The sequence below is a fragment of the Providencia sp. PROV_01 genome, assembly GCF_053098325.1.
This window is the reverse complement of sequence record NZ_JBRFKD010000002.1, coordinates 1,131,807-1,189,477: the sequence shown is the minus strand read 5'-3', so window position 1 is coordinate 1,189,477 and position 57,671 is coordinate 1,131,807. Positions and strand designations below refer to the sequence as shown.

Here is a 57,671-nt window from a genome sequence, read left to right as displayed (position 1 = left end):
CAGCCCCATTTTTCAGGGTTAATAATAAAATATCTTGCAGCCCACGCGCCCCTGAATAAAGGTACGGTGAATCTTGCATGTTATCCTTCGCATTCACATCTGCACCGCGCTCAATTAAATAGCGCGCCACATCCACACGGTTTTCATGGGTTGCCGCCATCAACGCAGTACGTTGGCGTAAATCGCGTTGTTCAATATTCGCGCCTTGCTCAACCAAGGATTTAACAGCTTGTAGATTACCTTGTTCAGCCAATGACACCAAAGAATCAAGTTGTGAATTCGCCATACCTTTCACCATAAATACCAATGAAACTATAAGAATGCTAGCTAAGTGAACCAACCATTTCCCACGTAAAAAGAATGTTTTCATGATTAATCTCCCCGATGACTCTTTAATCTACTGAAAAAGTATGCTATTTAAAAATTAAATAACTAAATGATAGGTATTTATAAAATGAATCCATTGCTCAATCTTGTTTTGTTGAAAACCTTTGTCACTGTTGCTGAAACAGGGAATTTCACCGTGGCTTCACAGCATTTAAATTCAACGCAATCAACATTGAGCCAGCAGATTCAACGGCTAGAAACTTTAGTCGGCCAGCCTTTATTCATCCGGGGACACCGTATACTTACCTTAACCGAAACTGGTGAGGTTTTGTTGAGTTATGCAAAAAATATCTTAGTACTTAATGATACCTTCTTTATGAAAATCACTGGCAATGCGGTAATTCAAACTATTCGGCTCGGTTTTCCAGAAGATCTCGCTTCTGGCCAAGTTACCCCAACACTTGCTGCATTTATGCAAGCTAATCCCAATATACGGCTAGAAGTCACGAGTGGCCTAAGCCGCCAGCTTCATCAGCGCTACCAACATGGTGAGTTAGATTTAATTATTGTGAAACAGAAAAAAGGCGAATTTAAAAGCGATTACCATTGGCCTGAACCATTATGTTGGCTAATTAGCAACCAATATAAACACTTCAATAATGATTCCGTACCCTTGGTAGTTTTTCCTGAAAATGGTCTATATCGTAATGATATGTTTAAGTTATTAGACAATGAACAGCGCCCTTGGCACATAACTTATACTTGTTCTAGCCTCGCGGGCATTCAAAGTGCTATCGCTGACGGGTTAGGGGTCAGCTTATTACCTTTGCGAGCAAAACTACCTCAACATCGAATTTTAACAGAAGAAGAAGGTTTCCCAGCCGCTCAAGAAATGGAAATTGCCATGCATTTCCACGCAAATACTTCGGATATTGTTACTCAGCTAGCCGAGAAACTGGCACAAAAATTGGAGGAACGCGAGTGATACATAAACTGATTGAATTAGAAAAAAAATTACATAACAGTACTAACCGACAGAATAGCCATTTTCTTCGTGAGATTTTGCATGCAGATTTTTTTGAATTTGCTCGTTCTGGAGGAACCAGTGATAAGCGAGATACGCTTTTGTCATTAGCAAATGAAATGGAAACATCTATTTATTCAGAAAATTATCACTGCTCATTCTTGAGCGATAATACCGTGTTAATGACCTATACCAGTTTTGAATTACACTATGGTAAAAAAATCAAACCCACCCATCGTTCATCTATTTGGCTAAAAAATTCAGAAAACCAATGGCAGCTGCGGTTTCATCAAGGAACCCCAATATAACTCTCTACTAAAAAATTTGAAGCCTACTGAAAAACAACAGCCTCCATTTGAAGACTGCTGTTTTTTATTGACGATTACTTATCAAAATAACCCGCTCGGATAGATGCCCCAATAAGATTCACCACGAAGCGCCCAGCAGTCACCCCCGTTAGCTTAGATGGAATATCTTTGGCTGGGGTAATTTCCACAATATCCATACCAACAACGCGACCCTTCTTCACTAAACCGTGAATTAGGCTCCGAGCTTGCAAATAGGTCACCCCACCAGGAGCTGGGCCATCAACTCCAGGCATGATACTTGGGTCAATCCCATCTGCATCAATACTAATATAGTAGTTCGAATTATCAGGGATCCGGTCTAAAATGGCTTGCATCCCAACCTCATGCAGTTCGTAGGCTGGAATAACATGCGCCCCATGGTCTTTAGCCGCTTGGTAATCCGCTGGGCGCCCACTACCTTGCGCACGTAAACCAATTTGGAAAATTTCACCGATATGTTTCATTTCTGAAGCGCGGCGGATCGGGCTTGAAAGGCCAGTATCGACACCATTAACCTCTTCACGCCAATCTAAATGCGCGTCAATATGCACAAGTGTAATCGGTCCTATTTCATCAAATCCCTGCAAAATAGGTGTTGTGATGCCATGATCGCCCCCTAAAACAATAGGAAGTGCTTTAGCTCTTAGTAATTGCCGAACCGCCTCAGCCGCACGTTGATGATGTTCCCCCAAAGGCTTTGATAAATCAGGAATAACATCACCACAGTCAACAAATTTAATATCTTTTCGGCCTTGTAATAGTGGCCCATCAATATCAAAATCATAATGATCTGGATGCCTAACAATTCGGTCACTCATATCACGTAAATATTGTGGAGCTCGAGATTGGTCATTGGTAAATGCGTGAGCACTATAAGCAGAACTAAATGGCATCCCTAGTATGGCAATATCCGCTTCAATGTCGGTCAATTCAGTCACTAATTCTGAATATAAAAATGTTTTATGCCCAACATTTGGGGGTGTCGTTAATTTTTTCATACAAACTATTCCTTCTTAGATTTAGTTTTATTTCTTTTATTTTTTATTTCTTAGCCACCAAATGTGTTAGCTAGGAATACAAATAGAGGAACACCAACAATATCCGTTAATACCGTTCCGGCGATTGGAATAATAATGAATGCCTTTCGTGAGAATAAACCATATTTATTACAAATAGCGTCCATAACCACTAAGCCATTTGGTGTTGCACCTAAACCATGTCCAATAAAACCAGCGGACATAACAGCAGCATCATAGTTTTTACCTAATGCGCGATAAACAACAAATATAGAAACTAATATTGTTGTAATAACCTGAGATATTAATATAATCGTTAGTGGTAATGCTAACTCATATAATTCCCAAAGTTTTAATTTCATCATTGCCATCACTAAAAACATTTCTAGTGATAGAGTAGAAATTAACACCACTGTATTACGAGATATTTTAATTATCGGTTTTCTTTCATTAATTGAATGAAATACAACACCAACAAATAAACTAAAAATATGGCCGGGAATGGTAAAGCCTGTTGCTGTGCTTATCCATTTCGCTGTCGGCATTCCGATAGCGAGTATGCTTAAAATAACCGCTCCTGTAATAATACATTGTTGGGCTGTAATTTTATCTTCTTTGCTGTTACTTTCTGCTAAATTTTCTAAATCAACATGGTCAGTTTCAATTTTTAATTTATTTCTTTGGATCAACCAGTTCCCAACTGGCCCCCCTAGAATTGACCCTGCAATCAAACCAAACGTTGAAGCCGCTAACCCAACATTCAGTGCTTGGTCATGACCAAAGGATTCAATCAGTGGTGCTAAAGATGCCGCCATACCATGACCACCCTGCATCGAGGCTTGGCCTGCCATCATGGCAACTAATGGCTCAATATCTAAAACATATGATAAACCAATGCTGACGCCATTTTGCATAAATGCCAATCCCCAGCAAATTACCATATAAATCAGTAATATTTTTCCACCACTCACTAATAGTTTAACACCTGTCATTAAACCAATTGTGACGAAGAATACATACATCGATAAGTCATATAATGTGTTATCAAAATTAAGTTCTACAATATTAAATTGATAAGCTAACCACATTACAATAGAAAACATAAACCCGCCGATAACAGGGCTAGGAATTGAATACTTCATAAAAAATGGGAATTTTTTTATAATTACATTGCTAGCGATTAATAATAAAGCCCCTAATGCTGTAAATGTAATCATATCTAATTTTATTGTTAACAATTCATCTGTGACCATAAATTAGAATCCTTTTGTATTTATATATATTTGGATTAATTATTATTTTGTGGCGCCACTTTGGTAATAATCTATTAACAACTACAACTTTAAGATATACGTATCTGATAGGAATAAAAGTGATATTTTTGATCCTATGGTTTCATAAAATGAAACCTTTTATAGAAAACAAAAATAATTTTAATAATTAAAATAAAACAACATTATTTGTGTCGTTTGTATCCCAACAAAAATTAAGCTAGATTAGCATTTAGTGATTCATTTCACGTAATAGGTATAAATATGCATAATAAAAAATTAACGGAAAAAGACTTAAAATCATTACGTGTTTTTACTTCTGTTGCAGAAGTCGGTGGCTTTACCATTGCAGAAAAAAAATTAAATATGTCAAAAGCGTCAATAAGCCGCCATATTCGTGAAATTGAAGAAAAACTCGGTGTCCAATTATGTGAAAGAGGGCCTTCAGGCTTTAAGCTAACTGAATCAGGTTTATTTGTTATCGAAAAAGCCAAAACCGCTTTGAAAGCATTAGATAATATCAAAACTGAAGTTGATGAACGCCATGGGGTTTTATCTGGCACATTAGTTATTGGTGTTATTGAACATATTTTAACGGATCCACTATGCCATCTATCAGCAACAATCACTCAATTTACCCAAGAAGCACCTAATGTCAAATTAGAGCTAAGCATACTCAACCATAATCAATTAAATAAAGCACTTAGCGACAGAACAATTCAAATTGGTATTCGGGGGCAGTATCACGAAAATAACCGTTATAATTATCAATTCTTATTTATAGAAAACCATAAGCTTTATGTTTCTGCCAATACCGCCAGCAACAAGCATAATCTAGCATTGGTTTACCGGCCACATCCATTCACTGAAAGTATTTTAGCATCGGGTGAATTTAGTCGAGGCCCTGAAGCCGCTGGCCTTGAGGCCGTTGCTACCTTTATCGCTTCAGGTCACTATGTCGGAATTCTGCCCGAGAACTATGCCTCTCATATTAATTTTCGCCACTCACTGGTAGAAATGAACGATTCCCCTGTTTTTCATAACCGCATATGTGCGATCACTGAGGCCAGTAAACCGCTAACACAAAGTGAAGCATTATTTTTGAAACTACTTTCACAATTAAGTGAAACTTCGCTATCTACATGATCAAAAATCCCCCAGTAAGTCACCTTACTGAGGGATTCATCACAAGAAACTTAATGCGTGTTAATTAGAGAACATCAACACAGTTCAGTTCTTTAAATGCTTGCTCTAAACGAACAACCATTGACTCTTGTGCTTTACGCAGCCATACACGTGGGTCATAGTATTTTTTGTTAGGTTTATCCGCACCTTCTGGGTTACCTAACTGACCTTGCAGATAGCCTTCGTTCTTTTTGTAATACTGTAAAATACCATCCCAAGTTGCCCACTGAGTATCAGTGTCGATGTTCATTTTGATAACACCGTAGCTAACTGCTTCTTTGATTTCAGCAGCACTTGAGCCAGAACCACCGTGGAATACGAAGTCTAAGCTGTTGTGTGGCAGATTATATTTTTCTGAAACGTAGTCTTGTGAATTACGCAGAATTTTTGGCGTTAACTGAACGTTACCTGGTTTATAAACACCGTGAACGTTACCGAAAGATGCAGCGATAGTGAAACGTGGGCTCACTGCACTCAGTTTTTCATACGCATATGCAACGTCTTCTGGCTGAGTGTACAGCTCAGAACTGTCCATTCCGGTGTTATCAACACCATCTTCTTCACCACCTGTACAGCCTAATTCGATTTCCAATGTCATATCGATTTTAGCCATACGTGCTAAGTATTTAGCACAGATTTCGATGTTTTCTTCCAGTGATTCTTCTGACAAGTCAATCATGTGAGAAGAGAACAGTGGTTTACCGGTTTTCGCGTAGTGTTTTTCACCTGCATCTAACAGGCCATCGATCCATGGCAGTAATTTTTTCGCACAGTGGTCAGTATGCAGAATAACAGGAACACCGTAGTGCTCTGCCATTTGATGCACATGATAAGCACCTGAAATTGCACCTAAAATTGCAGCTTGTTGGCCTTCTGCTTTCAAACCTTTACCTGCGATAAATGCGGCACCGCCGTTTGAAAACTGAACAATAACTGGCGCACGCACTTTCGCGGCCGTTTCAAGTACGGCGTTAATTGAATCCGTACCAACACAGTTCACCGCTGGCAATGCAAAGTTATTTTCTTTGGCAACTGCGAAAACTTTCTGTACATCATCACCCGTGATAACACCCGGTTTAACAAAATCAAAAATTTTAGACATGTGAAAAGGTCCTGTGGTAAACAGGCAGCCTACGCTGCCTGTTGTGTATGAACAATTAATTACGCTTTAGCACGTTCTTCTAGCATCACAACGGCAGGGAGCTTTTTGCCTTCAACGAACTCAAGGAAAGCACCGCCACCAGTAGAGATATATGAAATTTTGTCAGCAATATCGAATAAATCGATAGCTGCTAGGGTGTCACCACCACCAGCGATAGAGAATGCGTCGCTATCAGCAATCGCTTTTGCAACGATCTCGGTACCTTTACGGAAATTAGGGAACTCAAACACGCCTACTGGGCCATTCCAAAGAATGGTTTTGGCATTTTTCAGGATCTCAGCCAAGCGCTGTGCAGATTCATCACCTAAATCCAGAATTTGTTCGTCATCTTTAATTTCAGTACTCGCTTTCAGAGTTGCTGGTGCAGTTTCAGAGAACTCGGTTGCAACGCGAACATCCGTTGGTACTGGAATTTGGCAGTTTGCCAGTAATTTTTTCGCTTCAGGGATTAAATCCGCTTCATATAATGAGCGACCAACATTATTGCCTTCCGCTGCGATAAAGGTATTTGCAATACCGCCACCAACAATCAGCTGGTCTGCGATTTTAGATAGGGAATCTAATACAGTCAGTTTCGTTGACACTTTAGAACCACCAACAATCGCAACCATTGGACGAGCTGGGTTATCTAATGCTTTACCTAATGCTTCTAACTCACCACTCAGTAGTGGGCCAGCACAAGCAACTGGAGAGAATTTAGCAACACCATGTGTTGACGCTTGTGCGCGGTGAGCCGTACCAAATGCGTCCATAACATAAACATCACACAATGCAGCGTATTGTTTAGACAGGGTTTCATCGTCTTTTTTCTCGCCTTTATTAAAGCGAACGTTTTCCAGCACAACTAACTCGCCAGCTTCGATTTCAACACCGTTAAGGTAGTCTTTAACTAAGCGGACTGGGTAATCCATTTTGTCAGCCAGATAGTCAACAACAGGTTGCAGTGAAAACTCTTCGTTGTACTCGCCTTCGGTCGGGCGACCAAGGTGAGAAGTGACCATGACTTTAGCGCCTTGTTTCAGAGCAGCTTCAATTGTTGGTAATGAAGCACGAATACGTGCATCAGAAGTAACTTTGCCATCTTTTACAGGAACGTTTAAGTCAGAACGGATGAATACGCGTTTACCCGCTAAGTCTAAATCGGTCATCTTAATTACAGACATGGTGAATCCTCTCGTTGATTCTCTATAAAGTTTCCATCAGCGACTGTGCAAAACAATAAAGTTATCATGCCCTGCTGTCTGTCAGTCGCCAATTAGTTTAAACCTGTCGCTGCCATCGCTAATGTTGTATCTAGCATCCGGTTAGCAAACCCCCATTCGTTATCACACCAAACTAGGGTTTTAATTAAATGCTTACCACTAACTCGCGTTTGTGTACCGTCTATAATAGCACTGTGTGGATCATGATTGAAATCCATCGAAACTAGCGGTAATTCAGTGTAGTCCACTATACCACGAAAATGGCCTTGTGCCGCGCTTCGCAGTAGTTGGTTGACTTTATCAACACAAACATCGTTATGTACGGTAACACTCAAATCAATCGCTGTCACATTCGTCGTCGGTACACGGACAGAAATGGCTTCAAAATGGTCTTTAAATTTCGGAAAAATTCGCGTAATTCCTGCCGCTAACTTGGTATCAACAGGAATAATAGACTGACTCGCTGCACGAGTTCTGCGTAAATCTTTATGATAGGCATCGATAACAGGCTGGTCATTCATTGACGCATGAATCGTCGTCACGGTTCCCGATTCAATCGAAAATGCCTCATCAAGCAATTTAATAATAGGAATAATACAGTTGGTGGTGCAAGAAGCATTGGAAACAATCTTGTCTTGAGCGGTTAAGCTTTCATGGTTAACACCATAAACGATAGTTGCATCAAGGTCATCAGTACCCGGGTGAGAAAATAATACTTTTTTCGCCCCTGCCGCTAAATGCAATAAGCCGTCATCCCGTGAACCATAAACCCCACTACAATCTAAAACAACATCAATCCCCAGTTCTTTCCAAGGCAACTCATGCAGCTCAGATTGGTGAAATAAACGAATATTATCATCACCAACTTGTAAAAGTGTTCCGTTAAGTCGTACATCCCAAGCAAAACGCCCATGGCTGGAATCATACTTCAGCAAATGCGCAATCCCTTCAGGTTCAGCAAGTTCATTAACCGCCACCACGACAATCTCTGCCCGACGGCCAGACTCATACAACGCTCTTAGAACACTTCGACCAATGCGGCCAAAGCCATTTATTGCTACCCTGATTGCCATTCTACACCTTGTATCTGAGCAAAATCACACGGTTGCTAAGGATAACTGACTCACACCAACTCTACTGCTCATTTTAGCTGTCAAACATCAAAAGTGTGCTTCAACCGACATTTTTAAAAAATATTTTCATTCTGCAACATACAACTGAAACGGTTCAGCTTATCTAGGATTAGATTAAGGGATATATTTATAGAACGCAATAGAAAATCCTATATTGGTGCACAAAAAAACAACGCCTAGTTTATCGCTAGGCGTTGTTCAGCAAGATAATTAGAAATGAGAACCGAAATTCGGAACTCATTCCTTCTTATTTTATTTCAGTAAAGATTTCGCAGCTTCAACTGCTTTCTCTACTGTGATACCGAATTCTTTAAACAGAACTTCGGCAGGAGCAGATTCACCAAAGGTATGCATACCGATGATGGCACCGTTTAAACCAGTGTACTTGAACCAGTAATCTGCAATACCCGCTTCGATAGCAACACGTGCTGTCACATTGGCAGGTAAAACTGCTTCACGGTAAGCCGCGTCTTGTTTATCGAATGCATCAGTAGAAGGCATTGATACAACACGAACTTTACGGCCTTCTAATGTTAATTGGTCAGCCGCTTTAACTGCCAATTCCACTTCAGAACCTGTAGCAATAAAGATTAACTCAGGCGTACCTGCGCAATCTTTCAGAATGTAAGCCCCTTTCTCGATATTGGCTAATTGTTCAGCGCTACGAGGTTGTTGCTCTAAGTTCTGGCGAGAGAAGATTAATGCGCTTGGGCCATCTTTACGCTCGATAGCATATTTCCACGCCACCGCAGATTCAACTTGGTCACAAGGACGCCACGTGCTGACATTTGGTGTCACACGCAGGCTTGCCAGTTGCTCAACCGGTTGGTGAGTCGGGCCATCTTCACCCAGACCAATAGAATCGTGAGTATAAACGAAGATGCTACGCACTTTCATCAGTGCTGCCATACGAACCGCATTACGCGCGTACTCAACAAACATCAGGAATGTCGCGCCGTAAGGAATGAAACCACCATGTAACGCGATACCGTTCATGATAGCTGACATACCAAATTCACGAACACCGTAGTGAATATAGTTACCCGCTGGGTCAACATTCAGCGCTTTCGAACCTGACCACATGGTTAAGTTACTTGGTGCTAAGTCTGCAGAACCACCCATAAATTCTGGTAACACTTTACCAAACGCTTCTAATGCATTTTGTGATGCTTTACGGCTGGCAATATTTGCTGGGTTTTGTTGCAGATTTTCAACAAATTGTTTTGCATCCGCGTCAAAATTAGCTGGTAATTCACCATTCATACGACGAGTAAATTCCGCAGCTAATTCAGGGAATTGGGCTGAATATGCGGCGAATTTTTTATCCCATGCGCTTTGTTTTTCTTTACCTGCGGTACGAGCATCCCAAGCTTCGTAGATATCTTTAGGAATTTCGAATGGACCGTAGCTCCAACCCAGAGCTTCACGAGTTGCTGCAATTTCAGCATCACCTAAAGGTGCACCGTGGACAGACTCAGAACCAGCTTTGTTTGGTGAACCAAAACCAATGATAGTTTTACACATGATCAGTGTTGGTTTATCAGTTTGGTTCTTCGCTTCGTTCACTGCCGCGTTGATCTGTGATGCGTCATGTCCGTCGATATCACGGATAACATGCCAGCCATAAGATTCGAAACGTGCTGCGGTATCGTCAGTAAACCAACCTTCAACTTCACCATCAATTGAGATGCCGTTGTCATCATAGAATGCGATCAGTTTATTTAATTTCAGTGTACCCGCTAAAGAACATGCTTCGTGCGAGATACCTTCCATCATACAGCCATCACCCATGAAAACATAAGTGTGGTGATCAACAACGTCATGGCCAGGGCGGTTAAATTGCGCGGCTAATGTGCGTTCTGCGATCGCAAAACCCACTGCGTTTGCAATGCCTTGCCCCAAAGGACCAGTTGTTGTTTCAACACCTGGAGTATAGCCATATTCTGGGTGGCCCGGTGTTTTAGAGTGTAATTGGCGGAAGTTTTTTAACTCTTCGATAGGTAAGTCATAACCAGTGAGGTGCAGTAAGCTATAAATCAACATTGAGCCATGGCCGTTTGACAGTACAAAACGGTCACGATCTGCCCAGTGAGGGTCTGCTGGGTTATGATTCATATGGTCACGCCACAGTACTTCAGCGATATCAGCCATGCCCATTGGCGCGCCAGGATGCCCTGATTTTGCTTTTTGAACCGCATCCATACTTAGAAAGCGGATAGCATTAGCAAGGGTTTTACGAGTCGTCATCAGTATACTCCAGGTAGGATAAAAACGTACTTAAACCAATTTTTACAACGCAATACGGATAGTGCTACTTTAATTTCGCTGCAACATGAAAGTATCAAGTTACCGAGGTATCGCCATCGGTCTCCTTATCTAAGAAACCACAACACATCGACAACAAACTGAGCATTTCATGAATAGAGCGATTGAAAGTAACCCAATTCTACCCATACCGCAATATTTGCTATGTTCATGGCAGCAGATCGCTAATAAATTGAACTGCCGCAAAGCTGAATCCATTCCATTGCGCAAAATATCCCTTAAGACTTACATTTTTGCGCAAGTGACTAACCTTATTAAACCTGAGTTCAGTGTCTGGGATCAAGGTGATTTATGCTTCTAGCACATTTAGCTGCCACATTAGTGATAATTGGCAAAGTTTTAGACAAAAAAAAGCGCAATATGCCCGAATATTTTTGTTTGAGTTGAGTAAAAGACCTAGCCTTTCTAATGACTATTAATAGATAGAAGTAACATGAATTGAAAAAAACCAGTAACAACAAATATTACTGGCTAATCATATAATATAAAATTTTAAATCAGCTAATCGCAATTGCCTATAGAATAGTATTTATCAAATATAACAATGTATTTACGGCTTTTTTTCTTTAAAGCTTCATGGTGAAATTCTTGTTGTGGTAAAAGATAAAGAACTAAGGGCTGCTCATCATCCTTTACTTCACAGCTTTCATGAATTAACACCCTAAAATAAGTATTGCCCGTATTTTTTAATATGCCCGCATCCACATCCATCGCATATTTAAATGCAATATCTTTCGGCCTAACCACAAAATAGGTTTCTAAACTAACTGTGGGGTAAAATAACGGTTGCTGATTCTGAAAAGAGTCAGTTTCCACATCAAGTGCCGTTTCACTGATCACAATCTTATAATAGCGTTCTTTATCATCCGCTTTACCGCGATAAAAAATCTTAAAATACTCTTGCTCACCGGGTAATACGATTTTTTTTAATGGGGTAAAAATAATTTCCCCTTCTTCTATTGGCTTCCCTTGTTCTTTATTATCAGGCTTATCTATTTGGTATGCGCTAAATGTATATAAATTCACCTTTTTCGTATCATTGATATAGGACTTTGAAAAAAAGCTTTTATTGGGCTCTAAAGATGAAATATCTGAGCTCAAATAAAGTGAATAGGCTTTACCAAAACATGAAAAAAGCAATAATAACAGCGAGCTAATCAATAGTTGAGTCGCTATACGCTTCAGTTTATCAATATAAATCGCGCCAACCTTATAAATGGACATCTGGCCCCGTCCAAATCGCTTTCACGACAACCGTTCCACTCGCAGACACCGTTCCTAACCAATCGATGCCATCTAACGTAAATAATGAGTTTGAATCATTCATTGGGAAACGTAAATCCAAATTAGTGCGATAAAAAGAACCTAAATCTTGGTTAGGGATATCCCATGGTGTTTCCGTCCACAAGGCATTATCCATCGATATTTCCGTACCATCACAACTTGAGCGATAAGACTCTTCGATACCTGAAGCATTTTTAAATGACAAGTAAGCTGAAAACGGAACACGAAATTTGTCATCATCGGAGCTGAACAAACAAAAGTTTTGTCCGTTAACATTCACTGTCGGCCCCTCGACTCTTGCAGTGATCGCGTCCGCTTGTCGAGGGCCGCTTGTCGTCACAATATAATTAAACTCAATTGGTGGTTCCGCTGGGCCAATTTTCCCAGTTTTTGACGGGTTAGGAATATAATCCGCAGGCACAATACTAATGCTGTAGTCCCTAGGCTTTATCACTAACTGGTTCGATGGCGTGAATTCATAATAGCCTGACTGTGGGGCAGCGGCAGGGTTCGTAAACGAAAACGTAAAAAAGTCTTGGCTATTGGTGAAATCAATATTATTTGTCACTAATTGTTTGAAAAACGTATTAGAAAAAAAGATAGAAACATAGTTATTTGAACTTTTAAAATATGAGTTCGCTGCATAAGATGAGTTGTAATTTTGCCAAACATTAGAACCGTCGTCAGGGCCTATTTTTATTGACGCAGCAGCAGGGGTAAATGGAATTAATGTTGAATTTACTTTTAATGTTAGCAACACATTCGCAAAAATATCCCCCGATGTTTCATGTTTTACCACTTGGCAAATTAAACCGTTCACGTTGGCAACAATACCAATACGACAAAATTGCTCCCCGGGACCTAGGCTTGGGTTACCATTACTATCAATGTAAACTTCTTGCATTGCGCCTGTTGAACTCAGTTTAATATGCCCTGATTTCGTCATTGTAAACTCATGAGATGCGATAATTCGTCCACCAACACTTTGGCAACTTTCCCCTTTTGCAGGGTCGTAATCCAAGTCAGTCATACATGCACGATAGCTATAAGTTTCTACTGTACCAATAGGCAGTTTTTGAAAATATTGGTATGTTGACTCACTAAAAATACCTCGCGCATATGCCCCTTCCCCCAAGGTATTATCCTGTACAATTTTATACGCGCCATTTCGACCAACATATTGTGCAGGCCAATAACCCGTATCGCGATTACAGTAATTACGCATACAGCGGTTACCAATAAATGGGCTATCAATCGGTGAATTTTCAAACCAAATATCTACATTCTGGTTGGCCCGAATCGAGGTATTGGTGTAACCCATATAACCTAAGCTTTCTTGGTTTCTTGCTGAATAACGGGAAAATTTATTTGCGCCAGTGAATCGAGGATCTAAAGACCTTGGTGTTACAAAAAACTCATTATCAACACCATTTTCAATAAATACATAAGAGTTACTCAGAGCCACAGCTAAGCCAGAAGAACTAAAGACGCCATTCAACAAACAACTCGTCAAAAATAGTAAGAAATATTTTTTATTCATCATGAAACTCTCATTGCCTTAATGCGACTGTTCTTTGCGGGTCACAGGTAACATCCCCTAGCCATAACGCACCTCTGGCTCCCTCTAGATTCAAATCAGCTTCGCAAATAGTTTGCTCATCTTCTTGTAGAAGTGAAATAACAGGGTAGCGAACATCGACATCCATCGAAAACTCACCATTGTGATCTGTTTTTGTGCGACCAATATGGTTACGGATAGACGCATATTTAATAAATTCGCCAGTTGGCGATTTCAAACGACCAAATACCGTCACGAGCTGCCTAACTTCAGGTTTATAAATAGCAATATTCCCAGGGTATAATGTGACAGACTTATTTCGCCCCGATACAATGTCAAAACTGTCTTTAGATTTCGCATCATTCATTAATTGAATGTCATAATCCGAATAAGGGGATAATGGAATAAAGGTATTTGCTCCACTAATAGGGTAATTTTGCCCATTAACACGTGCTGTCATACTCCCAGCCCCATAAATATCCGAATTAATAATGACGCCTGATTTCCCTTGCTGCCCACTTGGCATAATAGTTCCATTGCTATAAGCGACTGAGCCTCTTGAGGTCAAATTACCATTAAGCCTATTACTATCGGGCCGGTTAAGTGTCACCATACCTGAGTTATATTTAGTCTCGTAAGAGGCATAGCCCATTGTTGAAATATTAGACTCACCGTTATTTTTATCTTTAACTAGCTTTGACACCGAACCTCCGACACTTGTAATAACCGAATCATCAAAGCTCTTATTCGCATAAATATTGGCTTTCACATTACCATTGCTCGATGAAAGACCTGTACTCAACCATGTTGATAACGGTAATGAAAAATCGAGGCTAATAAATTTTTCATTCATACTTTTTTGGTCATCATAGTGATAACGCTGAACGCCTGTTCTTAACCCAATCGTGCCGTAACGACCTGAAAACAATGTATTTGAATACTCATAGTTAATTGAATCACTACCAATACGTTTATCTTTTGTACTACTAATAGTGAATGTTCCCGCTCGCTCAAATACCTTGTCAAAATTTAAAGTCGCGCCATAAGAATAACTATCAGAGTCATAAATGGGTAATTCACCTTTTACTACGGCCTTTTCTTTCGAAGCCCAAACAGATCCATAGCCATCAGGTATATTTGTCGATAGCGTAGCAATATTTCTATGGCTGCCATGGTTTTCAATCATTCCCTGCCAAGACAGTGATACATACTGATTTAAAGAAAAGTTAATACTGCTTTCATTAATTAAAAAATTGTCATAGCCATAATTAGACATCTGAATATTTAATCCAGATAAAACAGGAAAACCTTTTGCCACGGACGCACCGACTAAATAACTTTGCTTCAGTGGCTCACGTTTAGAATATTTTCCTCTTACATAACGTTTCTTATCAAAATCAACATATCCCCCATAGACTTCCCAATTTAACTTTTCAAAATTAGCGCCGCTAGTTCCAAAAGATTTATTAATTGTTTGATGTTGAGTCGTCACAATTTTACCATCTACAACGGTCTCAATCGTGACATCATAGATACCAAATGGAAGAATACTCGTGTCGACTTCAAAGCTACCCATCGGAAAATTTTGAATATTTAATAACTTTCCATCACGGTAAATACGAATCTCACCTGGACTATTTAAAAATACATAGATTGGTGTTAACGAATATTTTGAGTTCACCACGACACTAGATGCATTATTTCCTAGTGTAACTGCATAAATTTTACTGCTATTTAGTGTAGTTAGGCTCGCAATAGACTGTAAATTCCACGTACTCATTAACCCAATCGCATAACGTATTCCATTAAAATCGCGTTCATACATAGCACGATATAATTCAATATCAGAGTTTGATTTACCAATGCTGTAAACTGATGCATTAATGTTAATGTGGTGTTCGGCTATAGCCAACAAAGTATCTAAATTAAAATAGCTACTCGACGAATTTTTCCCTTTTTTTACCTGACTTCCAAAAACACCTAAATCATAATTAGCTACTGCAGAAAAATCATTTACCGATGAGTCACCTAGAGAAAATTGCCTAACTTTTTCTTTAGGCACAAAAGCATCTTGGTCAACATCGAGTGACAGATTAAATGAAGAAATATCTAACTGAAGTAATGCATCTTTATCAATCTTAATGTTATTTGATTCATTGAAAAAGTTATCCTTACTGTTTTCTAATTCATCTATCAATAATGAGCTTAACTTTGGTCCTTGGCTATTATCAATAAAATTAATATTCGCAAGTTTAATTTTTCCTTGTTCAACAATAATGATGGCATCAGCAATTTTATCTTCACTTTGATTTTTTTCTCTAGAGGTATTTAATCGTAAAAAAACAGGTACTGACATTCCCTCTTCCAGTGCCATAACAAAAGCTGGCGGAATAATATACCCACCAATTTTAATACGCTTGTTATCTTTAGCATAAACAACATTTGAAAAAATAAAGCTCATTATTGATAATGCAATAATACTTTTATGCATAGTTAAGATCCAATATTAGCTATTTGACCACAATAAAATTACCTTTGTGCCAAATACCAACACTTGTTTTTTTATTATTTATATCGACCAACTGAAGTTTTACAGCTAAATTTGGCATCAAGTAATAACGTTCTTTACAGATCCCATCGGAACCAAGATTTATTTTATCAGGTAAACAAGGTCCTGAAGCAACAACACGAAAAGAACTGTTCCCTAAATTAGCAACTTTCTGATTTTCATATTTGTATTGAAAATTTTCTATTCTAGGTGCAACAACAAGTATTGTACTAATCGTTGCAGATGTTGTTGCTGATGCTGATTTTGAACTTTTCGTAATCCCACTTTCACTAATTGGGTCATCTTTCCAATTTAGTCGATAATAACGTTCCTTATCGTCTTTCGGGCCATTGTAGATAACTTTAAATACATCACGTGCATTTCCCGGAAGAATAATATTCGCTGGTGTTGACAATATTTCGTTAGGATCGTTAGTTGAAATTACCTTTCCATGTTCTAATGGTGTATCTATTTTTTCTATCGTTAAGTTTACTAATCTAGCCGCATCAACTGTGTTTTCAATTTCCTTAGAAAGTGAATTTTCATCAGATGAAATAATTTCTGTGATATTACCAGCATTAACAGCCAAGGTATTTTTTAGTGGGAGAATTGATAATAGAATAACTGCTATTGTTGTTTTTTTCATAATAGAACTCAAAATAAAAAACGATAAAGACTCTATATCCTTATATTATCTTTATCGTAACAAAGGATTTTTTATTTAATTAATAAAAAACTTATGGAGTAACAAAAGTTCCTTCCCAGTTTGCAGTAAACTGGACTTTCACATCACCATCCCAAACACCATCATCTAAGTCTTTAAACTCAGCGACTGCTCCTGCTGCTTTAGCTTTAGCAATAACAAAGGTGAACTCACCGCGATCTGTTGCACGGTCTGAGCTATTATAAACACCATCAGCCGCTAAATTATCTAAACCTGAAGTAATACCGTCAGCAACGCTGATTAACGTAGTATCCGTAGCAGTGTTTAAATCAGTACCATTCCATTTAACGCCAACTTCTAATGTAGAATCGTCGGTAGTTCTTGCTAATGTATTAGCAATAATTTTAGATGTTAATTTAAAGTCAGTTGCGCCGGATTGTCCTTGAATAGCGACATCAAATGCACCATTTTGCTGATTAAAGCTTTTTTGGCCTTCGGCGTAATTAAAAGTTAAGCTTTTTAGTGGAGTCACAACTAACATGCTTGTCGTGTCTTTAATTGCAGTCGCTTGCCATGTTGCTGTTGCTTGAGCGGTACGTGTATCTGCATTTGCAACGGTAGCAAAAGAAGCAGCAATAACCCCAGATAATAATACAGATGATATTTTCTTATTAAACATTTTATTCTCTCTAATTTAAATTCAATATACAACAAATGAAAAATTACTTAGTATAAAAAACACTTTTAACTGTGTTTTTTATAAAACATAATCTTGAGCACTATGAGAATAGAGCTAGAACAATTTAAAATAATATTACTGCTTTTTATTTATGAAACTATCAATCAAGTAATTGCTTAATAAATAACTTTTTTTACTTTTTTCTTTCTCCAATTTTATATCGATATCACATTCGCTTTGAACAAATAAAATAAGCTCAACCCAATTCTTATCTAATAGGCGTAAAAGATGACTTAATTGGTCTATTGTTAATGATGTTTTCCCTGTTTCATAACGAGATATTTGTTGCTGGCTAACATGCATTAGCTTTGCCAATTGCTTTCCCGTTAAATTTTTTTCCTTTCGAGATTTTCTTAAAAATATTCCCGCATAATAACTCAACCTATTTACTTCCATAAGCATTTCCAAAATTTTCCCGATGTATAAACCAAATTTAATTTTTATTAAATGATAATCATTAATATATTTATTTAATAGGCTAAATTATTCTAGTGATAATTCATTAACTACTAATTTATGCTTAATAATATAAATTGATTAAAAAACGTGTAAAAATGTTTAAACCTATCAATAGAATTAAAATCAATAGGCCTGATCTTTTTAATGTTTTTTTGTACCCATATTTTGAGATATACAACCGAATAAAACACGCAATTGGAGTAGAAAAATGATAAGTAACTATGTGATTAATAGATTAATTTTAAATGTGATAATATTGTTGCTGTTATTGCTATAATATGTTGCAAGTATTATTACTTATAAAACAATATAGATTACAGTGACACGCCAATTAATGCTAAGTTTCATTTTGTTACAATTTGGAATGCAATGTATTACTTGTAATTTAAAATAACACTTAATATGAGTATTAAGGATTTTGCTCTATAAAATACTCATTGATTAGCGTTAAGATCGAGTATGCTATTTTTATTGATTCATATCAAAATATACTCATTCATTTTTATTTTTTTAAAGAATTAAAAAAATAAAAACAATGACTATAATAACTATCCCTACTGAAACAGTTCATCAATGATATAAAAAAAACATCATTTCAACCCTTCAAATAAAGCACAAAAAACCATCTATTTTGCTCTATTTATACCAAAGAAAAATAGTAACGTTTATAAATTATAATTCACACTTACCAAGAAGAAAAAGAAAATCGTTCAAAAAACAATCTGGCTAGCTATCCCAGGATAGCTTATCGATATTACTCATCATGTATAGATAGCTTATGGACTTCTAACAACCAACGTTTTTACTAACAGACATTCCTATGCTCTGTTACTATACCCAAAAGTATAATCTCTAGTGGAAAGCTAAGTGCAAAAGAAAGGATTAAAATCTAGATTAGCTGCTATGTAGATAGTTATATCTAATTTATAAGTAATATTTAGAGTAGCTTTAGGTGATGAATTGGGTTTGGAACAAACGCGCATAGTATTAGGTACTGCAAAATCGGTATACATTGAGCTGTTTAATTGTAAGGAAGAAGTCTTAGCACTGACTATTTCGATAACTCACTACATACATCAATAAGGCATCCATTGGATATCACCAAAATTAAAATGAAAGGCAATGGAGGACATAACCCCCCACCCCTGATTCAACTATCACTGGTAAAGTACTTTATGAAATTATAGAAGATAAACAGGTCTGTAGGACGAAGTATTAGCTCCTACTCCCTATGTACCACAATAGGTTCATGATATAGAAAGTTGATACTATAGTGGATAAAGCAAATCAACTATTTGTTTTATCTTACATTTATTCACCTAATAGACATTGATATTATATCATATATCTAATTATCAAAGTGGGACTTTAACATCATACACATTAAATTAGTTAACTGAGTTATTAATAGATAAGAGAGTTAAATACACATTTAAAATTACAATTCTACCAATATAACTGGTTTCCTACCTTTATTCTCAATTCTTCCCTCTCTTTAATTGTAATAAATTGTAACTTTCAATGTGGATTCTTTATGCTTCTTAATTAAATATACATTTGTTAAAAATTATAATAATTTTACACTTATTTGGTGTATTTTTTTATTGAATACCCTGTTTTCAACATTATGAAGTGTATTTTTAACCAATTAAACTGGTGAAGAGATATTTTTTAATTGAATAATGCTAAAAAAAACAGATTTAATAGAAAAAACCTATTGAAAGTAAATCTTTAATAGAAACCCTGCCATTTACTCTTTTTTTAATGTATTTATTATAACACTCAATTAAGCAAGCGAGTGAGCTAACGAATATCACATAAATAGATCTATTAATATTAGAGGCTGAAAAAATGAAAGCTAATATAATTAGTAGTCATGTAGGAAATTATTTACGAAAATCACGCAAAGAAAAAAACATGACAGGAAAACAGTTGGCAGAATTAATTAATATTAGCCAACAACAGGTATCTCGCTATGAAACTGGTACCAGTTCATTATCGCTAGATCAATTAAATGAAATCTTAACTGTTTTAGACAAAAGATGGATTGAAATGATTTACTATATTGATTGTTTCTCTGAAGAAAATAAAAGAAACAATATAAATTTAAGTAAAAAAACAATCGCAATATTACTAAATAGCATGAAAGATATTTAAACCTTTCATTTTAAATTCAATAAAACCATATCAATATGTAAAAATTAAATAACTATTTTTACTATTGTTTTCTATCAATATAAAAAGAGAGATTAGTATGTTAAATAAAAAAATGGCTTCTGTATTGTTATCAACAATTATTGCAGCTTCTTTTGCTACCGTTGCAAATGCAGATACACGTACCGCTCAAGCAACAGCTACATGGCAAGCAACTGCAATTAAAGACACGACAAGTATGTTAGTTGTGACTCCATTAAGAAGTTTAACCTTTAATTATGCCGAAGGCCAAAAAAGCTTTAACCAACAAAATGGCGCATTTGATATCGCTATTCAAGGCCAAGCTGGTGCAACTGACTTTAAATTAGCGTCAAAAATTATTGCTAATACATTAGCAAGAACTACCGACGATTCTAAATTAACTGTTGGTGTTAAATGGAATGGTGAAGATCTGACTAAAAATAATGATTTAGTATTAATTGATACATCAACCGGTTTAACTTCTGGTTTAGATAATTTAGCGGCTGATGGTATCTATAATGGCTCAGAGCGTGCAGCAGATCGCGGTGAATTTACCTTTGTTATTGCTGGCGCTGAAGCTGATGGCGCAGCGACTGACTTTAAAGCACTGACTGACGGTACATGGGATGGTGATGTGAAAGTTCAGTTTACTGCAACTTGGGACGGTGAGTTTACTCCAGCTCCTTAATTCAATATCCCCTTATTAGATAACTAAATATTACGATAAAGATACTATAGGGAAATAATATCTTTATCGTCATTCATTTTATAAATTTATGATTATGAAAAAGATAACATTAGCATTAATTTTATTATCATGGTTACCATTAAAAAGCAGTTTTGCTGTCAATGTGGGAAATATCACTGAAATAATATCATCGGATGAAGACACCTTATCTAAAGAAATTGAAAATACAGTAGATACGGCAAGATTGGTAAATTTAACGATAGAAAAAATAGATTCACCACTTGATACTGGAAAAGTAATTCCAGTTACTGATCCCAATGAAATATTATCAACCCCCGCTAACTTAATTCTTCCGGGGCATGCAAAAGATATATTTAAGATAATTTATCAAGGCCCAAAAGATAATAAAGAACGTTACTATCGATTAAATTGGAAAGATGATCCTATTGGCGAGAGTGGTGTTACACAAAGTGCGAAATCGGCATCAGCAACAACATCGGCAACAATTAGCACAATTCTCGTTGTCGCACCAAGAATTGAAAACTTTAATTATAAATATTCTAATTCCCAAGTTTCAAATACTGGAAACAGCACCTTCCGTGTAGTGGCTTCAGGCCCTTGTTTAGCAGAAAAACAAAAATACGGAGCGGATGGTATTTGTCGCGAGCGTTATTACCTCATGCCAAATTTAGCTGTCAAATTACAATTTGTCGATGTCACAAATAAAAAATCAAGCGTAGGTATTTGGCACAAAGGAGAGTTCATTGTTGTCAAATAATTAAGAATGGACTTAAATTATGCGTAAAAGTGCTATTGCTTTATCAATATTAAGTATTATTTTTTCGAATACGATTAATGCCAATGAAATGAAAAGCGTTAAGATCGGTGGATATATTATTCCTCCTGCATTTGTTAGTGCATTGGAAGAAGGAATGTCTGTACCTGTTTTTTTACGACTAAATGATGATACGGTAACCAATCAGAGCGAAAGCAAAATTGCAGATGCAGTTATTGTAATCGACCATGATAATATTAAATTATCAAGTATTCATCTCATTGAAAATGAGCACGGTGCGAAACTAAATAATTTACTAGTCGATAAACTTGAAGAAAAAAAGGATGCCATTTTTAATGAAAGTAATGGCATTGTTATTGATAATAATGCAACCCTTCAATTAAACATCTCTTCATTTAATTTATCATTAGATGTTGATAAAGCTGCTTTTTCGCCAAAAGAACATGCGCGGCAATCTGTACTAGGAAATTCTTCAGTCAATTCATTTTCAGCAGTAGCTAACTATGATTTAGGGGTATTTCAGAGCCGTGTTAAAGATTCAAAAGATACATCCAGTAGCTATTTCAATTTAGATACATTATTCGCAGCTGCGGAACATCACTTTAATGTAAATGCATCAGCATATAGCATTGGAAAATCTAATTCTAATGTTGAACTGTATCGTGCAATGTATGAGCGTGATTTCAACGGATTCCGTTTTGCACTTGGGCTAATGAGTACATGGAATTTGCAGTCTATTGCCAGCTTAACTGCCCTTAGCAGCAGTAAAATTTATGCGGCATCAATAGGAAACAATTCCTCAAGTATGGTGACAAATAAGCAGCAATCACTCACGCCGATTTATGCTTTTTTAAATAGCCCAGGTGAAGTACGTATTTATCGACAAGGTAAATTATTAAATATTCAAAATTTTCCCATGGGTAATTTTGAAATTGATACAAGTATACTGCCTTATGGCATTTACGACGTCACTATTGAGACGGTAATCGATGGCAAAATTGTCACAACACAGCACCAAACAATTAATAAATCCTTCGGAGCGATAACAGGCGGTTTTGATAAACTCAATTGGGAAATTTATGGTGGTTATATTGACTTTGATAAGCGCCATTATGTAAGAAATGAAGGCTCAACGAGCCAAACTCCTGGTAAAAGCCATTTAATCGGAGCCTCTTTCGCTTATAACTTCCCTGTGTTGTCTGGCGTGCGTTTTCAAATGTCAAATTATGGGTTTGATAAATTTGTTGTACAAGAAACGAGTATCAATGCAGCTTTAAATAACTATATCTCAGTTAACTGGCAAGGCATGCTAGAAAACCATGGCAGTTATCGTAATATTGCGACTCTTTCTGTCAATATACCGGAAGGTTACGGTTCTTTATGGGCATCTAAAGAAAAAACTGTAGTGACTGGTGATTTACCACTTTATGATGCTGACAGTTATTCTTATGGCGGAACCATTAATTTTGACAAAATAATTGATAGAACTGGGTCACTGACTATTAGTAATACTAAAGATCGTCGTATTGGCAGTGATTCAATTAACTATGAATATGCGAATACATTATTCTCTGGCCGTTATGGAACCGTGGGGCTAAGAGCAGGTGTACAGCGTTATCATTATGATAATCAAAATAGTACCAACGAAAAATATATTAACCTCGATTTTTCCTTACCCTTATCAACATGGTTGAGTACAGGTGTTTCCTCAACAAATGGTAATGTGAAAGCGAATATTTATGCGAATAAAAATTTTGAAAATTCGGTGATTACCAATGCAGGGGTTTCTGTCTCCAAATTAGTCCGAGATAAAGATAATGGTGAATCCAATTTTTCAACATTAGGCTATGCTTCTTATGATACTAAATATAATTCAGGTACAGTGACGATTAATCGCCCCGATAATAACAGGCTTAATGGCAACTTAACATCTCGTGGCTCAGTGGCATATAGCGACGGCATGATCATGCCAAGTGGGCAGCAAGGCAAATCAGGCGTTATTATTAATTCCGATATAAAAGGTAGCGGTAGTATGGTCGCAAAAGTAAATGGGCAAAATTACCCAATTAGCGGAAAAAATACCTTTATTCCATTATCCCCTTATTCGGATTATGACATTCAGTTAATGAATGACGGAAAATCAAAAGACAGCTTTGATATTGTCTCAGGGCGAAATAAATCCGTCACATTATACCCAGGAAACATTGCTCTTTATCAACCAGAGGTAAGGCAATTAGTCACGGTATTTGGCCGTCTGAAATCACCAAATGGTGAATACATAAAATATGCCTCAATTCGAAATCATATTGGTCGCACAAAAACAGATCAAAATGGTGAATTTTCCATGGATGTTGACGTCCGATATCCAGTGATATCGCTATTACAAGATGATCAGCAAACAATTTGTGAAGCAGATTTAAACCTTCAAGGTGCACGTGGTGCATTGTGGGTCGGTGAGGTGACATGTGAACCTCAAGAAGCATTTGCTAAACGTTAATTATCACTTTAAAGGCTAATTTAATATGCGATTATTATCGATAACAGCACTTTTTATTTCATTTTCGGCTCTAATACCGAATTCGTTTTCTGCAACAGCACCATTACAAGAGTATGTCATTGTCGAAAACCAAGTTGATAACGAATTCTTTATTGTTGCTAATAGAGTTGACCCACGCTTCTCGGGCTCAAATGTATTCACAAAATACCAGCGCAATAGGCAATACAGCTTAGGTTATATGGGATATACAGGAACACCTTTTAGCTCAACTTATAATACAGGTGATATTTGGTTAGAAAATTCTCCCGTAAGCCAACCTTTTATCGGGAATCGTTGTATGACAAATAACCGAAATTGCCCGGCGACGTCTTATTGGTCAGCTCAGCAGTTACGAGATAATGGTGCGTATAAAATCCAACAAACAGGAACACCGGGTGAGTCTGGATATTCAAGACCGATATTTTCTGAATCTTTTTATCGCTGGTTAGCCGAAATACCACCAGGAACAGAATATACTTTTGATTTAAGAACCTGTACAAGCCGCGATGATTATGATTTAAGTAACGCAACCTGTATGACGAGTGGCGGAAGAACAACAACACAACAACATTACATTCCAACCAATAAAAAAGGCAATATTATTCTAAAAGGAACGGGAGCCTTACAAGAAGTTTTTGTGGATAGCAATGGCAATCCAACTATTGGACTTGGTTCTAACTTTTGCTCAACAGGAATTGTTGGAAATACATCTGGAATTATTTGTAAGTTAGTTGAATTAGAAACCCAAGGGCAATCTATCGGCGGTACATTTACAGTTCGTATGTATATTGATAGCGCAAAATTAGGCTTAGCTAGGGACCCCCGGGCTGCACTTATTCAGTATAAAGGGAGTAACAGCACACGCTGGACGAATTGGTCCTCAACAACCAACATGTCAGAGATCTTTAATAATGGCTCACAAAATATTGAGGTTTTCCTCTCAAATGAGTATTTAAAGTCAATTGTTGATGCTTCACCTAATTCAACCGTCACACTCGCTGATAGCGTGTATACTTTTGGTTTTCAATCACCACTTCCTCAATCGGGATTTTATGAATTTACGCCTTCAAATTTCTTAATAATTAAACCGAGGGATTATGGAATCAGCATTATTCCTGCAGATTTTAACCCAAACCAATCGAAAACGGGCAAAGTCGGCAATGATGAACCACCAATAGAATTTAATTATATCGTCACAACTAGCGGGCCAAGACAAGCGGATTCTATTACGGCAAAAGTTGAAGGACCAAACACAACATTAAAAGGACAATCATACTGTTTATTTACCTCGAGTGATAATAAACTTAATGTCCCTTTTTCCGCTTATCTTTCATTTAAAAATGAAAATGGCGCTAGAGAATCACACCGAGCAAGTTGTGATAGCAATGAAGTTTCATTAAAAAATGCATTATGGTCTGAAACACCATGGGATAGGCCTAATGAGGATTTAGGATCTTTTTATCGGACTAACTTAGATTTATCATTCCCAATGAATGACTCTGAATCATTTTTTACATTAGATGGCATTGATTGGTTAGGAACCGTTTCTGCAAGTGGCACAATAACTGTCAAAGCAATTTGGACTGGACCCGATATTCAATAATATCTAATGACGACTTATAGGGCTACTTGTAAAAGCTCAAATGGCCCTTTTATTGAACCTCATATATACTTAAACTTTGGCTTGGATTTTTAATATGAAACCATTTTATTTACTTAAAATCCTATTCTTGATTGTGCTATCAATGCTTTGCAATAGTGCTGTTGCTTTATATATCAATGCAGATATTTCTTCGATGGAGTCAGGACAAGAGTTTTTTTCTAAGCCATACATCAATGACACAAATAAAACTAATTTATATAATTTTAGTGCTTACAAAATTGATAAACCAGGTAACCAAGAACATGGAACATCTCTCCATAATGGCGAGATTATTTTTACTCCATTGAAGAAAATTTTATTACCTGGAGAACAAGAGTTTTTTAAGATTTTTTATCGAGGAGAAACCGATGAGACTGAGCGCTATTATAAAATCATCATTAGCGAAACGCCTCTTGATATGCGTAATGATGATGAACAAAAAAAGCGACCTTTATTTTACCCAACGGTTAGCCTAGAAACCTATTTCGTTGTAAGACCCAAAAAACCAGATTTCAAATATGAGCTTAATCCCAGTACTCGTATTCTAAAAAATACGGGAAATACCTATTTTAGAGTGCTCTTACATGAAAACTGTGATGCTAATGATGATTCCGAGCCTTATGTATTTTACTTATTACCTGGCCAAGAATCTAAAGATGAGCGTCTTAAAAAGAAGAGCCGTAAATATATTGTAATCTTTGATAAATATTACCCAATTGGCAACTGTGAATAAAAAACCAATAATATCAATTTGTTATAAAATAAAATGACAAATTTGACTATGCTATTGTTTAAAAAAATTTAATTATCTAATCATAATTCGATAGATACTCTGTATCTATAATTACCTAAAAGCATTACAAATTCATAAAACTCAGTTATATAAAATTGCTTCAGACAATTTAAAAATAAATTAATTTAAGCATCTATGACTTGAAATAGTGATTAATACTGTTTTTTGCCCAAATATAAAACATCAAAACAAAAAATGTCAGTTTCATTAATACGATACACTGAAATTTTTCATCATTACATATATAACCAATCATTATAAACAAAAATTTATTTTCATATTTTCTTCTCAAAAAAAGAGTAGTATATTACACTGATATAATTACTTTAAAATCAATGACTATCATGTTAGCTAAAAGTAACCAAACTAAGCACATATTTTAATAACTAAATAAGAGTCATGTATGATATATATACTGAATAACATAATAAAATATAACTCTGACTTAGGTGAAATATTTAGGGTGGATACAGAACTCAGTGTAATGAAATTAACCCCCGTATTGAATTATATTTTTATAATACTAATTCAAAATAACAAAACGACTATCACTCGTGAAGAGATACTAAAAAAAATACTAAATAAATATGACTTAAAAGTTTCGATAAACACGCTTAACCAATACATTAGTACATTAAGAAAAGTATTACATCAACAGCTTTTAGTTGAAAATGCAATTCTAAGCATATCAAAAAAAGGCCTTGTTATCTCTTCTGAAATTCAAATTGAAGAATCGATTGCTAAGTTCAATAACAAAATAGAGCAAAGCCTAGCTAACCCTCCCATTTCAAGCAAAAAATCTGCCAAATCACTATTACTTAGTAATAAAAATCATATTATTAAAAAAATATTATTGATAATTAGTGTTTTTTTACTTTTGGTGATTATTTACCTTGTAAATCAAATTTACGCAGTAAAATACCCATATACATCAATACAATCATACAAAATTAGCACAATTGGTGATTGCCCTGTTTATGGATTCAAAGATAACTATGAAAAAAACATAAGTGATACAATAGGCAAACAAGCAATTGATTTTAACTTAACCTGTGAAGATTCTGATATCTTTTATTATTACAACAACATACAAAACTTAGGAAAAAACAAACATAGCTTATTAGTAAAATGCAAAAAAAACAAAGATTGCATTTCAACAAGAATAAACTGGCAGGAAAAAAATGACTAATAAAACACTATACTCATTGATACTAACATTTTCATTAATCATCGTTTTCTTGTTGTTTAACTTGAATTTAGAAAAAAATAAAGCGCAATATTGCGAAGCAACTGTTTCCTCTAATTTCATATTGGCTAATAATAAATCATCATATGCACTAAATATGAAATTAGTAAAAAACAATGATAACAGTGGGTATATTAAATTATTAGGAACAATTACAACTGATAAGACATATACTGTCAATCGAGTTGTTCATTTCAATCAATCATCAAGACAGTATATAAAAGATTTAAAATTAACCATAAGTTATGACAGAAAATCTACAAATGATAATGTCCCTGATGATATATTCGAAAAATATTTTAAAGCATTCAACCTAAATTCAATTGCATATGTAGAAATTGATGAGATAACTCCTGATTGGTACCTTTTTTCAAGTTCGTTTGGCCCTTATTTTGTCTGTAGCAGACAAGCCAAATTAAATACAATTTAATATATAGCGTTCCACTTATAAAGTTTAGATAATAGCAAGTATTGTATCTTTGCTTCTTATTATCATTTCTATTTATCTCCAACTAATTAGGTTTGATTATACTTTTATCTAGAATTAAATTTGTATGCTACCTATCGATAAGTACTAACTCAACCCTTAATAAGTCACCATTTCAACTTAATCTATAAATACTTTCTGTAATTTTATGTAAAAATATAAATAATTACTTTTATATGACTATAAATGCATTTTTTTCATTTATTATTTATTATATTTCTACTTTTAAGCCCCCCTTCAAGTTAACATAACGCATTGTTTTTATTGAATTATAAAAACCTATACTTTAGTTTAATAGCTTATAGTCATTATTAATATCTATATTGATAGTCAGGACCTATTAAATAAACTATTTTTGATTCATTAAAACAATTTCACATTAGTAACTAAAAAATATAATCTACCCTTCATTGAGAAAGCCAAAAAATTTAAAATAGTGCTATCATTAATAGCTAACTTTTAGATAATAAATTTATAATAGAGAGAATATAAAATGAAACATATCAATACTAAAGAATTGAATATAAATAACGACCTAGATATTGTTATGGCCACCGCAAAATACTTAAAATCTGCACGTATTGAAAGATCATTAACGGGTACAGAGGTAGGAAATCTATTAAATTTGAGCCAACAACAAATATCAAGATATGAGAATGGCCAATCTGCTATTTCTATTGATAGCCTTCATACATATCTTAAAGTATTAGGAAAAGATTGGTTAGATTACTTTAGATCTGTTATCTTAGTTAGAGTTCATGCGAATTACTATTAATACAAGCAATACAAAATTTAAATTAATTATTTTAAATAAGAAATTAATTTTAAGATAAGTGCTCAAAATCACATATCAATAACAACATGAAAAATTTTAAAGTAGTTAATATGATTGAAAAAAATGCGAATTATTCTCGCAAGTTTACTATTTACAAATCTCATTATATCAAAACTTAACTCGAAGAAGTTATTAGAAGCAGCAAATGATATCTATAGAAAGGAACTCTCAGTGCAGTTGAATACAGTCATTCAAAAAGAAAACGCCACGCTAATAAATTAGCGTGGCGTTATAATTTGGCGGAACGGACGGGACTCGAACCCGCGACCCCCTGCGTGACAGGCAGGTATTCTAACCAACTGAACTACCGCTCCTGATGTTCCCTGCTGGGAACGCCATGCATATTACGAATACTTGAGGACCCCGTCAACACTTTTTCTTGTTAAATCGCACAGTTGAACAGTTTTTAGCCTTGAGAGGCTTTTCTATCCATTTTCCTAAGCAAGTATAAATAATGAAATCAATTATTAGTGTAAATTTTCAGCTTCATCAGAAGGTTGGCGCCAAAGACAAGGTTTGCCGCCTTTCTTATCAACAATATCCAACCGAGCTTCATGAGCAATTATTTCTTCATCAGAAGCAAAAATCACTCTAAGACCGCTCTGAGGACGTTCAATCCTTTGAATTTCATACTCTTGCTCATTATTAGCTGATTCTGAATCCATCGAAAATGATAATGAAGTTTGCCCGCCCGTCATTGCCAAATAGACATCTGACAGAATCTCAGCATCGAGTAAAGCCCCGTGCAGTGTACGCTTAGAGTTATCAATTAAATAACGGTCACATAACGCATCCAAGTTATTCCGTTTACCAGGAAAAAGTTTGCGAGCCAATACTAAGCTATCAGTGATAGTACAAAATTCTTGCGTAGGCGGAATACCTTTATTGAGTTTACGGAATTCATAGTCCATAAAACCGATATCAAAGGGGGCATTATGAATAACAAGTTCTGCACCACGAATAAATTCAAGGAACTCATCCGCAATGTCAGCAAAAACAGGTTTATCTTGTAAAAATTCATCACTTATCCCATGCACTTCAAATGCCTCAGGATCCACTAAACGGTCAGGTTTAATGTACACATGAAAATTACGCCCTGTGAGTCGGCGGTTAATCACTTCAACCGCACCAATCTCAATTATGTTGTGCCCTTCATAATGAACACCGAGTTTATTCATACCGGTTGTTTCAGTATCAAGGACAATTTGTCTGGTTATCACCGTGCTCATAATGTTTTTTTGTGTCAAACTAGAAAGGAACGAATAATATAGAGTGTAACAGAAATGACAAAGCAGGTAGAAATTTTCACGGATGGTTCCTGTTTGGGCAATCCTGGCCCGGGTGGATATGGCGTTGTTCTACGCTACCAACAACATGAAAAAACATTGAGTGATGGATATTTTTTAACCACGAATAACCGCATGGAACTACTTGCAGCCATCGTTGCATTGGAATCACTAACAAGGCCTTGTGATATTATTTTAACCACTGATAGCCAATACGTACGACAAGGAATCACACAATGGATCCATGGCTGGAAACGAAAACAATGGCGAAAAGCGGATAAATCCCCTGTCGTCAATGTTGATTTATGGAAGCGCCTTGATGACGCCATCCAACGACATACAATTGATTGGCGTTGGGTTAAAGGCCACGCAGGCCACCCTGAAAATGAGAAATGTGATGAACTGGCTCGAGCTGCCGCGTCAGCGCCGACTAAAGAAGATACAGGTTACCAGCCTGCACAAAACTAAGAAGGGTCGTCTATCTTCATTGATTTACTGATCTCCTTCGCCGCACCGAGTGCTGTTCCAATCTTAACCTTCGGTTGCTTGAATTTTAGTGGTGTCGGAGTCAGTGGATAAGTCCGTTTCCGCGCCACAATCACGCTTAAAGCCCCAATTCCCCCACAGTTTTTATTCACTCGTCTTTGTGCACTCAACCAAGGAAATATTTGGCAATTACGATGATACAAAACTTCATAGTTTAATAAGCTTAACCAATCAAATACCCTAACAGAGGGGAAAAAACGGCTACAATAAGGCTGCCGTTTACGTAAAACAGGTACGAGTTTCGCCATTCCGACAAGACTGAAAGGGTTAAAACCTGAGATGATTAGCCAGCCATCGTCGATTAACACCCGGTCAACCTCCCGTAAAAGCCAATGAGGATCATGGCTATATGCCAAACAGTGAGTCATTAGACAGGCATCTATCGATTTTTGGGTTAATGGTAATGCCTCGGGCTTTGCAATAAGATTAAAACGAGGATCACCAGTACCAACATTAAATTGGTGGGAGATTAAGCAGCCTTCGGTATGGATTTCAGTACTTAAATGGCCTAACTTAAGCAAATGAAAGCCAAATATCTTCGGCCACCAAGGGCTAAGTTGATTTTCTATGGCTTGACGATATTGTTCTCCAAAAGGAATGTCAGACCAACTAACTGGCATTTGAATTTTTTTATCAATACGCGCAGGCTTCATGAAATTCCCCTATTAACTATTAACAAGTATCGAGGTCATTATGGAGTTAATTCGAGTACCAGCTTTAAACGATAACTACATTTGGGTTTTAGTCGATGGCCACCAACAGTGTATCATCGTTGACCCCGCAGAGGCAGAGCCTGTGCTTGAAATAATTACAGCTAAACAGTTGACGCCTGTCGCCATCCTATTAACTCACCACCATAATGACCATACAGGTGGTGTAAAAGGGATTTTAAGCAAATTTACAACTCTTCCTGTTTTTGGCCCAAAAGAAACCCAATCTAAAGGGGCGACAGAAATAGTCGAAAACGGTGATAAGGTCATAATTAACGAGTTCAACCTACAAGTTATTGCATTATCAGGCCATACTTCTGAGCACATCGGCTTTTACCAAGCACCTTATTTATTCTGTGGCGACACGCTGTTCTCTGCCGGTTGCGGGCGGATATTTGAAGGAACACCGGAACAAATGTTCGAATCTATCCAAAAAATTGCTGAGCTTCCTGATGAAACCTTAATTTGCTGTGCCCATGAATATACTTTATCTAATCTAAAATTTGCACACCATGTATGGCCTGAAAATGAAGCGATTACACAATATTTACAAAAAATAACGCAAATACGTGACAAAAATCAACCAACAGTACCTACTACATTGAAAACAGAGAAAAAAATAAATATTTTTCTGCAATGCGATAACCACCAATTACAGAAAAAACTCGATATTAATGTACAAAATCCACCTTTAAGAGCAGTTTTTACCCTGTTGCGTCAATTAAAAGACCAATATTAAAGTTTAATGATTGTCATATCGGGGTGGGATAAGTATTATTGTTCGACTTTTAAACATCAAAATGAAGAACAATAGAAAAGAATGAAGATAATCGCGACGCTTATCGCCATTGTTCTGTTGGCCGGATGCCAAACTGCCCCGAAAAAAATTAAGCAGAACAAAACTCCAACTAATCATACTATTGAAACTGTTGCATCACACAACCAAGCAGCCAGCCGACAATTACCTAAAGTCGACTATGACCTATGGGGCTATATTAGTGATGAACTAAAAATGGATATCCCTGATAAACCTCAAATTAGGGAACTCGCAAATAGTTATTTAAATAAACAACGTTTTGTCTACGATGTGGCATTAAGAGCTGAGCCATACATGTACCTCATCGTAGACGAAATTAATGAGCGCAATTTACCTATGGAATTAGCTTTAATTCCTATTATTGAAAGCTCATTTAATCCTAAAGCAACTTCTCCTGCACAAGCTGCGGGTCTATGGCAAATCGTTCCTATCACTGCACGCTCATATGGACTAAAACAAACACAATGGGTTGATGAGCGCAGGGATGTGGTTTCTTCAACTAAAGCAGCTTTTGATCTTCTCGAAAACTTAAATGTTATGTTTGGCCACGATTGGGAGCTCACCCTTGCTGCCTATAACTGTGGAGAAGGCTGTGTTCAAAATGCTATCAAGAAAAACGAAGCTGCCGGGCTACCTACTGATTTTTGGTCACTCTCATTACCAAAAGAAACTAAACAATACGTACCAAAAATCTTAGCACTTAGCCAAGTATTGAAAAATCCTGAAAAGTACCAAGTTAATTTGCCAACAAGTAATAAAAATCGAGCACTCACTCAAATCGATGTTGGTCAACAAATCACGTTATCTCAAGCCGCTGAGTTGGCTGGGTTAACTGTTGAATCGGTAAAAACGTATAATTCTGGTTATACACGCGGCATAACATCGCCAAGTGGCCCTCATTATATTATGTTACCTACAGCAAAAGCTGAACAATTCAAAACATCACTCTCAGACGAAGATGTTTTAAACACTATTCGTTTAGCCGCACAACAAAACCAACAGATAAAAACAGCACAACCCACTGCAATTTCTAGCGCGCGTCAAAATCGAGCTAAAATAGCTACATATAAAGTACGCAAAGGCGAATCTGTCGCGAGTATTGCAAAAAAATTCAATACTACCGCCAAAAATATTCAAAAGCTAAATGGGTTAAAAACTGCGAGTGTTATCAAACCAGGACAAGTATTAAAAGTTACGAGCTCAGCGCCTACTGCAAGTAACCGTAAGGCAAAAACCTATAAAGTAAGAAAAGGCGACTCCTATTATAGCATTGCGAAACGTCATGGCATAAAGCTCAATGATTTAATGACTTGGAATTCAGGTGTTAAAATGGCAGACCTGAAACCAGGGGTAACCTTAAACCTCTATCTTTAAGTTATTCTCATCAACAAAGCTTTTGTCTATTTCAGGCAAAAGCTTTTTTATTTTTAATTCTCTTATTAGTAAAAATAAATTATTTGAATGAATTAAATAGGAAAATAATTTTTATAACATCTTTTGTATAAACACTTCATATTCACTGTACTAGAATAACTGATGGTTAAACTATAATTTAAATACTTCATAAAATTGAGTTTAAGCAGAACATACGCGACCCAGCCCCCAACAACTTGCTAATAAACTAGAAAAAGTAGTTTATTGCTGGTGACATATGTGATAATAATGCTATTATTATATCGCGGCTAGTTTAGTCCGAGCTGCCAGTCCGTATTCGAATATCGCTTATGTATTATATTAATAATCTTCGAAAGTTTAACGAACTAGCAATAATCTTATATTTTTCAATATATTAACATGCAACCTTTTATATTGAACATAGGTGCTTTAATTAGTTAACATGACATTATTGATAAAAAATACACACAGCAAAAGTCAGATTCGCCTGCGGAGGTGATTATGGATGAATACTCACCCAAAAGACACGATATAGCAGAACTAAAATACTTATGTAATAGCCTCAATAGAGACGCTATTTTAAGCTTACAAAAAACAAATACACACTGGATTAATGATTTAAGCTCCCCGCAAAGCGCAGCCTTGAATGAACTTATTGAACATATCGCTGCATTTGTATGGCGGTTTAAAATCAAATATCCAAAAGAAAATCTTGTTATATCACTTATCGAAGAGTATCTCGATGAGACCTACGATTTATTCGGCAGCCCAGTCATCACGCTCAGTGAAATTATAGACTGGGAAGCAATGAATCAGAGTCTTGTCACTGTGTTGGATGATGACCTAAAGTGTCTAACCAGCAAAACCTAAAGATATTATTTATCTTTAGCTCAACTACAAAACCGTATATAAATAAGTAATTTTGCACAAAAGAAAGGGTATTATGACCAAATCTGATTATCTGATGCGTTTAAGAAAATGCACAACAATTGAAACTCTTGAGCGTGTCATTGAAAAAAATAAGTATGAATTATCTGATGATGAGCTAGAGCTATTCTATTCAGCTGCAGATCACCGCTTAGCTGAGCTCACAATGAATAAGCTTTATGATAAAATTCCAGCTTCTGTTTGGAAATTTGTTAGGTAATATCTTATTAACACGCACAGATAGTGAATGGTTGTAGCCGGTAAATCCCCTTATCGGCTGGACGCAATGCAATTATCGTTTTATTATTGGCATTATAATTATGCTAATGGAAATTTATTGCTTTTAATTTTAGCATATCAACTTTTCTTATTACAATAATCAACAATGAATGTTGTATTCTTAACCTTTCTTTTTTAACTTCAGAATTTATTTGAGATTTAGAGTTTAATTAACAATTATAAAATATAATTAAATAACATATTTATAATAAATTAGAATATATAGATGAGAGGAAAGGCAAAAGATGCTGAGTTGGGTGGGAGCCCTGCCAGCGGCATCCCGGCACACACGACCCCTGCTATGGCTGCTTCCTTCCGGACCTGACCAAGTTAACAAGTTAGCGTTGCGGGAGAACCAACAGAGCCCCCATTGATTGCTTCTTTCAAAGCAGGGGCATTATGCTTGATAGTCATTAAAATAGCAAGAAACCCCTGACCAAGTGACGTTTTATTACACAAACTCATATAAAAATAGCGACTCAACTAAAAAGTCGCTTATTGGCTAGTTCGCAGGTACCATCAACAATTCAACATTTTTTGTGACGCCATTATTGATAACCTCTACAACGCTATCACTAATGTATAAAAGTTTTCCATTCGCGTTCACGGTTGCATTAACAACTAGCGAGCCTTCCTGCCTAACTTCATTTTTTTGGTAAGTTAGTTCAAAAGGAATGGTTGGACGATTATTCACTGAATTGTAATATTTTTGAGATAATATCAGTGCAGGTAAGTCCGCAACCGTTGTATCTGCCAACGTAATTGTAACAACTGCGTCTTCAGGTAAAACAGTATCCTGTAAAATCACCACACGGCCCTCGATTTTTCCTGAATCGACTGTCTGGTTATTATTACTATTTTGAGCATTAAGTGCTTTTTCGCTGGGCTTGGTGCTATTCCCTTCACAGCTAACCAACGTTAAAATCACTAATAAGCTAACAATATAGCGAAAAAACTTCATAGTTATTACCTATAACACAATGTTTACTAAAACATTTTAAAATAATCGGAATAGACAAGTCATTTTCTGATGAGGGAATAATAAAAAGTATAACTAATATTGGTAGAATAATACATTTATATTTCCAAATGTAACAATACGTAACCCCAATTTATTCGCTAGTAATTAATCTACCTATTCAGGGTAAATAATGGGAAAATACCAATATCTCATTTACGTATAACTGAACTAAGATGACTATGAGCCCAGAATTACAGAATTTAATTAGCCTAATTGAACTCGAAAAAATTGAAGAAGGTATTTTTCGTGGACAAAGCGAAGACCTTGGTTTACCTCAAGTTTTTGGTGGACAAGTTGTTGGACAAGCCATGTATGCAGCGAAGCAAACCATACCTGAAGAAAGAGCGATTAATTCTTTTCATAGTTATTTTTTACGCCCAGGCGATAGCTCACGTCCCATTGTTTATGACGTGGAAATTTTACGCGATGGCGGAAGCTTTAGCGCACGCCGAGTAAGTGCCATTCAAAATGGTAAACCTATCTTCTTTATGACCGCATCATTTCAATCTCAAGAAGAAGGTTATAGCCATCAGAACTTAATGCCAGATGTACCACCACCTACAAAATTAATTTCTCAAGATGATATTGTTCAAAGTTTGGCTGATAAATTACCAGAAGCAGTTAAAAAGTATGCTCTTCGGCCAACTCCTTTTGAATTTCGTCCCGTTGAATTTTACAGCCCATTCGATGCCGCACCTCAAGAACCATTTCGTTATATTTGGTTCAAAGCGAAAGGGCAACTGCCTGATATACCTTCACTACACCACTATTTATTAGGTTATGCCTCTGATTACAATTTCCTTCCTGCCGCATTACAGCCGCATGGTAGAGGATTTATGGAACGCGACTTACAGGTTGCAACTATTGACCATTCAATGTGGTTCCATCGCCCATTTAAAATTGATGACTGGTTACTGTACGCTGTAGAAAGCCCTTCGGCATCAGGTGGGAGGGGTTTTGTGAAAGGACAAATCTATAATTTACAAGGTGATCTTGTTGCAACTGCAGTCCAAGAAGGCGTAATTCGTCAACGGCAACCTCGTAAATAACCGCTATTTAAAGTAAGTGATTACTTACTTAGAAAAATATATTAGTCAGTTTAAAAAGGTAATGGCAGCCAGCAATAAGCTGCCATTATCAATTTACATAAAACACAGTATTATCCTGTAATTATCTTTACATGAAGGTTAATTGTAGGCACTTTCACCATGAGAAGTAATATCTAAGCCTTCCCTTTCTTTTTCAACATTAATTCGTAAGCCTGACGTTTTCTCTGCAATTTTAAATGCGATATAAGCAACAATTGCAGTCCAAACAACACAAACTAGGATGCTAACGGCTTGAATTCCTACTTGTTTCATCATCGTAATACCTTCCGCATAGCCACTTCCGCCTAATACCGTTGAGGTAAATACCCCCGTGAGTAAACACCCTAAAATGCCACAGACTCCGTGAACGCCAAAAACATCGCAAACATCATCAACTTTTAACCGACGTTTTAAAATCACTACCCCCCATAAACCTGCCAATCCAGAAAGTAGTCCGATGATTAATGCCCCGCCAACACCCACAGTACCCGCAGCAGGCGTAACACCGACTAACCCAGCCAAACACCCAGAGCAAGCCCCTAATAATGAAGGTTTCTCCCTGAAAAGCCATTCCGCTAAAGTCCACGATAAGATAGCGCCTGCCGCAGCTGCGATAGTGTTCACAAACGCGAGTGCAGCAATACTATTTGCACTTCCAGCCGAACCTGCATTGAAACCAAACCAGCCAATGAATAATATGGAAGTTCCCATAAATACCATAGGTAGGTTATGAGGTTTAATGGCTTCTTTCCCTAACCCGGTACGATGCCCCAGTAAGTAAGCACCAACTAAGCCTGCAACAGCCGCATTGATATGAACAACCGTACCTCCAGCAAAATCTAATGCGCCATCTTGCGATAAAATACCACCTCCCCACACCATATGTGCCATTGGCAAATAAGCAAATGTAGTCCAAATAAGGGTAAAAATTAGAATTGCAGAAAATTTAATTCGCTCTCCTAATGCACCAATCACTAATGCAACCGTTAAGCATGCAAATGCACCTTGAAACACGACGTGAATAAATTGAGGGATCGGTCCAGATAAGCTTTCTACAGTAATATCTTTCAACATGATCTGGCTAAAACCACCGATAAAATCATTTCCCTCACTAAAAGCTAAACTGTATCCATAAACAATCCAAATAACAGACACCAAAGCAAAAATAACTGCAGTTTGAGCCATCAAAGAAAGGACATTTTTGCTTCTTAGTAGCCCACCATAAAATAATGCGATACCTGGCAGTATCATAAAGATAACTAAAGCAGTCGCTATCATCATGAATGCATTATCCGCTTTATCCAGAGCTTCCTCTGCAGCAAACACGGTTATTGGAAAACCACCCATTAATAAGAATAAGTATTGGAACCCTTTGCGCATAGTTGTTCTCCTACAGTGCTTCGTCTTGTTTTTCACCTGTACGAATACGTACCGCTTGTTCTAATGACAAAATAAATATTTTTCCATCCCCAACTTGGCCCGTATAAGCTTTTTTTTCAATTGTTTCAATTACCTGCTCCACTAACTCATCAGAAACGGCTATTTCCATACGTACTTTAGGTAAAAAGTCGACAGTATATTCAGCACCTCTGTACAACTCGGCATGCCCTTTTTGCCTCCCAAACCCTCTAACTTCAGTAATGGTAAGCCCTTGAACTCCAATATCTGATAACGCTTCTCGGACTTCATCTAATTTAAATGGCTTAATGATCGCGATGATATATTTCATGTTCACTCCTATAAGTCAGGTGAATAAACTGCTCAATGCTTTGAACAGCACTGACGTTATAGCAAACCGTGTGCCAAAATATATTTATTCATATAATTCAATAAGAAAGGGCAAAATAAAAAACCACTCGGATGAGTGGCTTTAGAGGATGCATTATAAGAGTGCAGAACAATTAACTAGGTATAGCCTCAACTTCAGCATCACTATGGGCATTCAGTGATTCCCCAACTTGTTGCAACTGGTACATTTGATAATAGCGTCCTTTTTGTTGCAAAAGCTGTGAATGCTTACCTTGCTCAACAATTGCACCACGATGTAACACAACGACTTGATCAGCATCGACGATCGTCGATAAACGGTGAGCTATCACAACTAGAGTAGTATGTTGGCGGATCATACGTAATGCTTTTTGTATCGCTTGCTCTGTTCCTGAGTCAATGTTCGCGGTTGCTTCATCCAAAATTAAAATTTTAGGTGTCACCACAAGAACTCGAGCCATCGCTAGTAATTGTCTTTGCCCAACAGATAACGTATTTCCTTGTTCTCCGAGCACGGTATCTAACCCATCAGGTAACGCACGAACCAACTCAGCAAGCTGAACAGTTTCAAGAACTTCCCAGACTTTATCTTGGCTAATTTCACGTCCTAATGCGACGTTATCAAAAAAAGAAGCGGCGAGAACAACAGGGTCTTGTTGCACCATTGCAATACCATTACGTAATACTTGATGAGATAGTGAACTTAAATGACGCCCATCTAATAAAATATCCCCTTCTTGCCATGGGTAATATCCCATAATTAAATTTGCAATGGTACTTTTACCACTTCCTGTATGGCCGACCAACGCAATAAAATTATGATCAGGCACTTGTAAATTAATGTCTTTAAGCACAATGTTGTTATCACGATAGGCAAAGGATAAATGGTTAATTGAGATTGAACCACCTTGTAACGGCTCAATACTTGCGCCATAGCCTTGTTGCGGGCTATCCATTAATTCAAAAACACGCTCACCAGAAACAACGGCTTGCTGCAACATTGACTGCTGAGAAGTTAATTCAATGAGCGGTTCATTCAAGCGGCCTAAATAATTAATAAAAGCATATAAAACACCAACACCAATGGTGGTCGTTCCTTCGAATCCAAATAGCAATAGTAAACCACATAATACTGAGGCAGAAAGTAAGCTCAACAATGGCCTTAATAATAAGCCATCAAGCTTTAATGCTTTCATTCTTGCAAAATAATGGTCTTGGCTAAGACTTTGCATTTTTTCGCCAAATCTAGCTTGCTGGATAAATTGCTGAATAACTGTCATTCCATTAATAACTTCATTAAAACCGTTATTAATATCAGCAAGATAAGATCTCACACGACGTACAATCGGTGTGCTTAGACGCTGATAAACAAGCATTACCACAAATACAGCAGGAAAAATCATCACTGCAATTGATGCCATACGCCATTCCAATGAAAACATGGCAACCAGCATAGCGCAGATCAGTGCTAAGCTACGAAACACGGTTGGTACAACCATCACAAATAGATCTTTAATAACCTCAGTATCATTTGTAACTCGTGAAATTAACTGACCAACTGGCTGCTTATCAAATGCACTTAGAGGCTGCCTTAGAGCAGCATTCATCACATCTGTTCGTAATGTTTGCACTACCCCCACAGAAGCTTTATTAAATAAAATAATTTGATAGTAATGTAATAGTGCAGCAATAACTTGGAGCAATATAAACCCAACAGCCATATATAAAGCCAGTGGCATGATGATTTGTTTTTTCGCTATCATGTTATCAATAAAATAACTGATTAGCAGAGGCCCACTAACTTCTGCAATAGCAGCTAGCCATAGCATTGCAATGGCAATAGCCATGGTTCCTCGGTACGCTTTTCCATAAGCAAGTAAACGCTTAAGTGCTGGCCACAGCGGTTTCTTTTGGCTCATAGATCACCATCCAAAGCTGCTTCAATCTGTTGATATTGATACATATCTTTATACCAACCCGATTGCTCAATAAGCGCGTCATGTCTACCTCTGCTAACAATAGTACCTTGAGATAGCACTAAAATATTGTCCGCCTCTACCAATGCAGATAGACGATGGGCGCTGATGATCATGGTTCTATCTTGTCGCCAATGGCTTAAATTTTGTAAAATTGTAAACTCAGTCTGCCCATCAACGGCAGAAAGTGCGTCATCTAGCACCAAGATTTCCGCATTCTGCAAGATAGCCCTCGCAATAGAAATTCGTTGTTTCTGCCCGCCTGATAACATGACGCCTCGCTCACCAACCTGAGTGGAATAGCCTTCAGGTAAACGTAAAATATCATCATGTACACAAGCAATGCGTGCAGCCTGTTCAATTTCTTCTTGAGTGGCATCAGGTCGCCCAAGCGCGATATTGCCTGCGACGGTATCTGAAAACAAAAATGGAGACTGATTTACGATAGATAACCGAGCACGCCATTCATCTAAACGAATTTCGGGTAACGGTAAACCTTGATAGAAAATAACCCCTTCCGTAATATCAAATTGACGTTGTAATAACGTCAACAATGTTGATTTTCCAGATCCTGTTGGCCCACATATCCCTAAAAATTGCCCAGGTTTTAGGTCAAACTTAATATCATGTAATGCTGTTCTCGAGGTTTCTGGATAACTAAATTTGATGATATTTACATTCAAATTTCCCTTTTCAGGCTGTAATGAATGCGAACCATCCTGAATGACTAACGGTTCATTGAGTAAACTAAGAATACGGCTATAAGCTGCACTACCCCGTTCAACGATATTAAACATCCATGCGAGCGCTAACATCGGCCAAATCATTAACCCTAGATACATCACAAAGCTCGTTAATTCGCCTAGCGTCAGTGTGTCGTTTAATACCATCCAGCTTCCCCCTGCAATAGCGAGTAAGTTGGCCATACCAATCGCCATAAAAATAGTGGGGTCAAAACGAGCATCAACTTTAGCAACATGCATATTGCGACGCCCTGCCTCGGTAGCTACCTGTTCAAATTGATTTGATTGATGATCTTCGAGGCCAAAAGCTTTAATCATGCGAATACTTGTTAAACTTTCTTGTGCATGATTATTTAAAGACGAAAATGCCCCTTGGGCATGCTTGAAACGCTGATGAAGCTGATCCCCATAACGTTTAATGACTAATGCCATAATTGGCATTGGAATAAGTGCAAGTAAAGTAAGCTGCCAACTAATTTCAACGCTCATCATAATGAGCACCGCACACCCCATCACTAATGAGTCAACTAATGTTAAAACGCCCTCTCCTGCAGCAAACACAACTCTGTCAACATCATTCGTTGTACGTGCAATTAAATCTCCCGTTCGGTACCTAAGGTAAAATGCTTGGTTTTGCAGACTTAGTTGCCGATAAAATTTTTGTCGTAGTTGTACGGCTAACTTATAAGAAGCACCAAATAACCATAAACGCCAGACATAGCGCAAACCATACACAACCAATGCAATCAACAGCATGACTAAAACATAAGTGATCAATTGCTTTGTCGACATTGCCCCTTTACTAATTCCATCAACAACAACACCAACAATGCGTGGGGGAACTAATTGTAAGATAGCAATGATAATTAAAAAGCAAACAGCGCCGAGATAGCGCCGCCATTCACTCAAAAAATACCAACTTAGTTGTGAAAATAATCGCACGTAATACTGCCTTGAATATATTGATTTATTGATGCCTAAGAATGAGAGCCCGTAATTATCTAAGTTATTACAGGGTTAATCAGGAATAGGCAATACTGTCGTATACTTGATTTTTTCCATTGCAAAGCTTGAAGTTACATCGATTAAACCATGAACACCATTAACTAACTTTTTATAAAACAAGTCATATGATTTCATATCATGAACTTCCACTTGCATAAGATAATCATACTCCCCAGCCATACGATAAAACATCAGAACTTCAGGAAGTTGACTAACAAAAGAAACAAATTGCTCATACCACTCACTATTATGATGCTGTGTTTTAATTGTCACAATCACCGTTAAACCTAAACCTAACTTCTCACCATCGAGTAAAGTGACTCGCCCTCGAATATAACCTTCATCTTCAAGCCTTTTTAATCTTTTCCAGCACGGAGTAGAGGTTAAATTAACAGCTTCCGCAAGGGTATTTAAGGATAAGCTGCTGTCATTTTGCAATAAACAAAGCAGTTTTTTGTCTATTTTATCTAACATAATTACTCTCTTGGCTTGGGTGTAAGTGCTTTTATCGTTATTTTATTAGCTGTATAACTATATTATGCAAAATTGAATAATTAAAAAACAATAAAAATGTTACCAAATACCATGATTATAGAATATTTTTATACAGATAACCAAATCAGCATATAAATAGTCCTTCAATCAAACTAATTTGATAAAAATAGAACTATGAATTACATCCCAGTATCGCTAACATGCTTTACTCTCTTTCCATCACATTTTGATAATGATATATCACCAAGGAGTACCTATGAAACGCGCAGTTGTGGTTTTTAGCGGAGGCCAAGACTCAACAACCTGTCTTATTCAAGCTTTGCAAAACTATGATGAAGTTCATTGTGTTACTTTCGATTACGGCCAGCGCCACCGTTTTGAAATCGAAGTCGCACAGAAATTGAGCGTATCTTTAGGTGCTACAGCACATAAAGTGTTAGATGTCACATTACTCAATGAATTAGCAATCAGCAGCTTAACTCGAGATAACATCCCAGTTCCTGATTTTTCAGAAAGCGAGTCCAGTACTTTACCCAGCACTTTTGTTCCAGGGCGCAACATTTTATTCCTCACATTAGCAGCAATTTATGCTTACCAAGTACAGGCAGAAGCGGTGATAACCGGTGTTTGTGAAACTGATTTTTCAGGTTACCCAGATTGCCGAGATGAATTTGTCAAAGCCCTCAATCATGCTGTAGACCTCGGTCTTGCCAAAAATATTCGCTTTGAAACCCCATTAATGTGGTTAAATAAAGCCCAAACATGGGCTCTTGCCGACAGTTATGGCCACCTTGAAACCATCAGGCAGCAAACACTGACTTGTTATAATGGTATTCAAGGTGATGGTTGCGGTGAATGTGCTGCCTGCCATTTAAGGAGCAAAGGCTTAAATGAATATTTAAATGATAAAGAAGCCATCATGCTCTCATTAAAGCAAAAGCCATAATGAATTAGTCAAACACACAGCCTATCATTAGCTTATTCGTAATATTCAAGCTAATGGTAGGCTAGTTTTGAATAAAATCTTCAGAACCCACCTTGAATGACTCTAACTTCTCACGCAGCTGTTCATCGATAATAATTGCTTTATTCTCGATATTATTGATAAAAACAAATGTCACATAAGCATCTGAAACAACCTCTTGAATTCCTGCTTTAGTGCGAATAATTTGTTGATAACATACTGCGCTTTTACTGCCTATTTTGTCCATACGGGTCACCACAGTCAGCTCATCACCGAGTAAGACACCTTGTATATAATTTACATTAATATTCACCGCAGCTATTGTTAAATTGTTTTCTATAGCCCACCTAATAAAATTGCGTTTATTCATCCATTCCCAGCGGTCTGCTTCATAGAATTCTAAGTAACGTGCATTATTAACGTGCTGAAAAACATCTATATGATAACCATGAACTTTAATGTGTGTTGTCATAACTACTCCGACCAGTTTATTTTTTAATAACATAAAAATAACAAATGTACGGAAAATGTGCTGAATGATTATCAAGAATAAGACTTAGCTCCCAAATTATTTACAAGATGCTTAGTTTTCTGCTTAATTATTAACCTTAAATATATTCCCCCATACTTTGTATGGGGGATTTTAGTTACAAAGTTAACTTATCTTTATTCTTTTCTAAAAATGCAGGACCTATCCCCTGAACTTCTAAAATATTCTCAATGGAATTAAAAGCCCCATATTTTTGCCTATATTCAACGATAGCTTTAGCTTTTTGCCTACCTATGCCATTAAGTTTTTCGGCAAGTTCCTCTTCACCTGCTAAGTTAATATTTACCTTGTCAGACTGCTCATGGTTAGTTGATGGTGAGTTATTACTTACTTGTTTTTCTTGAGTGACAGCCGTAGTGGCTTTTTCTGGCTCAATTTTCTTAGCCAAAGAAAAAGAAGAAAATGAGCATAATAAAGAAAGGAGCAGAACAATACCTAATCTGCATTTATTGACTGAATTCCATAACATATTTGTTCTCCTGTGTATGTTGAGACACAACGATGCCATAGAAAAATATGGAACACTTTTTAATAAAATTAAAAATACGAAAGGCCACCCAAAGGTGGCCTTCTATTCATAACGTTACAATTTTACTTGCGAAGCTGCTCGCAATTATTCAATATTCAGCACTTCAATTTTTGCATTTTCACGCAAGTTAAGCATCAAAGCTTCGTTAACCGCAGAACTCATAGCGCCTTGGTATTCACGAGTTAGTTGTTTTAACTCGTCATCCGTTGGCTGACCTAATGTTACTTTATCTAGCTGAATAACCACATAGTTATCAGACTCATCACGCGCAAGTGCGTAGCTTGGTTTACCATCAACAGGTTGTGGCATTTCCATTGTCGCATTGATAACCGCTGTTTGTGGCATTAAACGAGAAACGGTTTGAGCATCAGAGAATTTAACACCCGTGGCACTTAGAGCTTCAGCCCCTTTACCCGCTTTTAACTCAGTAAGTAATTTATCGCCCGTAGCTTTCAACTCTGCTTCGGCTTTTTGGCGTTTAACCAGTGTTTCAATTTCTGACTTAACCTGTTCAAAAGGTTCAACACTTTCAGGTTTGTACTCTGTAACACGCACAACAAATGCACGGTCACCTTCCACGTTAATAACGTCTGAGTTGATTCCTTTAGAACCGTTTTTATCCACTAAACGATCGCTAAATACTTCACTGACCACTTTAGGGAAATTAAGTGCAGCAGGTGGGTTTGTTCTATCAAACCAATCCGTTGTCACAGCCTTCAAACCAGATACAGATTCAACTGATACTAATGATTCCATATCACTCGTGGCCGCTTCACTGACTTTTTGCTGTAAGTCATAGAATTGCTTAATGTTTTTATCTTGAAGCAAGCTAGTTTTAATACTTTCTTCAACTTGCTCAAACGGTTTAATCGATTCTGGCTTAATATCATCTAAACGAAAAATAACATAGCTATTTTGTGATTTAACAGGTGCCGAAAGTTGCCCTTTTTCTGTTAATTTAGCATCCACAATTTCGCTTGGCGTTGATGCAGCTTCCATCCAACCAATCAGGCCTTTTTGCCCTGCACTGAATTTATCCGTTGATTTTTCAGCGGCTAACGTTGCAAAGTCTGCACCTTGTTTTAATTCATCCAGAATATCATTCGCTTCTTTTTCAGAAGCAACCTGAATCATACTGTACTGCTTTTGCTCTGCTTGAGTATAATTTTTCAGGTTTTGCTCATAATAGGTTTTTACTTCTTCATCAGACACTGTCGCTGGTGCCATCGATGCTGCATCCATTTCAACATAGCTTACTTGCACCTTCTCAGGTGAAATAAAGCTATTTTGGTTAGCATCATAATAGGACTTTAATTCTTCTTCAGAGGCTGTTTGTTTTGCTTGAACCTCTGCTAAATCTAAAATTGCAGTGCGAATTTCACGCTCTTGCATAAATAATTCAGCATACGCTTTAACTTCAGATGGTAAAGCGAAATCCGTTCCAGTAAAAGTTTTGGCTAGCTGAGCACGTGTAAGATCTTGGCGAATTTGAGCCGCAAGGCTATCTGCATTAATGTTGTTACGGCTTAAGATCTCACGATATTTTTCGCTATCAAACCGGCCATCTGTTTGGAAAACAGGCATTGAGAAAATATATTGCTCAATTTGCTGATCGCTTGCTGAGAGTTGTAGTTCATTAGCATACTGATTAATCAATTCATTGTTAATCAAGTTATCAAGAGCTTGGCGGCGCAGTAAATTCATGCTTTCTTCATTACTAGCGACTTCTGAAAATTTATCCCCCAGATACTCTTGTAATGATTGGCGCTCTTGTTGAAAAGCCTGCTGTAGCTGCTCTCGGCTTATTGACTGCCCGTTAACTTCAGCGGCATTATTTGCACTGTTGCCACCAAGGCCACCCATCATAACGCCACCCAACACGAATGAAAGGATAATCAGCGCCAGTATTATTTTGAGCAAAGGACTATTCGCCTTTGTGCGTAAATTTTCCATCATAAAAAGGCTTAACTCCGCTTTGTTGAATTCAATTTCCTGATAATACGCTAATCTTAACTCAGAAAGAAAAAAAAGCGCACCATTTCAATGGTGCGCTTATATATTAGCTGATTAAAGACATTCCGTCAGTTTGAGTTTTCGCAAAAATACGAGAAAGACAAACTTAAATACCTAATTAGCTATTTACAGCGTCTTTAAGACCCTTACCTGGACGGAAAGCAGGAACTTTCGCCGCAGCTATTTTAATTTCTTTACCCGTTTGAGGGTTACGGCCTGTACGTGCTGCACGCTCACGAACAGAGAAAGTCCCAAAGCCAACTAGAGCAACATCGTCCCCTTTACTCAAAGAACCCGTTACGGTAGCAACGAACGCGTCAACAACACGACCTGCTGCAGCTTTAGAAATATTCGCATCAGAAGCGATTTGATCAATCAGTTGAGCTTTATTCACTCTTATCATCCCCATATTAGTTGGACTATAAATCTCTTAATTAACTATAGCAGTTATTAGTATAGTTAATTAATGATGCAGCCGTTATATCAATCCTGATTACCAATGGCAAGAGAACAGATTGCATACAAACAATTATCAGAATCATCGTTAAATTAGCGATGAAAAAAAAGGCTGACAAGCCCTAAATTAGCTGTCAGCCTTAATTTTATACAAACTTCTTGATTCAGCTCACTCTTTTAGCTTTCTTTTTAACTACTTCAGCTCCAAAAGGAGGATTAACTAAAGCCAAAGATAAGACTTCTTCAATCGTTTTCACAGGGTGAATTTCAAGATCTGCGATCACATTTTGAGGAATTTCTTCTAAATCACGTTCGTTTTCTTTAGGAATTAATACTGTTTTAATCCCTCCACGGTGTGCCGCCAATAATTTCTCTTTTAAGCCACCAATTGGGAAAACTAACCCTCTTAATGTAATTTCACCCGTCATAGCAACATCTGCTCTCACCGGATTACCCGTTAGGCAAGAAACTAATGCTGTAGACATCGCAATACCTGCACTTGGACCATCTTTTGGCGTTGCCCCTTCAGGTACGTGCACATGGATATCGCGTTTTTCATAAAAATCGCTATTAATACCCAGTTTTTCCGCTCGAGCTCTAACAACCGTTAATGCGGTTTGAATAGACTCTTGCATCACTTCACCTAAAGAACCGGTATAGGTTAGTTTGCCTTTACCGGGCACACAAGCAGTTTCAATAGTGAGTAAGTCACCACCAACTTCAGTCCAAGCAAGGCCTGTAACTTGCCCAACACGGTTTTCTGTGTCTGCTTGGCCGTAATCAAAACGACGAACTCCCAGATAATCTTTCAGGTTGTCCGCATTGATTTCAATGTGCTTGAGCTTTTTGTCCATAAGTAGCGCTTTAACTGCTTTACGGCATAATTTAGAGATTTCGCGCTCTAAACCACGAACTCCAGCCTCACGAGTGTAATAACGAATGATGCTCATTAAAGCACTATCATCGATAGTTAACTCATTCTTTTTCAACGCATTACGTTCAATCTGCTTAGACAGCAAATGTCTTTTCGCAATATTCAGTTTTTCATCTTCTGTATAACCAGAAAGGCGAATCACTTCCATACGATCTAACAATGGTGCAGGGATGTTCATTGAGTTCGATGTTGCAACGAACATCACATCAGACAAATCGTAATCCACTTCTAAGTAGTGGTCGTTAAAGGCAATATTTTGTTCTGGATCAAGCACCTCTAGTAATGCAGAGGCTGGGTCGCCACGCATATCAGATGACATTTTATCAATTTCATCCAGTAAAAATAGTGGGTTTTTGACGCCTACTTTTGCCATCTTTTGGATCAGCTTACCTGGCATTGAACCAATATAAGTACGACGGTGACCACGGATTTCAGCTTCATCGCGCACCCCACCTAATGCCATACGTGTATATTGGCGACCCGTAGCCTTAGCAATAGATTGCCCCAAAGAGGTTTTACCTACACCCGGAGGCCCAACCAAGCAAAGGATTGGCCCTTTAATTTTACTGACGCGGCTTTGCACTGCCAGATACTCTAAAATACGGTCTTTCACACGCTCTAAACCGTAGTGGTCGGTATCTAACACTTCTTGTGCTTTAACTAAGTCTTTTTTGACTTTGCTACGTTTATGCCATGGAACCTGCACCATCCAATCAATATAGCTACGGACAACAGTAGCTTCTGCTGACATCGGAGACATCATTTTCAGCTTCTGCAATTCTGCTTCGGCTTTTTCTTGTGCCTCTTTTGGCATTTTCGCTTCTTCGATTTTACGTTTTAGCGATTCATATTCGTCTGGCGCATCATCCATTTCACCCAGCTCTTTCTGAATAGCTTTCATTTGCTCATTCAGATAATACTCGCGCTGGCTTTTTTCCATCTGTTTTTTAACGCGGTTACGAATGCGTTTTTCCACTTGCAGCAACTCAGTTTCTGACTCCATCATGGCCATCAAAAACTCTACGCGTTCAGCAATATTTGCCATTTCTAAAACGCGTTGTTTATCTGCTAATTTTAATGGCATATGAGAGGCAATGGTATCTGCCAGTTTATCTAGCTGATCTTGTTCAATTGCATGTAACGCAGTTAGTACTTCAGGTGGAATCTTTTTATTCAGTTTTATATAGCTTTCAAACTGACTAACAATAGTGCGATACAATACTTCGTTTTCTTTTTCATCAAGTGCATCTGATGATTGAGAACCCGCTGCCGTTTCATCATACGGTGCGTGTTCAGATTCACTATTTTGCTCTGTTGCCAAATACTCTGCTTGCGCTAAGAAATATTCGCCATTATCTGTCAAACTGGTAATACGTGCGCGTCGTAGCCCTTCAACGAGGACCTTAACTGTACCATCAGGCAGTTTTAGCATCTGGATAACGGATGCAACTGTACCGACAGCAAATAAATCATTCACCCCTGGCTCATCAGTCGAGGCTTCTTTTTGTGCAACCAGCATTACCTGCTTGTCATGATCCATCGCTGCTTCCAGACTGTGAATGGATTTTTCACGTCCAACAAACAGTGGGATCACCATATGTGGGTATACCACTACATCACGCAGAGGCAATACTGGTATTTCAATGCGTTCGGAACGCTCAGGATTCATAAAGCTCTCTCTTCGTTTAGCTCACGCTAGTTTAAGGGTTTCTGTCTCTTGCTTTAAAATTGCTTTCTAAAACAAGGAAACCACACCTCAGAATATAAACTATATGGGGACAAGATTTTAGCATTCAATGGCTAGTTGAACATAAAAAACAAAATGAGGGAAACCCCTCATTTCGTTTGATTAACTATTGAACGTTTTATATGGGATTAGTTATCGCCGGAAGCTTGAGCATCAGGTTTGCTATATATCAATAGCGGCTCTGATTGCTCATTAATGACGTTTTCATCAACGACAACTTTTTCAACATTACTCATTGAAGGAAGGTCATACATCGTATTTAACAATGCAGCTTCAACAATAGAACGTAAACCACGAGCTCCGGTTTTACGTGCCATGGCTTTCTTAGCGATGGCTTTTAATGCTTCCTCACGGAACTCAAGCTCTGTATTTTCAAGACTAAATAAGGCTTGGTATTGCTTAGTTAATGCGTTTTTAGGTTCTTTCAGAATCTGAATTAATGCTTCTTCACTTAATTCAGTTAATGTTGCAACAACAGGCAAGCGACCAATAAACTCAGGGATTAAACCAAATTTAATTAAATCTTCTGGTTCTGCCTGCGTTAACAATTCGCCTTCCGTTGCTTTATCTGATTCACCTTTCACTTCTGCAGCAAAACCGATACCTGAACGGGTATTTAAACGCTGACCGATCACTTTATCGAGCCCTGCAAATGCCCCGCCACAAATGAAGAGGATCTTTGAGGTATCAACCTGCAAAAACTCTTGCTGAGGGTGTTTACGTCCCCCTTGTGGTGGTACTGCCGCAACAGTTCCTTCAATTAGTTTCAGAAGTGCTTGTTGCACACCTTCACCGGAAACGTCACGGGTAATTGATGGGTTATCTGATTTACGTGAAATTTTATCAATTTCATCAATGTATACGATACCACGTTGGGCTTTTTCAACATCGTAATCGCATTTTTGCAGTAATTTTTGAATAATATTTTCAACGTCTTCACCAACATAACCAGCTTCAGTTAATGTCGTTGCATCAGCCATTGTAAATGGTACATCCAAATAACGCGCTAAAGTTTCAGCTAAAAGTGTTTTACCACTACCTGTTGGTCCAATTAGCAAAATATTACTTTTACCTAATTCAACACCATCACTGGTTTTATCACCATTACGTAAGCGCTTGTAATGGTTATATACCGCAACAGCTAAAACTTTTTTCGCTTTTTCTTGACCGATGACATAGTCGTCAAGATGCTGCCGAATTTCATGTGGTGTAGGCAGTTCACTACGCTCACGATGCGGCGTAAGTTCTTTGATTTCTTCACGGATGATATCGAGACATAAATCTACGCATTCATCACAAATATAGACTGACGGACCGGCAATCAGCTTACGTACTTCATGCTGACTTTTTCCGCAGAAAGAGCAGTAAAGCAGTTTTCCTGTCCCCTCTTTGCGTTTATCTGTCATCAGTTGACCTCACTTTTATCCATATTGTTTCGTTTTCGTTGATTAAAAAAACAAAACAACGATTTTCTTTAAAATAGTTTATGGTATGAACTAATTATACCAAAAGTTAACCCATTAACGGCTACTATAAATTTGGTCGACTAAACCATACTCTTTTGCTTCATTTGCAGATAAGAAACGGTCACGCTCTGTGTCTCGAGTAATTTCTTCAATGGATTTTCCCGTATGCAGAGCCATTAACTCGTTCATTCGAGATTTCACTTTAAGAATCTCTTGGGCATGGATTTCGATATCTGACGCTTGGCCTTGATAACCCCCTAACGGTTGGTGGATCATCACGCGTGAATTTGGTAAGCAGAAACGTTTACCTTTAGTGCCCGCCGTCAATAAAAAAGCCCCCATGGAACAAGCTTGCCCCATACAAATAGTGCTTACATCAGGCTTGATAAACTGCATCGTATCGTAAATTGACATTCCTGCGGTAATAACGCCACCTGGTGAATTAATATACAAATGAATATCTTTTTCAGGGTTTTCTGCTTCAAGAAATAACATCTGAGCGACGATTAAATTCGCCATATGGTCTTCCACTTGACCGGTCAGGAAGATAATACGTTCTTTTAATAGACGTGAGTAAATATCATACGAGCGCTCACCACGAGAAGTTTGCTCTATGACCATAGGCACAAGGGCCATTTGAGATGCTAATTGTTCCTGACTGCCAAAATGTGACATCGAAATCTCCTATTAAAAACGTTCTGGTGCTTGCGCCTAATTTGCTGTCTGCCTGCTATTTTGAGCAGAGATCATGCCACAAACAACGGTTTTAAAAAATTCCTGTGTCTGCAGGCTCTTTCAATTCTCTTATTTTTCTAGTTTAGCTAATATTTAACCAAATAACTGCAGAAATAAGAAGAAAATGCAGCTAAGTATGCTGCAGTAAATAAGACGCTCTTTAAAAGAGTTTAACACAAGTCTATTGGGTTACATGGAATTATACCATTAGAAAACCATACTTGATTTTCAAGGGAAACAAAATAACTCAGTTGGTTAATATCACCGTTTTCGACAATGTTAAGCTATTCAAAATAGTTCAAATTGCAATTAAAATCCCATTTAGACTACTTGAAGTATAGATAATATAATTAGGGTTTAAATGTGTTTTTCAAGGGTATCCTAATTAAATTCGCTAAAGTGATAATTTAAAGGCTTTAATTGACAAAAAACCCGTAGCAGTACACCACGGGTTTCATTATTTTATACAGCAAGAAAAAATTAACCTGCTTGAACTTGGTTCATCAGTTCAGTGAAGTTAGTTTCTTTTTCTGTCACTTTAGCAACTGCCAATACAGTTTCAACAGCTTGTTCTTCTAAAGCTAAATTACGAACGCTGTTCATCAGCTCTTCGTTTTTGCTGTAGTATTCGATAACTTCAGCTGGATCTTCATACGCAGAAGCCATTTCTTCAATCAGCGCTTTAACACGATCTTCATCAGCTTTCAGTTCGTTTTTGTTGATCACTTCGCCTAACAGCAGACCAATCACTACGCGACGTTTTGCTTGTTCTTCAAACAGTTCACGAGGTAATTCCATCGCTTGTTTTTCGTCGCCACCAAAGCGTTGTGCCGCTTGACGACGCAGAACATCAATTTCACCATCAACAACTGCAGCTGGAACTTCGATGTCATTCGCTTTGATTAAGCCATCAAGAACTTGTGCTTTAACACGGTTACGCACGGCATTTTTCAGCTCACGTTCCATGTTTTTACGTACTTCTGCACGCAGGCCATCTAAAGAACCATCAGCGATACCAAAACGCTTGATAAATTCTTCAGTGAATTCAGGCAGTTCACGTTGTTCTACTTTCTTCAGAACGATAGCAAATTTCGCAGCTTTACCTTTCAGGTTTTCAGCATGGTAGTCTTCTGGGAAGTTAACTTCGATATCGAATTCTTCACCCGCTTTATGACCAACAACACCTTCTTCGAAACCTGGGATCATACGACCTTCGCCCATAACCAGAGCGAAATCTTCTGCTTTGCCGCCTTCGAATTCTTCACCATCGATAGAACCGGTAAAGTTGATAGTGATGCGAGAGTCAGCTTCTGCTGCCGCTTCAACTTCTTTCCACTGCGCTTGTTGCTTACGCAGAGTTTCTAACATATTTTCCAGATCTTCGTCTTTTACAGAAACTGCTGGTTTTTCAACTTCAATAGTTTCTAAACCTGCTAATTCGATTTCTGGGTAAACTTCGAATTCAACTGAATAAACAAAATCTTTACCATCTTCGAGTTGCTCAGGCTTGTAGCTAGGCGCACCCGCTGGATTGATTTTTTGTTCAATAATTGCGTTGATGAAGTTACGTTGCATTACATCGCCCAGAACGTCTTGCATAACAGACGCGCCATAACGCTGTTTAACGATGTTCATTGGTACTTTTCCTTTACGGAAACCATCAACACGTACTTTTTTAGCAACACTAACTAATTCGCTATTAACTGCTTTTTCAATATCAGTGGCAGGAACGGTGATTGTTACACGACGCCCAAGGCCTTGAGTCGTTTCAACAGAAACTTGCATCTTCTTACCTCAAAATAAATCTTAGTGATCGGTCTACTCCAGAGTTATGCCATTAAATCATAATGGCTGTCTCCCTTCCAGAACCGGGGGGCGTTACTTTCGTAACGGTCAATCCCTGATATCAGAAGCGTCCCGAAACCTTACTGAAAATTAGACGCAGCATTATACCGATGCATGCGCCCTGAGTCGAGAAAAGCTGAGAAAAGAAGCGTTTTTTCCTCATTATTTGTGACTTTTCTGACTAAATTTTTTGTTTTTTCACCTAAAGTGAAGAAAAAACATTCACCAAGCTCATCATTGAGCATGGCTGATTATGTAAAGCATAGTCTCAGTGTATTAACTGAAACGAAAAACTACCGATTAACACCGCCAACACCACGACAAGCTGGTGATTTTAACGCAGTGTCAGCAAGCTCATTCCACTCTTGTTGTGTATATGTATGCAAAGCAAGGGCATGGATCCCTCCCGATAATTCGTCCGCTAAAATAGCATAAATTTCGCGGTGACGGGCAAGCATTCGTTTATTTTCAAATTTATCACTCACTAAAATAACTTTGAAATGGCTTTCAGACCCCGGTAACACATTGTGTTGGTGGCTTTCATTAATGACCTCCAAATGTGTAGGTTCAAAAGCAACGTGTAACTTTTGGTTCACGAGAGATTGCATACTTTGAGCTGCATTAGCGACCATAAAATGTTCCTTAATTAAAAATTATGCCCAGAGGCAATTATTTTTATTGTACGCGTTGATTATTGCTATCTTCTTATTATAGAAATATCCGATAATAACTTACCAATGTTATGATAGCGGCACATTGATGCGAATTTTTTCAAAAATTGTTGTCTAATAGTTCAGGATAAATAAGCCGCTAAGCTTTATATTGAACGACGGATACCCGCACCATAACGAAACATTTTCAATTAGGAAAGATGAACTGGAAAAAATTATGTTAAGAAAACTGTGTTTTCCACTTTTAGGGTTATTTCTTCTTGCGGGCTGTGCAACCAGCAGCAATACATTATCACTAGAGCCTAAGATAGCTTTACCTGCGAAAAACCCTACACTGAATGCAACTTCAATTAGTGTCAGCAGTGTCGATAACCGTACGAATAAATCCTTAGCAGAAGTTAATCGTAATGGTAGTTTAGTTGTACTGAACCCTTCACGCGATCCTCGTTATCTGATGCAAGAAGCCGTCGAAAAGCAAATGGCTGCACGTGGGTTTATGGTGACATCACCGGCAAATGTGAATTTAGTCGTTCAATTGAATAAACTCGATACCAAAGTAAGTGAAGGCAGCCTGCGCCATAATATTACTGTAAACTCCAGTGTCAGTATTATTGCAACAGCGCCAAATGGCTCGACAAAAACACGTTCATTTACCCGTAATTTTAATACACAAGAATTATTGGCTGCCAATAATGCCAAGATAGAAACGGCTATCAATAGCGCATTAACTGATTTAATTGCAGATATGGCAACAGACCAAGAAATCACCGATTTTATCAGACAAAATTCACGCTATTAATTGAGCAATCATTATCATTAAGTATTAAGCTACCTAAGCTCTCATTGATTGAGCTTGGGTAGCATAGCGCAGCCAATACCTCTGCAGCGCAATGTATTGCAGCAATATCACACTGGCTTAGAGGGAAATAATGCCTCGTTTTACTCTACCAAATAACATCACTTTAATCCTTTTAGGCTTTGTTTCTGGTCTACCTTTAGCTTTAACTGCAGGTACATTACAAGCTTGGCTAACTGTTGAAAATGTCGATATAAAAACCATTGGTTTCTTTTCATTAGTCGGACAGGCTTATGTGTTGAAATTTCTTTGGTCTCCAATGATGGACCGCTATACCCCACCCTTTCTTGGTCGTCGAAGAGGATGGCTATTAACCACTCAAATTCTGTTGATTATCAGCATTGCCGCTATGGGCTTTATGAATCCGTCAGAACATTTGTGGTACCTTGCTGCACTGGCGGTCACTGTTGCATTTTGTTCAGCCTCGCAAGACATTGTTTTTGATGCTTATAAAACCGACTTGCTGAGTGCAGAAGAACGTGGAATTGGCGCTGCAACCTCAGTTATGGGTTACCGGATCAGTATGTTAGTCTCAGGCGGCCTTGCACTTTGGTTAGCGGATAAGTTTTTAACGTGGAAACAACTTTATTTAGTCATGGCAGGGCTAATGATTATCGGTGTTATTGCTACATTACTTGCGAAAGAACCCGAAGAGAGTTGTGCTGCGCCAACGTCACTAAAAAAAGCGATTTACGAACCACTCGCTGAATTCTTTAGCCGGAACAATGCTTGGCTAATCTTACTACTGTTAGTTTTTTACAAACTTGGTGACGCCTTTGTGATGGCGCTCAACACCAATTTTCTATTAAATGCCCTTGGTTTTAGTTTAAGTGAAGTGGGTACCGTCAATAAAACTGTCGGTATGGCCGCAACCATTATTGGGGCGTTACTTGGTGGTTACTTAATGAAAAACATGAGCTTATTTAAAGCTCTGTTTATTTTTGGGCTTCTACAAGGTGGCTCTAATATAGGCTATTGGTTCTTAGCGATAACACCACCTCATATCCTAACCATGGGGTCGATTATATTTCTAGAAAATATCTTTTCTGGTATGGGAACCGCTGCTTTTGTCGCCCTATTAATGACACTATGTAATAAATCGTTATCCGCAACGCAATTTGCACTTCTTTCCGCTCTTTCGGCTGTAGGCCGTGTTTATATTGGCCCAGTTGCGAGTATTTTCGTCAGTAATTATGGCTGGCCACTATTCTACCTTATTTCAATCGCAGTTGCGGTTCCGGGTGTTTTGCTTTTATTAGCTTGCCGGACATCCCTAATATACACACAAGCAACAGGGTTATTTCAGCGGCGCCAGCTGTATGCAAAAGGCTATCGCATTGCCGTATATGCACTTATTACTGCCGTTAGCTTCCTTGCTATTTGGTTACTTTCATTACTTGTATTTTCA

At 37.5% G+C, this 57,671-nt stretch carries 52 protein-coding genes, 1 tRNA gene and 1 other RNA gene (2 of these 54 cut by a window edge); 22 read left to right on the top strand and 32 right to left on the bottom strand.

Going from position 1 to position 57,671, the window contains the following annotated elements; genetic code table 11:
* Window positions 1-370, bottom strand: the 5' portion of a protein-coding gene (locus ACU696_RS05995) for an ankyrin repeat domain-containing protein (RefSeq protein WP_109911915.1). 317 nt of this gene lie to the left of the window's left edge; 370 of the gene's 687 nt are visible here — the first part of the coding sequence; the start codon lies at window positions 368-370; the stop codon falls past the left edge of the window.
* A gap of 84 nt (window positions 371-454) precedes the next feature.
* Here ACU696_RS05995 and ACU696_RS05990 point away from each other — a divergent pair, with 84 nt between their 5' ends.
* On the top strand, window positions 455-1,312 hold the full coding sequence (locus tag ACU696_RS05990; protein ID WP_164528454.1) for a LysR substrate-binding domain-containing protein: 858 nt from the start codon (window positions 455-457) through the stop codon (window positions 1,310-1,312).
* Complete coding sequence (locus ACU696_RS05985; RefSeq protein ID WP_109911913.1) at window positions 1,309-1,659, top strand: nuclear transport factor 2 family protein; 351 nt, start codon at window positions 1,309-1,311, stop codon at window positions 1,657-1,659. Before ACU696_RS05990 ends, ACU696_RS05985 begins: the two co-directional genes overlap by 4 nt.
* Window positions 1,660-1,733: 74 nt before the next feature.
* Here ACU696_RS05985 and ACU696_RS05980 read toward each other — a convergent pair whose 3' ends face one another.
* Both ACU696_RS05980 and ACU696_RS05975 read right to left on the bottom strand, forming a co-directional pair.
* A complete protein-coding gene (locus tag ACU696_RS05980; protein ID WP_109911912.1) occupies window positions 1,734-2,696 on the bottom strand; it encodes an agmatinase in 963 nt (320 codons plus the stop codon).
* Window positions 2,697-2,746: 50 nt separating this feature from the next.
* Window positions 2,747-3,967: a sodium/glutamate symporter gene (locus ACU696_RS05975; protein WP_109911911.1), complete on the bottom strand. Its 1,221-nt coding sequence runs from the start codon at window positions 3,965-3,967 to the stop codon at window positions 2,747-2,749.
* Window positions 3,968-4,249: 282 nt separating this feature from the next.
* Between ACU696_RS05975 and ACU696_RS05970 the strand changes: the two genes are divergently transcribed.
* Complete coding sequence (locus ACU696_RS05970; protein ID WP_117162845.1) at window positions 4,250-5,131, top strand: LysR family transcriptional regulator; 882 nt, start codon at window positions 4,250-4,252, stop codon at window positions 5,129-5,131.
* 64 nt (window positions 5,132-5,195) lie between these two features.
* Here the strand turns inward: ACU696_RS05970 and fbaA are convergent, their stop codons facing one another.
* The 4 genes from fbaA to tkt all read right to left on the bottom strand — a co-directional run bounded on the left by fbaA (window position 5,196) and on the right by tkt (window position 10,914).
* Window positions 5,196-6,272, bottom strand: coding sequence for a class II fructose-bisphosphate aldolase (gene fbaA / locus ACU696_RS05965; RefSeq protein ID WP_109911909.1), 1,077 nt, complete (start codon window positions 6,270-6,272; stop codon window positions 5,196-5,198).
* Between the two features lie 59 nt (window positions 6,273-6,331).
* On the bottom strand, window positions 6,332-7,495 hold the full coding sequence (gene pgk, locus ACU696_RS05960; RefSeq protein WP_004914415.1) for a phosphoglycerate kinase: 1,164 nt from the start codon (window positions 7,493-7,495) through the stop codon (window positions 6,332-6,334).
* Window positions 7,496-7,587: 92 nt separating this feature from the next.
* Window positions 7,588-8,607 carry an erythrose-4-phosphate dehydrogenase gene (gene epd, locus ACU696_RS05955; RefSeq protein ID WP_004914418.1) on the bottom strand — a complete coding sequence of 340 codons (1,020 nt, stop codon included), beginning with the start codon at window positions 8,605-8,607 and terminating at the stop codon, window positions 7,588-7,590.
* Window positions 8,608-8,919: 312 nt separating this feature from the next.
* Window positions 8,920-10,914, bottom strand: coding sequence for a transketolase (tkt, locus tag ACU696_RS05950; protein WP_209102235.1), 1,995 nt, complete (start codon window positions 10,912-10,914; stop codon window positions 8,920-8,922).
* 169 nt (window positions 10,915-11,083) lie between these two features.
* Here tkt and ACU696_RS05945 point away from each other — a divergent pair, with 169 nt between their 5' ends.
* Window positions 11,084-11,293 carry a hypothetical protein gene (locus tag ACU696_RS05945; RefSeq protein WP_148044895.1) on the top strand — a complete coding sequence of 70 codons (210 nt, stop codon included), beginning with the start codon at window positions 11,084-11,086 and terminating at the stop codon, window positions 11,291-11,293.
* 200 nt (window positions 11,294-11,493) lie between these two features.
* On the opposite strand, the gene ACU696_RS05940 is transcribed toward ACU696_RS05945, so the two are convergent.
* The 6 genes from ACU696_RS05940 to ACU696_RS05915 all read right to left on the bottom strand — a co-directional run bounded on the left by ACU696_RS05940 (window position 11,494) and on the right by ACU696_RS05915 (window position 18,181).
* Window positions 11,494-12,168: a fimbria/pilus periplasmic chaperone gene (locus tag ACU696_RS05940; protein ID WP_446000210.1), complete on the bottom strand. Its 675-nt coding sequence runs from the start codon at window positions 12,166-12,168 to the stop codon at window positions 11,494-11,496.
* A gap of 34 nt (window positions 12,169-12,202) precedes the next feature.
* Complete coding sequence (locus tag ACU696_RS05935; RefSeq protein WP_227024218.1) at window positions 12,203-13,819, bottom strand: fimbrial protein; 1,617 nt, start codon at window positions 13,817-13,819, stop codon at window positions 12,203-12,205.
* Window positions 13,820-13,826: 7 nt separating this feature from the next.
* Window positions 13,827-16,325: a TcfC E-set like domain-containing protein gene (locus ACU696_RS05930; RefSeq protein WP_164528450.1), complete on the bottom strand. Its 2,499-nt coding sequence runs from the start codon at window positions 16,323-16,325 to the stop codon at window positions 13,827-13,829.
* Between the two features lie 19 nt (window positions 16,326-16,344).
* Window positions 16,345-17,028 carry an EcpB family pilus assembly chaperone gene (locus ACU696_RS05925; RefSeq protein WP_447343047.1) on the bottom strand — a complete coding sequence of 228 codons (684 nt, stop codon included), beginning with the start codon at window positions 17,026-17,028 and terminating at the stop codon, window positions 16,345-16,347.
* A 91-nt stretch (window positions 17,029-17,119) separates the two neighbouring features.
* Window positions 17,120-17,725 carry a common pilus major fimbrillin subunit EcpA gene (gene ecpA, locus ACU696_RS05920; protein ID WP_004914437.1) on the bottom strand — a complete coding sequence of 202 codons (606 nt, stop codon included), beginning with the start codon at window positions 17,723-17,725 and terminating at the stop codon, window positions 17,120-17,122.
* 135 nt (window positions 17,726-17,860) lie between these two features.
* Window positions 17,861-18,181 carry a helix-turn-helix domain-containing protein gene (locus ACU696_RS05915; protein ID WP_109911906.1) on the bottom strand — a complete coding sequence of 107 codons (321 nt, stop codon included), beginning with the start codon at window positions 18,179-18,181 and terminating at the stop codon, window positions 17,861-17,863.
* 1,914 nt (window positions 18,182-20,095) lie between these two features.
* On the opposite strand from ACU696_RS05915, the gene ACU696_RS05910 reads away from it, so the two are divergent.
* From ACU696_RS05910 to ACU696_RS05870, 9 genes are all read left to right on the top strand, one after another.
* Window positions 20,096-20,401 (top strand): helix-turn-helix domain-containing protein, encoded by a 306-nt coding sequence (locus ACU696_RS05910; protein ID WP_004914446.1) that lies wholly within the window; start codon window positions 20,096-20,098, stop codon window positions 20,399-20,401.
* Between the two features lie 97 nt (window positions 20,402-20,498).
* Entirely contained in the window at window positions 20,499-21,107 is a 609-nt protein-coding gene (ecpA, locus tag ACU696_RS05905) for a common pilus major fimbrillin subunit EcpA (RefSeq protein WP_004914448.1), read from the top strand.
* Window positions 21,108-21,201: 94 nt separating this feature from the next.
* Entirely contained in the window at window positions 21,202-21,885 is a 684-nt protein-coding gene (locus ACU696_RS05900) for an EcpB family pilus assembly chaperone (RefSeq protein ID WP_004914450.1), read from the top strand.
* A gap of 19 nt (window positions 21,886-21,904) precedes the next feature.
* On the top strand, window positions 21,905-24,400 hold the full coding sequence (locus ACU696_RS05895; RefSeq protein WP_109911905.1) for a TcfC E-set like domain-containing protein: 2,496 nt from the start codon (window positions 21,905-21,907) through the stop codon (window positions 24,398-24,400).
* A gap of 25 nt (window positions 24,401-24,425) precedes the next feature.
* Window positions 24,426-26,042: a hypothetical protein gene (locus ACU696_RS05890; protein ID WP_004914456.1), complete on the top strand. Its 1,617-nt coding sequence runs from the start codon at window positions 24,426-24,428 to the stop codon at window positions 26,040-26,042.
* Between the two features lie 94 nt (window positions 26,043-26,136).
* Entirely contained in the window at window positions 26,137-26,814 is a 678-nt protein-coding gene (locus tag ACU696_RS05885) for a hypothetical protein (RefSeq protein WP_004914458.1), read from the top strand.
* A gap of 523 nt (window positions 26,815-27,337) precedes the next feature.
* Window positions 27,338-28,063, top strand: coding sequence for a winged helix-turn-helix domain-containing protein (locus ACU696_RS05880; RefSeq protein WP_209102237.1), 726 nt, complete (start codon window positions 27,338-27,340; stop codon window positions 28,061-28,063).
* Entirely contained in the window at window positions 28,056-28,550 is a 495-nt protein-coding gene (locus tag ACU696_RS05875) for a FidL-like protein (RefSeq protein ID WP_164528448.1), read from the top strand. Before ACU696_RS05880 ends, ACU696_RS05875 begins: the two co-directional genes overlap by 8 nt.
* A gap of 550 nt (window positions 28,551-29,100) precedes the next feature.
* On the top strand, window positions 29,101-29,382 hold the full coding sequence (locus tag ACU696_RS05870) for a helix-turn-helix domain-containing protein (protein WP_004914468.1): 282 nt from the start codon (window positions 29,101-29,103) through the stop codon (window positions 29,380-29,382).
* A gap of 297 nt (window positions 29,383-29,679) precedes the next feature.
* Here the strand turns inward: ACU696_RS05870 and ACU696_RS05865 are convergent.
* A tRNA-Asp gene (locus ACU696_RS05865) sits at window positions 29,680-29,756 on the bottom strand.
* A gap of 153 nt (window positions 29,757-29,909) precedes the next feature.
* Window positions 29,910-30,671 (bottom strand): DNA polymerase III subunit epsilon, encoded by a 762-nt coding sequence (dnaQ, locus tag ACU696_RS05860; RefSeq protein ID WP_004914471.1) that lies wholly within the window; start codon window positions 30,669-30,671, stop codon window positions 29,910-29,912.
* Window positions 30,672-30,725: 54 nt separating this feature from the next.
* Between dnaQ and rnhA the strand changes: the two genes are divergently transcribed.
* Complete coding sequence (gene rnhA, locus ACU696_RS05855; protein WP_004914473.1) at window positions 30,726-31,196, top strand: ribonuclease HI; 471 nt, start codon at window positions 30,726-30,728, stop codon at window positions 31,194-31,196.
* Here the strand turns inward: rnhA and ACU696_RS05850 are convergent.
* Window positions 31,193-31,927, bottom strand: coding sequence for a class I SAM-dependent methyltransferase (locus tag ACU696_RS05850; RefSeq protein WP_004914475.1), 735 nt, complete (start codon window positions 31,925-31,927; stop codon window positions 31,193-31,195). The two genes, rnhA and ACU696_RS05850, sit on opposite strands and share 4 nt — an antisense overlap.
* A 40-nt stretch (window positions 31,928-31,967) precedes the next feature.
* Between ACU696_RS05850 and gloB the strand changes: the two genes are divergently transcribed.
* The 4 genes from gloB to ACU696_RS05830 all read left to right on the top strand — a co-directional run bounded on the left by gloB (window position 31,968) and on the right by ACU696_RS05830 (window position 35,343).
* Complete coding sequence (gene gloB, locus ACU696_RS05845) at window positions 31,968-32,723, top strand: hydroxyacylglutathione hydrolase (RefSeq protein ID WP_117162848.1); 756 nt, start codon at window positions 31,968-31,970, stop codon at window positions 32,721-32,723.
* An 81-nt stretch (window positions 32,724-32,804) separates the two neighbouring features.
* The gene (mltD, locus tag ACU696_RS05840; protein WP_117162849.1) at window positions 32,805-34,175 is read left to right on the top strand and encodes a murein transglycosylase D; all 1,371 of its coding nucleotides are present in this window, start codon (window positions 32,805-32,807) and stop codon (window positions 34,173-34,175) included.
* Between the two features lie 522 nt (window positions 34,176-34,697).
* A complete protein-coding gene (gene tomB, locus ACU696_RS05835; RefSeq protein ID WP_004914480.1) occupies window positions 34,698-35,066 on the top strand; it encodes an Hha toxicity modulator TomB in 369 nt (122 codons plus the stop codon).
* A 73-nt stretch (window positions 35,067-35,139) separates the two neighbouring features.
* Window positions 35,140-35,343, top strand: coding sequence for an HHA domain-containing protein (locus ACU696_RS05830; RefSeq protein ID WP_004905417.1), 204 nt, complete (start codon window positions 35,140-35,142; stop codon window positions 35,341-35,343).
* Window positions 35,344-35,666: 323 nt separating this feature from the next.
* Here the strand turns inward: ACU696_RS05830 and ffs are convergent.
* Together ffs and ACU696_RS05820 are read right to left on the bottom strand one after the other, a co-directional pair.
* Window positions 35,667-35,763, bottom strand: an RNA gene (gene ffs / locus ACU696_RS05825) — signal recognition particle sRNA small type.
* A gap of 141 nt (window positions 35,764-35,904) precedes the next feature.
* Window positions 35,905-36,363 carry a YbaY family lipoprotein gene (locus ACU696_RS05820; protein ID WP_004914482.1) on the bottom strand — a complete coding sequence of 153 codons (459 nt, stop codon included), beginning with the start codon at window positions 36,361-36,363 and terminating at the stop codon, window positions 35,905-35,907.
* 239 nt (window positions 36,364-36,602) lie between these two features.
* Between ACU696_RS05820 and tesB the strand changes: the two genes are divergently transcribed.
* Window positions 36,603-37,472, top strand: coding sequence for an acyl-CoA thioesterase II (gene tesB / locus ACU696_RS05815; RefSeq protein ID WP_109911901.1), 870 nt, complete (start codon window positions 36,603-36,605; stop codon window positions 37,470-37,472).
* 138 nt (window positions 37,473-37,610) lie between these two features.
* Here tesB and amtB read toward each other — a convergent pair whose 3' ends face one another.
* The 5 genes from amtB to ACU696_RS05790 all read right to left on the bottom strand — a co-directional run bounded on the left by amtB (window position 37,611) and on the right by ACU696_RS05790 (window position 43,476).
* On the bottom strand, window positions 37,611-38,891 hold the full coding sequence (gene amtB, locus ACU696_RS05810) for an ammonium transporter AmtB (RefSeq protein WP_109911900.1): 1,281 nt from the start codon (window positions 38,889-38,891) through the stop codon (window positions 37,611-37,613).
* Window positions 38,892-38,901: 10 nt separating this feature from the next.
* Window positions 38,902-39,240: a P-II family nitrogen regulator gene (gene glnK, locus ACU696_RS05805; protein ID WP_004905421.1), complete on the bottom strand. Its 339-nt coding sequence runs from the start codon at window positions 39,238-39,240 to the stop codon at window positions 38,902-38,904.
* A gap of 172 nt (window positions 39,241-39,412) precedes the next feature.
* The gene (locus tag ACU696_RS05800) at window positions 39,413-41,197 is read right to left on the bottom strand and encodes a SmdB family multidrug efflux ABC transporter permease/ATP-binding protein (RefSeq protein ID WP_109911899.1); all 1,785 of its coding nucleotides are present in this window, start codon (window positions 41,195-41,197) and stop codon (window positions 39,413-39,415) included.
* Window positions 41,194-42,939 (bottom strand): SmdA family multidrug ABC transporter permease/ATP-binding protein, encoded by a 1,746-nt coding sequence (locus ACU696_RS05795; protein WP_209102241.1) that lies wholly within the window; start codon window positions 42,937-42,939, stop codon window positions 41,194-41,196. The genes ACU696_RS05800 and ACU696_RS05795 overlap by 4 nt, the downstream gene beginning before the upstream one ends.
* Window positions 42,940-43,014: 75 nt before the next feature.
* A complete protein-coding gene (locus ACU696_RS05790) occupies window positions 43,015-43,476 on the bottom strand; it encodes an Lrp/AsnC family transcriptional regulator (protein WP_004905429.1) in 462 nt (153 codons plus the stop codon).
* A gap of 277 nt (window positions 43,477-43,753) precedes the next feature.
* On the opposite strand from ACU696_RS05790, the gene queC reads away from it, so the two are divergent.
* Window positions 43,754-44,443: a 7-cyano-7-deazaguanine synthase QueC gene (queC, locus tag ACU696_RS05785; protein WP_196719805.1), complete on the top strand. Its 690-nt coding sequence runs from the start codon at window positions 43,754-43,756 to the stop codon at window positions 44,441-44,443.
* Window positions 44,444-44,504: 61 nt separating this feature from the next.
* Here queC and ACU696_RS05780 read toward each other — a convergent pair whose 3' ends face one another.
* From ACU696_RS05780 to bolA, 9 genes are all read right to left on the bottom strand, one after another.
* Window positions 44,505-44,933, bottom strand: coding sequence for an acyl-CoA thioesterase (locus ACU696_RS05780; protein ID WP_109911896.1), 429 nt, complete (start codon window positions 44,931-44,933; stop codon window positions 44,505-44,507).
* A gap of 175 nt (window positions 44,934-45,108) precedes the next feature.
* The gene (locus ACU696_RS05775) at window positions 45,109-45,480 is read right to left on the bottom strand and encodes a ComEA family DNA-binding protein (RefSeq protein ID WP_109911895.1); all 372 of its coding nucleotides are present in this window, start codon (window positions 45,478-45,480) and stop codon (window positions 45,109-45,111) included.
* 144 nt (window positions 45,481-45,624) lie between these two features.
* Window positions 45,625-47,496 carry a peptidylprolyl isomerase gene (gene ppiD / locus ACU696_RS05770; protein WP_117162851.1) on the bottom strand — a complete coding sequence of 624 codons (1,872 nt, stop codon included), beginning with the start codon at window positions 47,494-47,496 and terminating at the stop codon, window positions 45,625-45,627.
* A gap of 175 nt (window positions 47,497-47,671) precedes the next feature.
* Entirely contained in the window at window positions 47,672-47,947 is a 276-nt protein-coding gene (hupB, locus tag ACU696_RS05765; protein WP_004914513.1) for a nucleoid-associated protein HU-beta, read from the bottom strand.
* A 226-nt stretch (window positions 47,948-48,173) separates the two neighbouring features.
* Complete coding sequence (gene lon / locus ACU696_RS05760) at window positions 48,174-50,612, bottom strand: endopeptidase La (RefSeq protein ID WP_004914515.1); 2,439 nt, start codon at window positions 50,610-50,612, stop codon at window positions 48,174-48,176.
* Between the two features lie 206 nt (window positions 50,613-50,818).
* Window positions 50,819-52,096 (bottom strand): ATP-dependent protease ATP-binding subunit ClpX, encoded by a 1,278-nt coding sequence (clpX, locus tag ACU696_RS05755; protein ID WP_004914518.1) that lies wholly within the window; start codon window positions 52,094-52,096, stop codon window positions 50,819-50,821.
* Between the two features lie 114 nt (window positions 52,097-52,210).
* Window positions 52,211-52,831 (bottom strand): ATP-dependent Clp endopeptidase proteolytic subunit ClpP, encoded by a 621-nt coding sequence (clpP, locus tag ACU696_RS05750; RefSeq protein ID WP_004905443.1) that lies wholly within the window; start codon window positions 52,829-52,831, stop codon window positions 52,211-52,213.
* A gap of 540 nt (window positions 52,832-53,371) precedes the next feature.
* Window positions 53,372-54,676 (bottom strand): trigger factor, encoded by a 1,305-nt coding sequence (gene tig / locus ACU696_RS05745; RefSeq protein ID WP_004914522.1) that lies wholly within the window; start codon window positions 54,674-54,676, stop codon window positions 53,372-53,374.
* Window positions 54,677-55,029: 353 nt separating this feature from the next.
* Window positions 55,030-55,368, bottom strand: coding sequence for a transcriptional regulator BolA (bolA, locus tag ACU696_RS05740; protein WP_004914525.1), 339 nt, complete (start codon window positions 55,366-55,368; stop codon window positions 55,030-55,032).
* A gap of 256 nt (window positions 55,369-55,624) precedes the next feature.
* Here bolA and ACU696_RS05735 point away from each other — a divergent pair, with 256 nt between their 5' ends.
* Window positions 55,625-56,206, top strand: a complete 582-nt coding sequence (locus tag ACU696_RS05735; protein ID WP_004914528.1) for a YajG family lipoprotein — start codon at window positions 55,625-55,627, stop codon at window positions 56,204-56,206.
* A gap of 130 nt (window positions 56,207-56,336) precedes the next feature.
* On the top strand, window positions 56,337-57,671 hold the 5' portion of the coding sequence (ampG, locus tag ACU696_RS05730) for a muropeptide MFS transporter AmpG (protein ID WP_004914530.1). It continues 168 nt past the right edge of the window; the window shows 1,335 of its 1,503 coding nt (coding positions 1-1,335); its start codon is at window positions 56,337-56,339; the stop codon falls past the right edge of the window.

Excerpts from the sequence above, each read along its gene's own strand:
- ACU696_RS05990 (WP_164528454.1), top strand. The coding sequence starts at position 455 with ATGAATCCATTGCTCAATCTTGTTTTGTTGAAAACCTTTGTCACTGTT.
- ACU696_RS05980 (WP_109911912.1), bottom strand. The coding sequence starts at position 2,696 with ATGAAAAAATTAACGACACCCCCAAATGTTGGGCATAAAACATTTTTA.
- ACU696_RS05975 (WP_109911911.1), bottom strand. The coding sequence starts at position 3,967 with ATGGTCACAGATGAATTGTTAACAATAAAATTAGATATGATTACATTT.
- ACU696_RS05970 (WP_117162845.1), top strand. The coding sequence starts at position 4,250 with ATGCATAATAAAAAATTAACGGAAAAAGACTTAAAATCATTACGTGTT.
- fbaA (WP_109911909.1), bottom strand. The coding sequence starts at position 6,272 with ATGTCTAAAATTTTTGATTTTGTTAAACCGGGTGTTATCACGGGTGAT.
- pgk (WP_004914415.1), bottom strand. The coding sequence starts at position 7,495 with ATGTCTGTAATTAAGATGACCGATTTAGACTTAGCGGGTAAACGCGTA.
- epd (WP_004914418.1), bottom strand. The coding sequence starts at position 8,607 with ATGGCAATCAGGGTAGCAATAAATGGCTTTGGCCGCATTGGTCGAAGT.
- tkt (WP_209102235.1), bottom strand. The coding sequence starts at position 10,914 with ATGACGACTCGTAAAACCCTTGCTAATGCTATCCGCTTTCTAAGTATG.
- ACU696_RS05945 (WP_148044895.1), top strand. The coding sequence starts at position 11,084 with ATGAATAGAGCGATTGAAAGTAACCCAATTCTACCCATACCGCAATAT.
- ACU696_RS05935 (WP_227024218.1), bottom strand. The coding sequence starts at position 13,819 with ATGATGAATAAAAAATATTTCTTACTATTTTTGACGAGTTGTTTGTTG.
- ACU696_RS05930 (WP_164528450.1), bottom strand. The coding sequence starts at position 16,325 with ATGCATAAAAGTATTATTGCATTATCAATAATGAGCTTTATTTTTTCA.
- ACU696_RS05925 (WP_447343047.1), bottom strand. The coding sequence starts at position 17,028 with ATGAAAAAAACAACAATAGCAGTTATTCTATTATCAATTCTCCCACTA.
- ecpA (WP_004914437.1), bottom strand. The coding sequence starts at position 17,725 with ATGTTTAATAAGAAAATATCATCTGTATTATTATCTGGGGTTATTGCT.
- ACU696_RS05915 (WP_109911906.1), bottom strand. The coding sequence starts at position 18,181 with ATGGAAGTAAATAGGTTGAGTTATTATGCGGGAATATTTTTAAGAAAA.
- ACU696_RS05910 (WP_004914446.1), top strand. The coding sequence starts at position 20,096 with ATGAAAGCTAATATAATTAGTAGTCATGTAGGAAATTATTTACGAAAA.
- ecpA (WP_004914448.1), top strand. The coding sequence starts at position 20,499 with ATGTTAAATAAAAAAATGGCTTCTGTATTGTTATCAACAATTATTGCA.
- ACU696_RS05900 (WP_004914450.1), top strand. The coding sequence starts at position 21,202 with ATGAAAAAGATAACATTAGCATTAATTTTATTATCATGGTTACCATTA.
- ACU696_RS05895 (WP_109911905.1), top strand. The coding sequence starts at position 21,905 with ATGCGTAAAAGTGCTATTGCTTTATCAATATTAAGTATTATTTTTTCG.
- ACU696_RS05890 (WP_004914456.1), top strand. The coding sequence starts at position 24,426 with ATGCGATTATTATCGATAACAGCACTTTTTATTTCATTTTCGGCTCTA.
- ACU696_RS05885 (WP_004914458.1), top strand. The coding sequence starts at position 26,137 with ATGAAACCATTTTATTTACTTAAAATCCTATTCTTGATTGTGCTATCA.
- ACU696_RS05875 (WP_164528448.1), top strand. The coding sequence starts at position 28,056 with ATGACTAATAAAACACTATACTCATTGATACTAACATTTTCATTAATC.
- ACU696_RS05870 (WP_004914468.1), top strand. The coding sequence starts at position 29,101 with ATGAAACATATCAATACTAAAGAATTGAATATAAATAACGACCTAGAT.
- dnaQ (WP_004914471.1), bottom strand. The coding sequence starts at position 30,671 with ATGAGCACGGTGATAACCAGACAAATTGTCCTTGATACTGAAACAACC.
- rnhA (WP_004914473.1), top strand. The coding sequence starts at position 30,726 with ATGACAAAGCAGGTAGAAATTTTCACGGATGGTTCCTGTTTGGGCAAT.
- ACU696_RS05850 (WP_004914475.1), bottom strand. The coding sequence starts at position 31,927 with ATGAAGCCTGCGCGTATTGATAAAAAAATTCAAATGCCAGTTAGTTGG.
- gloB (WP_117162848.1), top strand. The coding sequence starts at position 31,968 with ATGGAGTTAATTCGAGTACCAGCTTTAAACGATAACTACATTTGGGTT.
- mltD (WP_117162849.1), top strand. The coding sequence starts at position 32,805 with ATGAAGATAATCGCGACGCTTATCGCCATTGTTCTGTTGGCCGGATGC.
- tomB (WP_004914480.1), top strand. The coding sequence starts at position 34,698 with ATGGATGAATACTCACCCAAAAGACACGATATAGCAGAACTAAAATAC.
- ACU696_RS05830 (WP_004905417.1), top strand. The coding sequence starts at position 35,140 with ATGACCAAATCTGATTATCTGATGCGTTTAAGAAAATGCACAACAATT.
- ACU696_RS05820 (WP_004914482.1), bottom strand. The coding sequence starts at position 36,363 with ATGAAGTTTTTTCGCTATATTGTTAGCTTATTAGTGATTTTAACGTTG.
- tesB (WP_109911901.1), top strand. The coding sequence starts at position 36,603 with ATGAGCCCAGAATTACAGAATTTAATTAGCCTAATTGAACTCGAAAAA.
- amtB (WP_109911900.1), bottom strand. The coding sequence starts at position 38,891 with ATGCGCAAAGGGTTCCAATACTTATTCTTATTAATGGGTGGTTTTCCA.
- glnK (WP_004905421.1), bottom strand. The coding sequence starts at position 39,240 with ATGAAATATATCATCGCGATCATTAAGCCATTTAAATTAGATGAAGTC.
- ACU696_RS05800 (WP_109911899.1), bottom strand. The coding sequence starts at position 41,197 with ATGAGCCAAAAGAAACCGCTGTGGCCAGCACTTAAGCGTTTACTTGCT.
- ACU696_RS05790 (WP_004905429.1), bottom strand. The coding sequence starts at position 43,476 with ATGTTAGATAAAATAGACAAAAAACTGCTTTGTTTATTGCAAAATGAC.
- queC (WP_196719805.1), top strand. The coding sequence starts at position 43,754 with ATGAAACGCGCAGTTGTGGTTTTTAGCGGAGGCCAAGACTCAACAACC.
- ACU696_RS05780 (WP_109911896.1), bottom strand. The coding sequence starts at position 44,933 with ATGACAACACACATTAAAGTTCATGGTTATCATATAGATGTTTTTCAG.
- ACU696_RS05775 (WP_109911895.1), bottom strand. The coding sequence starts at position 45,480 with ATGTTATGGAATTCAGTCAATAAATGCAGATTAGGTATTGTTCTGCTC.
- ppiD (WP_117162851.1), bottom strand. The coding sequence starts at position 47,496 with ATGATGGAAAATTTACGCACAAAGGCGAATAGTCCTTTGCTCAAAATA.
- lon (WP_004914515.1), bottom strand. The coding sequence starts at position 50,612 with ATGAATCCTGAGCGTTCCGAACGCATTGAAATACCAGTATTGCCTCTG.
- clpX (WP_004914518.1), bottom strand. The coding sequence starts at position 52,096 with ATGACAGATAAACGCAAAGAGGGGACAGGAAAACTGCTTTACTGCTCT.
- clpP (WP_004905443.1), bottom strand. The coding sequence starts at position 52,831 with ATGTCACATTTTGGCAGTCAGGAACAATTAGCATCTCAAATGGCCCTT.
- tig (WP_004914522.1), bottom strand. The coding sequence starts at position 54,676 with ATGCAAGTTTCTGTTGAAACGACTCAAGGCCTTGGGCGTCGTGTAACA.
- bolA (WP_004914525.1), bottom strand. The coding sequence starts at position 55,368 with ATGGTCGCTAATGCAGCTCAAAGTATGCAATCTCTCGTGAACCAAAAG.
- ACU696_RS05735 (WP_004914528.1), top strand. The coding sequence starts at position 55,625 with ATGTTAAGAAAACTGTGTTTTCCACTTTTAGGGTTATTTCTTCTTGCG.